The sequence below is a fragment of the Cerasicoccus frondis genome (genome assembly GCA_031296915.1).
Classification (GTDB): Bacteria; Verrucomicrobiota; Verrucomicrobiia; order Opitutales; family Cerasicoccaceae; genus Cerasicoccus; species Cerasicoccus frondis.
The window spans coordinates 56,919-106,404 of sequence record JAVDPC010000023.1 but is presented as its reverse complement, the minus strand read 5'-3'; the positions used below and the strand labels follow the sequence as shown (position 1 = coordinate 106,404).

At 51.7% G+C, this 49,486-nt stretch carries 29 protein-coding genes (1 of these 29 running past the window's edge); 17 read left to right on the top strand and 12 right to left on the bottom strand.

Features of this window, described 5'->3' with window-relative positions; genetic code table 11:
- Positions 1–42 precede the first annotated feature (42 nt).
- Positions 43–528: a hypothetical protein gene (locus RBB63_RS17115; protein WP_309386206.1), complete on the top strand. Its 486-nt coding sequence runs from the start codon at positions 43–45 to the stop codon at positions 526–528.
- Positions 529–616: 88 nt separating this feature from the next.
- On the opposite strand, the gene RBB63_RS17110 is transcribed toward RBB63_RS17115, so the two are convergent.
- Complete coding sequence (locus RBB63_RS17110; protein ID WP_309386205.1) at positions 617–1,489, bottom strand: ArdC family protein; 873 nt, start codon at positions 1,487–1,489, stop codon at positions 617–619.
- Positions 1,490–2,330: 841 nt separating this feature from the next.
- Between RBB63_RS17110 and RBB63_RS17105 the strand changes: the two genes are divergently transcribed.
- The 6 genes from RBB63_RS17105 (at position 2,331) to RBB63_RS17080 (ending at position 18,420) form a co-directional block, all read left to right on the top strand.
- Positions 2,331–2,891, top strand: a complete 561-nt coding sequence (locus RBB63_RS17105) for a hypothetical protein (RefSeq protein ID WP_309386204.1) — start codon at positions 2,331–2,333, stop codon at positions 2,889–2,891.
- Positions 2,892–2,913: 22 nt separating this feature from the next.
- Positions 2,914–3,588 (top strand): hypothetical protein, encoded by a 675-nt coding sequence (locus RBB63_RS17100; RefSeq protein WP_309386203.1) that lies wholly within the window; start codon positions 2,914–2,916, stop codon positions 3,586–3,588.
- 54 nt (positions 3,589–3,642) lie between these two features.
- Positions 3,643–5,310 (top strand): thrombospondin type 3 repeat-containing protein, encoded by a 1,668-nt coding sequence (locus RBB63_RS17095; protein WP_309386202.1) that lies wholly within the window; start codon positions 3,643–3,645, stop codon positions 5,308–5,310.
- Positions 5,311–5,399: 89 nt separating this feature from the next.
- A complete protein-coding gene (locus RBB63_RS17090; protein WP_309386201.1) occupies positions 5,400–17,714 on the top strand; it encodes a DUF6531 domain-containing protein in 12,315 nt (4,104 codons plus the stop codon).
- Between the two features lies 1 nt (position 17,715).
- Positions 17,716–18,051 carry a hypothetical protein gene (locus RBB63_RS17085; RefSeq protein WP_309386200.1) on the top strand — a complete coding sequence of 112 codons (336 nt, stop codon included), beginning with the start codon at positions 17,716–17,718 and terminating at the stop codon, positions 18,049–18,051.
- Positions 18,052–18,075: 24 nt separating this feature from the next.
- On the top strand, positions 18,076–18,420 hold the full coding sequence (locus RBB63_RS17080) for a hypothetical protein (protein WP_309386199.1): 345 nt from the start codon (positions 18,076–18,078) through the stop codon (positions 18,418–18,420).
- A 302-nt stretch (positions 18,421–18,722) separates the two neighbouring features.
- On the opposite strand, the gene RBB63_RS17075 is transcribed toward RBB63_RS17080, so the two are convergent.
- Positions 18,723–18,998 carry a transposase domain-containing protein gene (locus RBB63_RS17075; RefSeq protein WP_309386198.1) on the bottom strand — a complete coding sequence of 92 codons (276 nt, stop codon included), beginning with the start codon at positions 18,996–18,998 and terminating at the stop codon, positions 18,723–18,725.
- Between RBB63_RS17075 and RBB63_RS23605 the strand changes: the two genes are divergently transcribed.
- Positions 18,964–19,155 carry a transposase domain-containing protein gene (locus RBB63_RS23605; RefSeq protein ID WP_343219134.1) on the top strand — a complete coding sequence of 64 codons (192 nt, stop codon included), beginning with the start codon at positions 18,964–18,966 and terminating at the stop codon, positions 19,153–19,155. The two genes, RBB63_RS17075 and RBB63_RS23605, sit on opposite strands and share 35 nt — an antisense overlap.
- 1,180 nt (positions 19,156–20,335) lie before the next feature.
- Here RBB63_RS23605 and RBB63_RS17070 read toward each other — a convergent pair.
- From RBB63_RS17070 to RBB63_RS17055, 4 genes are all read right to left on the bottom strand, one after another.
- On the bottom strand, positions 20,336–21,748 hold the full coding sequence (locus RBB63_RS17070) for a PEP-CTERM sorting domain-containing protein (protein WP_309386197.1): 1,413 nt from the start codon (positions 21,746–21,748) through the stop codon (positions 20,336–20,338).
- Between the two features lie 233 nt (positions 21,749–21,981).
- Positions 21,982–23,991: a family 16 glycosylhydrolase gene (locus RBB63_RS17065; protein WP_309386196.1), complete on the bottom strand. Its 2,010-nt coding sequence runs from the start codon at positions 23,989–23,991 to the stop codon at positions 21,982–21,984.
- Between the two features lie 97 nt (positions 23,992–24,088).
- Positions 24,089–25,876 (bottom strand): GH1 family beta-glucosidase, encoded by a 1,788-nt coding sequence (locus tag RBB63_RS17060; protein ID WP_309386195.1) that lies wholly within the window; start codon positions 25,874–25,876, stop codon positions 24,089–24,091.
- A 178-nt stretch (positions 25,877–26,054) separates the two neighbouring features.
- Positions 26,055–28,715, bottom strand: coding sequence for a CBM96 family carbohydrate-binding protein (locus RBB63_RS17055; RefSeq protein ID WP_309386194.1), 2,661 nt, complete (start codon positions 28,713–28,715; stop codon positions 26,055–26,057).
- Positions 28,716–29,141: 426 nt separating this feature from the next.
- On the opposite strand from RBB63_RS17055, the gene RBB63_RS17050 reads away from it, so the two are divergent.
- The 5 genes from RBB63_RS17050 (at position 29,142) to RBB63_RS17030 (ending at position 38,892) form a co-directional block, all read left to right on the top strand.
- A complete protein-coding gene (locus RBB63_RS17050) occupies positions 29,142–30,551 on the top strand; it encodes a GH1 family beta-glucosidase (RefSeq protein WP_309386193.1) in 1,410 nt (469 codons plus the stop codon).
- Between the two features lie 39 nt (positions 30,552–30,590).
- Positions 30,591–34,346, top strand: coding sequence for a hypothetical protein (locus RBB63_RS17045; RefSeq protein ID WP_309386192.1), 3,756 nt, complete (start codon positions 30,591–30,593; stop codon positions 34,344–34,346).
- Between the two features lie 92 nt (positions 34,347–34,438).
- Positions 34,439–35,053 (top strand): hypothetical protein, encoded by a 615-nt coding sequence (locus tag RBB63_RS17040; RefSeq protein ID WP_309386191.1) that lies wholly within the window; start codon positions 34,439–34,441, stop codon positions 35,051–35,053.
- Positions 35,054–35,057: 4 nt separating this feature from the next.
- Entirely contained in the window at positions 35,058–36,575 is a 1,518-nt protein-coding gene (locus RBB63_RS17035; RefSeq protein ID WP_309386190.1) for a sulfatase family protein, read from the top strand.
- 22 nt (positions 36,576–36,597) lie between these two features.
- A complete protein-coding gene (locus RBB63_RS17030) occupies positions 36,598–38,892 on the top strand; it encodes a sodium:solute symporter family transporter (RefSeq protein WP_309386189.1) in 2,295 nt (764 codons plus the stop codon).
- 15 nt (positions 38,893–38,907) lie between these two features.
- Here RBB63_RS17030 and RBB63_RS17025 read toward each other — a convergent pair whose 3' ends face one another.
- From RBB63_RS17025 to RBB63_RS17000, 6 genes are all read right to left on the bottom strand, one after another.
- Positions 38,908–40,218 (bottom strand): sulfatase-like hydrolase/transferase, encoded by a 1,311-nt coding sequence (locus RBB63_RS17025; protein ID WP_309386188.1) that lies wholly within the window; start codon positions 40,216–40,218, stop codon positions 38,908–38,910.
- 808 nt (positions 40,219–41,026) lie between these two features.
- A complete protein-coding gene (lipB, locus tag RBB63_RS17020) occupies positions 41,027–41,665 on the bottom strand; it encodes a lipoyl(octanoyl) transferase LipB (protein WP_309386187.1) in 639 nt (212 codons plus the stop codon).
- The gene (locus RBB63_RS17015) at positions 41,662–42,084 is read right to left on the bottom strand and encodes a DUF5069 domain-containing protein (RefSeq protein ID WP_309386186.1); all 423 of its coding nucleotides are present in this window, start codon (positions 42,082–42,084) and stop codon (positions 41,662–41,664) included. The genes lipB and RBB63_RS17015 overlap by 4 nt, the downstream gene beginning before the upstream one ends.
- A gap of 63 nt (positions 42,085–42,147) precedes the next feature.
- Positions 42,148–43,488: a 3-phosphoshikimate 1-carboxyvinyltransferase gene (gene aroA / locus RBB63_RS17010; RefSeq protein ID WP_309386185.1), complete on the bottom strand. Its 1,341-nt coding sequence runs from the start codon at positions 43,486–43,488 to the stop codon at positions 42,148–42,150.
- A 62-nt stretch (positions 43,489–43,550) separates the two neighbouring features.
- The gene (locus RBB63_RS17005) at positions 43,551–43,982 is read right to left on the bottom strand and encodes a hypothetical protein (RefSeq protein WP_309386184.1); all 432 of its coding nucleotides are present in this window, start codon (positions 43,980–43,982) and stop codon (positions 43,551–43,553) included.
- Between the two features lie 80 nt (positions 43,983–44,062).
- The gene (locus RBB63_RS17000; RefSeq protein ID WP_309386183.1) at positions 44,063–44,995 is read right to left on the bottom strand and encodes a LysR family transcriptional regulator; all 933 of its coding nucleotides are present in this window, start codon (positions 44,993–44,995) and stop codon (positions 44,063–44,065) included.
- Between RBB63_RS17000 and RBB63_RS16995 the strand changes: the two genes are divergently transcribed.
- The 4 genes from RBB63_RS16995 to RBB63_RS16980 form a co-directional block, all read left to right on the top strand.
- The gene (locus tag RBB63_RS16995) at positions 44,994–46,037 is read left to right on the top strand and encodes a CmpA/NrtA family ABC transporter substrate-binding protein (RefSeq protein ID WP_309386182.1); all 1,044 of its coding nucleotides are present in this window, start codon (positions 44,994–44,996) and stop codon (positions 46,035–46,037) included. The genes RBB63_RS17000 and RBB63_RS16995 overlap by 2 nt on opposite strands.
- Before the next feature lie 300 nt (positions 46,038–46,337).
- A complete protein-coding gene (locus tag RBB63_RS16990; protein ID WP_309386181.1) occupies positions 46,338–47,699 on the top strand; it encodes a CmpA/NrtA family ABC transporter substrate-binding protein in 1,362 nt (453 codons plus the stop codon).
- Between the two features lie 111 nt (positions 47,700–47,810).
- A complete protein-coding gene (locus RBB63_RS16985) occupies positions 47,811–49,373 on the top strand; it encodes an ABC transporter permease subunit (protein ID WP_309386180.1) in 1,563 nt (520 codons plus the stop codon).
- Positions 49,374–49,411: 38 nt separating this feature from the next.
- Positions 49,412–49,486: the 5' portion of an ABC transporter ATP-binding protein gene (locus RBB63_RS16980; RefSeq protein WP_309386179.1), read on the top strand. The gene runs 783 nt beyond the window's last position; only the first 75 of its 858 coding nucleotides appear in the window; it begins with the start codon at positions 49,412–49,414; its stop codon lies beyond the right edge, outside the window.

The following is a 49,486-nucleotide window of genomic DNA, read 5'->3' as shown; positions in this document are numbered from 1 at the left end:
TACTCCTTGGGTTCACGATAGCAAAAATTGGTTAACAATTCGTTGAGAACATCGTTCATCGGAATGCTGTTTGGTGGGCATGAGCAATCTCCTTTGGCTGGTATTGTTGAGCCGATTCCCGGCTCGTGCGATTCCTCTCGCCATATCTCAGCGCCCGCAGTCAATCGAAGCGCGGAGGCTCCGCTAGTAGGTGGAAACCGCGCTGGCAGGTTGACCAGCAGCGGATATGGCCTCATCGCGCTTGAGTCGGGATTCGGATCAATTTATTTAGCCGAAAATTGCATTCAGACCGAAAAGCCACTGGCTCGATACGTATTTCCTAGTGAACCCAAAATTATTATGCAAAATTCCAAGAATCAATCGACCAAGAATATTCGCGTCGCCTCAATTGGCTCCAGGCTGGACCGATTCCGTGTGCAGAATCGCAGCAAGATTTTTAGCGGCCTGCCGGCCAATCGAATATATCGTGACTTGTCACAGGGCATGAGTCCAGCAGATGCCGTATTCAACGTCCTCCGGGATATCTAATGATTGGCGAAGTGCCCATTAGAATGATCGACAATGAAAGCCCCGGCTTCAGGCCGGGGCTCTCTTTCTCCTGTAAGGTTTAGATCAACTATGCCGCTTTACTCTCAGTCTCCACATTTCCCAGAATCAGATTGGCGGCTTTTTGTGCAGCGCTGGCGGCGATGACAACCAGCTTGCTGTCGCCCTTCAGCGTCTTAATCCACCCGCTCAGGTAAGTGGCCTGGTTATCGATCACGCTGTTGTCGATACCGCATTCGGCGCAAAGGAATGCTGAGGTCATCTCGGCAATTAATTCTTCACGAGAATAGTGATTATCGCCGAAACGTTTGCCGAACTTTCGGGCCAGTCGGTGCTTGGCTCCGGTTGAATGGCCCAGCTCATGGAAGAGCGTCGAATAGTATTCCTGCGGCGAGATGAAGCTGCTTCGGTTGGGCATTTCCACGACATCAATCAACGGGTTATAGCAAGCTCGACCACGGTCTTCCCGGATTTCAGGTCGATCCTCCCATTGGGTGACAATCTGATCCGCAGCCAAAATGGGCTGGAACTCCGTCTGGTTGGGAGGCTCCGGCGTCGGAAAGTCAATGCCTTCGATTTGCGCGGCGTTAAATACTGTGAAATGTTTTAGAAATGGAATTTCCTTGGTGCGGTTCTTTTCGCTTTTGGCGTGTTCGTCCTCGACGCGAATCGTTCCCCAATAAACGACAGGAAAACCCTTGCTGCCTTTAATGATTTGGCCGCCCTTGTCCCTGACCTGCTTGAAAGTCATGAAAAGGGGAGCCTGAAAGCCCATCGCGTTTAACAGGAATAGGTTAACGCCCGAATACTCATGTCCCGATGAGAAGTTCTGAGGGCGAATGTTCAATGTCTGCCACGGCCTACGCCATGGACAAACGCCCTGTTCAAGTAGATCGATGATGCGCTCAGTTACGCGGTCATAAGCGGATTTGGATTGTTTCATGGTTATGCTCCTTTGGTTACGGCTCCCGTTGTTGGTTCGCCTGTTTTTCCCTGCCAAGCGGCGAGCGCACGCGAAAGCGTTCCCGGAGCGATGGCCTTTGGGCCGCAGTCCAGGTGGAGGTTTTTGCGCTTTAAGCGCGGAAGCGAGGTGCGGAGCCGACTAAGCTGCACAAGCGGGCGCCCAAACACGACCTTGACGGCTAGAAGCGCAGGGATGGCACGATTCTTTCCCGCTTGGCCGGGAAAGCAGGCGACCGAAGGTAGTTTAGATCATGCAAGAGTATTAATCGGAGCCTGCAATACGGAGCATGTTTTGTGATTGGTTTTGAGAGTTTGCCTAAGGCAATCGCTGCATAGTTTCGGCTGGCGGGGGAGGACGCTTGAGCTTGAGCCACTATTTCTTTTTTACATCAAACCCGCGTTACTGCGGGGCAGGGTGGGTGCAACTGCGTCTGTTATGGCGATGAGTTGCTCGGGAAGGCGCCTACTTGGCAAAGTCGGTTCCCTGGAATGGTTTTGCTGAAGTTAGTTTGCTTAAAGACGGGAATTTATAAAATGTCACAAAAACGTCACAATTATTTTCTTGTCGTTGGTTATAAATAAACTGGTTATTATCCTTGACCGCTTCAGTTTGGTCTGTATTGGTCAATGTTAATCACGGAATAGTTATGAAAGGTATAGCTAGGTATTTTTGCGTATTGTTCGCTAGTAAGTTTCCGGTACGGTGTTTTGGCTCGATGCATTTAAGTCTGTCTAACCTCGTAACACGATGCTCAACTTTCCTATTGGGGGCTTTGCTGGGTATTTGTATAGAGGCTCAGGCAGTTTCTTCAGTAGAGCCCATGACGGATGAAGTTGAGTCTACTACCTCGGAGCAAGCCATGGTATTAGCGGATTCGCGTATCGTCAAAAAGAATTACAATGAACAGATGGTAGGCGAGTTAAATCGCATATTCGCCCTTGAGCTATCCCCTGAGGAGCATATCCGCCAAATAGACACTGCTGTAGAGGCGCAGAAAGAACTTTTCCTGAAAATCGTTTCTCATTCACAGACCGATAAGGTGGACCTGCTTGCTATTTCTGATCGACGGCTCGCCGGGCTAGCGGAGATGAGCCAAGATGAGCGGGAACTTGAAGGCCTTTTTCGCGCTTATGCCGACATTATTGATAGTTCACAGACGCCGCAGGAGCAGATTAAACGAGTGGACCTATTTATCGCACAAAACCGTAACAAATTTGGCGGGCCTGATCCCAATCGCAGTGATTCACCTAAAGCAATGATTATTCGATCAGAGTTTACTCTTTTTCAACTTCAACGCGCCGCCATCTACAATCAGCACCTTTCACCGCAAGAGCATATTCGTCAATTAGATGCTCTCCTCAATGAGCAAGCGAATCGGTAGTGAATTTTAACTAAAATCTATAATGAATACCTGTAAATTAAACACTTCACTTGCGCTAGCTACTTTTATTTTGGTGTCTACTACAGAGGGTGTAGTTGTCGACACATCGTTAAACATAGGAAGCAATAACACGGTGGATAGTGCTTACAATGGTGCCATTGGAAATAATAACACTATGGATGGCTCAAATCAAAACGTCTTCGTTGTTGGAAAAGCTAACGATATCGGAGAAGAGAATGAGACAGTGTTTGTTTTTGGTGAACTAAATAGTACCGGTAATGAAGACGATGTCCTGGCTGCGATTGGATACGCTAACACCGTATCCTATACGAACAACATTGCACTTGGTATGCACAATACAGTTTACGGCTATGCTAATCAGGCAATTGGATATAATAACTATGTAGTCAACTCGGCATGGCTGACGCAGACCATTGGTCGTGGTTTAATCAACGATCAGGACTATCAAATAGTTATAGGAGCTTACAACGATACAACCACTGTATCAGGTGAACCAGCTCGAGTGCTCGTTGTTGGAAACGGTAATGGGGTTGCGAGCGATCCCGAGGAACGCAGCAATGCCCTTATCGTTTATGAGACAGGGGATGTAAGCGTTAAAAAAGCGATCTACGCATCTACTTTCATCGCCGATGAGCATTCGGGAGATATCCAAATGGGGCCATTCACAGCAGAGTAAAGACGCAAAATCTCTGTATTCACTGACCTGGATTTAGCTTGTTTATATGATTATATGAATTTGAACCCAAAAGTAACAGGATGGTGGGAATTATGCCTACTTAGTATGGCATGCTCCTCTTTGCACGCTAATGTGCCCACTAATTGGCCAACCTATTACCCCGAATGGTGGTATGATGCTGATTCCGCAGATAGTTTGGTCGATGTCACGAAACTAGGCTCAGGCGGTCAACCAGGGGAGGAGGGCAACTACTCACCACTTTTATTGGGGCAATTGAAATTTTTTGCCAGCAAAGCGCGAGATGAATTGGATGCTCTCTATATCGATGTAGGCGGTGCTGGAGATGATATTAATAATCTTGTTGATAGTTTTGTCACGGTGACTCCTGAAAATTTATCTGCAGTAAATTTAGGGCAGTTAAAGAATGTAAGTCATTTGTATTACCGAAGACTTGCAGCACTGGGATTTAGCGAGACAACCGCTAATGGAGGTTGGCCTGCTGGTATGCATTTAGATGAAACGGATATGTCGCAAGGAATTGTTGACAATTCCCCGCATTATCCGTGGCTAGACGACTCCACGGTAACGAATGCAGACCTTGCCTTAGTGGGACAGACAAAATACTTGTTTAGTTGGGATTTGTCGTCTTTTAGTGCGGGGAGTGTCGACGCCGAAATCATTGACTGGGACTTACAAATATTCGGAGACGGTATCGCGGATGATTGGGAATACCAATACTTCGGATCAAACGCCGTAATCAGTGATTCGCACCTCTACCTCGACTATGATGGAGATGGTCTAAGTAACGAAGCAGAATCTGCATTAGGAACAAATCCGCTCGCTTGGGATTCTGATAGTGACGGGATTATTGATGGAGCGATTTTATTTGTATCGAGCTTATTTGGCCTCGTCGGTGATCCTGTTGACGCCTGGGAAGATCAATCTGGTTTTGAGAACGACTTACTCCCAGAGCAAGCAGATGAACGCCCTGCGATTTCAGCTAATGGTCCGGGTGGTGTAGATTTGGTGAATTTTGACGGTGTCAATGACATGCTGAAGACGACTGGTATCGACGGTGCGCAAGGCGACTTTACACTAATTGTGGCTTTTTGCCCTACTTCGTTGCCATCGGGGCAGTCTGGCATGGCATTGCTGGGAGCCGATTCAGCTCAGCTTCAATTTTCTTTAGAAGCATACGGCAGCGCAACTGTCGGAGGTCGTGCTGTATCCAGCGGCAATTTGTATTTTGAAGGAAGCAGTGCAAACTTTCTCTTCCCCTACGATGGTCAAAATGGGCAGTTGCCTTCAGACCTGTTTGAAAGTGACCTGTGGCACGTTTTCATCATCGCCTACGATGCTCAGGGTGAGGGTGGATACATTTACAAGAACGGCGTACTGGTCGGTCAAATGGCTGATGTTGGGGCCGCAAATTTCGGCAGTGGTTTGAAGTTTGGCGATTCAGCTTCCACTCCGCTTGGCGCCAAATTTCTGGAAATTCTCTATTTTGACCGGGAGCTAACGCATGACCAAATCATCGCTTTAACGCAAAGCTATGAAGCTCGGTATGGTATTCTGAGCGATCGTGATTCCGATGGGATTTTGGATGATTGGGAATTAGAAGAATCGGGGAGCTTATTAACGACAGATGACCCGAATGACTTATCGCTGAGTGATGACATAACCCTCGCGATCATATCACCAATCGCAAACGAGATGCTTTAGGAGAAGCGACGCGCACTTCATATGAGCCACTTCATATGAATCCGCTGATCATCAGCGCTCAACTCACTTTCTTAATGTTTTAAATTACAATGAGATTAAAAACTCTTATAATCCTATTCATTTGGGCTTCAGTATTGAGCGCAATTGCGGATATTTCGATCAATGACTTCCAAGTGCAATTGGCTAGTCCACCCAATCTGATAGATGAGCAGCGCTCCGATTTTGAAATCAACAATTTAGTTTGGGCGACGCAAAATAGCTGTACGCAAAATATTTCTTCAGTTGTAGCATATAGAGCAGATCACGCTCTAAAGGTTGAATATACGGGCGTAACATCAGGCGCTTGCTCGCTTTTGTCAGATGAGCTCATTCCAACGGATGGGAAGTCATATATATTAGAAGCTATGGTGTATATCCCATCAGGTCAGACTGGCGACTCTGCATACATTTCAAACTGGGGCGATTTTTACATTCAGCCGTTTGATAGCGGTTTGTATGATGCGCCAGGTGTTTCCAATAACGATTTGGTTGCATTCGATGAATGGTTTCTGATCAAGACTTCTGGCATTATCACAACTGACCTGTCTTCGGATGGGCGTGTCCAGATATTGCTGGATGATGCGCCAGTGGGAGGCTTTTTTTACGTAGACTCAGTTAAGCTGTACAGTCGTGAAATTGATGATTTAACCATGATTCAAGCAGGTTCACCCCTGCTCATATCTGCTGATGTCACTAGCTCAAGTTCGATGAGTAGGGTCGAGTTTTTTCAGCGAGACATTCCAATCGGTTATGGTGAGCTGGATGCAAACGGCGACTGGGTGTGTGAGGCGACAGCACTGGCTCCCGTCAGGTTTCAACCTGATTTGGGCGCGGGAGCTATTATAGGAGGATCCGTATTGAATGGAGACTTCGAAATCGCGACTGACGTGAATACTTATGGCTATGACATTAATTGGATTAAGTGGCTTGAAAGTTATGCGCCTAGTGGGTGGATCATTCGATCATTTCCTGGCAACGATTTACCGCCTGGCAGCACGGGGTCCCAGTGTATATCCATCGAAAACAACGCTCCGGCGAAATGGCCTAGCGCTTCTGATAAGGAAGGCAACGTGAGCAGCACTATTCGATTTTGGTTTTTGAATTGGATCGTCAAAAGAAACATTCTCATCCCCAAAACGCACTACGTAATCAAATTTAAGGCTAAAAAGTTATCAGGAAATGGCCATTTAGAAGTTGGCAGTGGCTATTACAGTTGGGTGTATGCGTACGATGAAGACAATGTTGGATTTCATCGCGATGTTGAAGTTTATCGCGACGGCGTTTTTCAAACTAGCGGGATGATCGAAAATGATAATGTGTGGAGTGAATACGAGGTGCGTGGGTATGCATCCACATATCGGAATAAAGGCGTTAGGGATTTAGTTTTTGGTGTCGATCAGAGAGACAGTGAGTGGTTGGTGGATGATGTAGAACTGAAGTTTGATATTGGGGGTGTGAGCACGGGCTTAAATGACTTCACCGCTCTGGTCATAAATACTGACGGCGATGCCACTGAGATCGCCCCATTCAGTATTCAATCTTCAGGTTTTTTCTGTTCAGTTAATTTTCAAACGCGCGATACCTACAGCTCAGCTGGCATGCCGGTAGATTACGAGGCTGACGTCGGGTTGGCGTTCGGTCTGAGAGGCTCCGGCATCCATTACGGCTGGAGGCGTCAGAATGATGAAGTGCTAGATTTTTCGGCCGGCGCCTCAAGTAACGTCACTCTGAATGAAACTGGACTATTACTGCGCGATGAGGCTGGCTATGAAAATATTTGGGAAATAGAAGTTCCCCCAGGTCGGTATTCTGTAACGATACCTTACAGTACTGATTTCCTGGATGACCACAACTTTGGCGAGCTGTCGATTGAAGGTCAGTCATACGGCTATGACCAATTCGATGACACAGATGGCTTGGTGGCGATTGTAGATGTCGTTGATGGTAAGTTGACACTTGCTCCTGGTGAAACAGGGATGCCTGCGGTGTGGTCATTGTCAGTCTGCCAGTTGTTCGAATCCCAAGATTCATTGCACTACATCAGAGGCAGCGGCTTTCTCCAAAGCAAAAATTCATTTATTGTCCCACTCGATGGTCAAACGGGCATTGCTCCAATCGTTGAAGAGGAGACTTCGAATTCAGGATACTTTCATTACAGTGCAGTTACTAGAGATCATGATATACCCAGTGATGGCCCCATTGCTTTTTTTGGTCAATTATTTGGCGCTTCACCGCTTTATACCGAAAACTATTATTCTTTCGGTCTGCATACTGGGGAGATACGTAATGTCGTCGAGACCACATCTACTAATACCTATGGAGAAAAGGCTATATGGCGTCCAGCAAACTCGCTAAACATTAATAACTGTTTGGCGTTTATCCCTCAAGGTGCGGAGCCGCTCAGCGTTACGGTGTTGAATCGGACGCGGTACAATTGGGAGTATTTTATAAAATATAGAGTTCCGACTGTTGAATACTACATTTCAGATTTCGGTTTCAAAATTACAGTAATCGACCGTGAAACCCAGGAGATTGCTGGTAATATTCTTGTCGATGAGTTCCTTTCTGGACCTGAATACGAATTTGATTCAGAAGGCAATAATCACAAGTTCTGGGTTGATTGGAGAGATGCGCTAATTTCAGGTAATTCTATTGAGGTCAATGTTCCTGATTGGGATCTTTATACTAGAATTAAGGTGATGCCACCTCACGAATGGGGTGGGTCAAACAAGAACATTTCTGGTGGTGGCACTGGCACCCAGAATGACACAGAATTTACCCAATTTCTTGTTTTAGACCACAAGGCAACCAGTGATCGTTATCTCTATATCGTTTCAGCGAGAGGATGGTTTCAAGAGTGGGATACTCATGAATGGTATTCGGCAATGGTCTACCGTGACGAGAACGGCGTGGAAGAAGCTGTTCACAATCCTTTGTATGCCTTTTCTTTTTCAGATAGACCGCACTGGTATGGAGTTGGAGTTAAGCCGGTATTTAGCCAGGTGCCAATGCCTCCGCACTACCAAGGATTGAGCCAAGATGAGCTTAACTCATTTGTCGGCTTTCAGTTCGATTCCGATGGTGAGTATATGCTTCAGTATCAAAATGCTAGTTCTGTGAGTTTGGATACGCAGAATGATATTGATAATCTGAAATCATATTTACATGACTTGGATGGAGCTTCCAACGCAAAGCTGGCGTCATCTCTATTTGAAAGTCCAGAATTACGCCGTCATCCAGTTCTAGATCAGTTTATTGAGGATAATGAATGTGATCCACTGGTCTTAGCTAATTTTGTTCAGAACAATATCGGCTTGAGCGATTATTTAAGTTGGGGAGATCAAGTTGAGGATGATTTTAACCGGGCTAGTGTGTCTATCGGTGGCTTAAGGCAGAATGCAGTCACAACCTATTTGTACGGAAGTGGCTCACCAGTCGATCAATGCGCTTTAATGGTCTACATATTGCGCTACTGTGGGATACCGTGTGGTTATGTTTTTCCAGAAAAAGATTCCCTCTTCTTATCAGTCGATCAATTTAGCAATTTGGTTGTCACCCAATTGGAGAACACTGCGAGGACGACTTCGATGATTCCGATTAATTACCCTTGGGTCGTCGCATACATCGAGTCTGAAGGGAGATTAGTTCACCTGTTCCCGTGGCTCAAGGATATAGAAGTAATTGAGGGCTACGACCTATACGATAAGATGCCTGATGAATATTCTAACGCCTCGGAATGGCTCTATGATTTTGTTCATTCAGCACCTGGTGAAAATGGGAACCTTGGCGTCATGCAATCAGAAGATGGTTCCTATAACAAATCTTTGGGCCTGGGTTACGACCAGCCACTTGTATTATGGCCAAAGTTTTTGGAGCAAAAGCTAGCTGAAGAGGATAGTAGCATATCCTTAGATGACATTGGGAATATTGTTAGAAATCGATCTCATTTCTACGAGGATTGGAGCGCATTTCCGCAACCACTATCCATTGAAAAAATCAGCACACTTTATGAAAGCCTTAAGGAGTTGGGATATGAGGCTTTTGATACCATTAACATTCAGTTTAGGGATCAAGAAGATGTTGAGGACACAAACGATGCCCAGCATGTCTATCTTGAGGTAGGAGAATTGCCGATTTGCGACTTACTGAATCGAACCATCTACTTTGAATATGTTGGAGATGAATTGACCTGTATATTGGGTGATTTTCTACCGTTCTACGAATCTGGAGACGCACCTGATCTATCCTACTATGCTGGGCACTATAGTAACTATACCGGCTTTAGCACCCCTGAATCATTACCAGTGGCGAAAACAAAACCATCTACGGATAGAGAATGGTCTTGGGACGACGGAAGCGAGTTTGATGCCGCTGACGTCTTTGATAGCTGGTCAAAGCGGCATCTCGCAACCGTTACTGTCGAAGACGATTCGACCATTTACCTCAGTGTTATTGAAAGACGAGATCAACGGAATGCTAGTGCGCTACGATTGAATAATTATACTGACGCGTTTTATGATCAAAACTTTTGGAACTCATTTCTCTTTAGCCAGAGCACTAGCGCGGAATTGCAAGATCGAGGTAGGCTGTTTCGTAACGGCTGGGGCTACACACCGGGCTATTATAGCTTGGTATTTAGGAACGGCTTGGTTGGTAGGGAGATGGTTGATTCAAGATTCAAGGAATTTGATCGCTTTCAAGCTAGCAGCAGTTTGGATTACGATACGGCCCCTAAGGACGTCTCATATGGTATGAAACTGCATTTGCAGGGACTTAGATATTTCCAGTACGAGTCAGAATTTGACATTTTAAACCGCATATATCACAAAGTAAATTTAATCTCATTTACAGGACAGGCGACTTTTGGACTGAAGCTAAATAGTGAATCGGATCCAGTTTGGCCTGAAGTTAATATATTTAGTTATGGATTAGGAGTTTCTTCCAATGGTACTTCACGTCCGGACCTGCTGACGACTAGGACGCATGCAATGCGTGACTTCTTCATTATGAATGCTGCACAGGGCTCTGCGGCAGAACACTATATCTTGAGGGAGTTTTGGAATACTGAGTATTCGTACTCAACAATGAGGTTGCTACAACTTGCTGAGCAATATAAACGAGCCGGGAACGGATCAGGTATCCAAATATTGGATGCTGATAACTGGGGGAGCATTGGAAGTCAGTATAATTTAGACACTTCACCACTGTGGCCGCATGTTTCTGCGATCTTTGCTAGTGACCCATGGTCAGATTATGCTGTGACCTATTCAACTCCAGGGAATATAAACGCGGGAAATGGTATTTATGCCTCTGGTTTAGCTCCGATTTCATATAGTGGGGCTTTTGGTGGTTATATTACGAGCCCTGTTAACGTCGATATAGCAAAAGGCGGTTTGACTCCTGAGCAATTGGAGTATCTCGAAGTGGTAGATGGGGTAACCGTTAATTCAGACGGTCAGCTTGTTCCAATCAATGCTCAAGGAGAGCAAACAATTGCATACTTTGCTGCTCAAGCGGATCAGGGTGGCGACTTCAATTCAGCTCAAATACCTCCTTCTGATGTTGAGGTTGCTGATAACGTGATGAATTCCACACAAGCTACTGCGGGAGCACAATCACCTGATGCTGACTCAGATGTTGAACAGCTTGCCTTGGAGAATCGAGATACTGGTCTTAGCACTCCAGTGACAAACCCCCAGGACAATAATAACTCCTCGGTTAGCGATCCGGTTGATGTGGTGTCCGGCGAGTTTTTTGAGGATGCCGTCGATCTAACTTTGAGTGGCCCGTTTCCTATCCAGCTTCGCCGCAATTATTCTAGCCAAAACCCTTTACCAGGAGTTTTCGGATATGGCTGGAACTCAAATTTCAATTTCGACCTTACATTTACCGATAAGGATACGGATGATGATCAAGAGTATGTGTACGCAGGTGAAATGAACGGAACGGTTGTCGTTTACGAAAAAGACGACACCGATGGGAAATGGTATGTTTCGACCGAGAAAAACCCAGGCTTTTCAAACGATAGTAGCAGGGGGATGGGAGCAAACGCGAATTACTATGCTCAGTATATTGAGAAGTCGCAGACTACGCTAAATCGGGACATTGATGGTGATGGAGTCGACGAATCTGTCTTTGTCTACACATTGTATGGGCGCGGAGGTTCAGTCCGGGAATTTTATGTGCGATCCTTTCCCATCGTAGGCAGCCAAACAACGATTAATCGCGAAAGGCCATACCTTGGATTGTGGAAAGACAATCGAGGAAATACCCTGTCTTTTTATTATGAAGAAGATGACACTCGATCTGGCTACGGTCGAATTAAGAAGATTCTGGGTTCGAACGGCAATTGGTTGGGGTTGCGTTATGACCGTTATCTTCGTATCTCGGAAGCCTTCACTAGTGATTCTAGACGCGTAACATATGAGTATGATGGTTACGGAGACCTGGTAAAAGTAACTCTGCCGGATCACTCTGAAATCGAATATGAATATGGGCGTGAAGACTGGGTATGGAAAACCATCACTCTTCCAGTAGGTGAGTATTATCAGGGTGATATGGATCGTGTTGTTTTTGTCTGTGATTACGATACGACTCCGAATCCGGACTATGCGGACGGTTCGTTTCGAAATGTCACCATTTACGAAAGCGACACAGGTATCGAGAATGGTGTGACGTTAAGCTTTGACGTAACTTTAGTTGAAAGTTACGGTGTGGACACTAGTGGAACTGATGTCTACACTCAAACTCTTGAGGCTAGGGATGCGGATGGCAATGTTGTTACTACGGACGGAGTTGAACTCTATATACAGGGAAATTCGTGGAAATCTGTAGCTCTGCCAAGTAGTTATACAGTAACTGAGAATACATTACTTCGATTCGAATTCACTAACTCAATCGAGGCAGAGTTTCACGCTATTGGTCTTGATGACGATGCGAATGCTCTTGATGATGGCTTACAGCGATTTATCTGGTTTCATGGGACACAAGGCACTGGAATTGGTACGATTGATGATTACTACGGAGTTTATAGACCGGGAGGCTACTACTCCGACCACTTGATTGATCGTATTCTCAAGCCCGAGGGACGCACCTTGGTCAATACCTACGATGATGAACGTCGCGTGGTGAGTCAGGAGTCAACAGTTGGCGAAAATGGGGAATTGCTGCGCATTGCCACTTACGCTTACGATCACACCACAGCTAGCCCCAACCCCATTACCGGATCAACAAAAGTTTATGACGTCTTTAATGATCCGGCTGCAAATCCTGGCGCAAACTACACTCTCTACGAGTACACAGATGGCCTGATCACGAAGATTGAAGATACCTTGGGGCAAGAAATCCTTACGGATTGGTTTATGCCAGGGGAGGAGGCAAAGACTGGCTATTTCCCGAGAAGCATTGAGCAAAGAACGAATAAACGAGGTGTGGTGACGAACTACCAGTATGATTCACGGGGCAACCCAGTTCAGGTTCAGCAGATAGGCGAATTTACTGGAGATGGCGTTCTTGACCAGAGGACTAGCCAGACCGTCTACAACGATCAAGATTTGCCGGTAGTCCAGACCGGTCCTCTTGAGACGCCAGAGGAAGATCGTTTGTCAACTGTCTACGGCTATCACAGCGGCGCTGATCAAGAATACTTACCTTGGTTCACCCTCTATTTTAAAGGTGGGAACATCGACGGTGAAGCAATCGCCAACGGCTTGTTGCTATCCCTGGATTCTTATCAATACGAGAGTGTCACGGATGGTGATCGCTTTGCCAACGGTTTGTTGGAGCGCGTTGTCAGCGGGGCGGACATCTACTTGGCCAATGGCAGCGTGATTGAATATGAAAATAACGCCTGGGGCTTTCCGGTGTCATCCATCGCCTATGCGAATCCGACGACCAGTGGAGGCGCAGTGTCGGCGGATCAAGACAACGACATCGTCACCACCTTTGAGGTGAATCGTCGTGGTGAAGTAGTTAAAGTTATCGATCAATCAGGCAACGAAACCCGTTTCACCTATGATGACATGGGGCGGCAATTGACTGAAGATCATTTCTTTGCTTCTGATCCTGTGAAGTCAGTTGCAAGTTCGCGGACTTATTACAATCAGAACGGTGAAGTCAGTTGGGTCGACGGTCCCCGAAAGGAAGTTCAGGACTACGTTCAGAACATCTATGATCATGCTGGTAGGCTCAGTTCACAAATTACCTGGCTAAGTGAAGCGTCGCCTGACGGTTCAGGTGTGGAAACGGCGCCTTATTCTGAATACTACCTCGGCCAGGCCATCACTCAGTATCGTTACGATGGGTTTGGCAATCTGCTCCAAACCAAGGACCCCAATGGGAACTATTCACTCATGGAGTACGACTCAATTGGTCAGGTGACGCGTATTGAGCATTACGATGGCGGCACCGAGCAGCTAATGCATTTTGACGAATTCGAATACGAGCCTGGCGGTGAAGTCACCCGAACCTTTAGTCAGGGTGGACTCGTGGCGGAAGCTTCCTACAATGATGATGGTGCGCTAATTTGGGCCAAATCTCCTGCTGGCTCAGTCATGAAGAAGGAATATTACTTGGATGGTCGTCTAAGAAAAGAAATCCTACCGAACAAGGCCTACTGGCTGACGTATTACAATCAGGGTGCAACTGGGCTTGAAACCCAGAAAGAATTCTTTGACCCCAGCGGAAAGAGTCTCGGCGTTGTCGTCGTTGAGGCCAATAGCCGAGGAAACGCAATCAGCCAAACCGACTTGGAGGGCTACGTCAGCACCAGCACTTACGATGCATTGGGGCGCGTGTTGTCTGCCTCGGGTCCCCCAGCGGAAGGATCGGATTACCCAGCGCAGAGCACAACCTACGACTATGGAAATTACGGCCTGACCGTGACTGCGACCAATGCGCTTGGGGAAAGCGTTCGCAGCTACTCAGACTCTTTGGGACGGACGCTCAAAACTGAGTCGCTCGATGTCAGCGAGAACGTGATTAACCAGGTCGAGTACCGCTACGATCCCAACCACCAGTGGGTTGAAACCATATCCGGGTTGAATGAATCCGACGCGGATGTCCAAACGCGTCAGCGCGTGTTTACTGACACGCGCGGACAGGTCGTGCTGAGCTGGATGATCGAGGATGACTTGGAAGACCCAGTTGCCTACGAATACGCGATCAACACCTATGACAAGAACGGCAACTTAATCACCGCCCAAGACCCATTGCGCCAGAATACCAATTTTGAGTATGATGGCTTGGGCCGTCTGGTTAAATCCATCCTCCCCGATGACGCGATGACTGAGTTGCGCTACAATGACTTGGGCCTTGTCTCGCAGCGGATCATGCCAGGCGGTTTGACCTGGAATGCCGCTTACGACCATTTTGGACGCTTAATTGAAGAGAAGCTGACTAACCAGGGTGAGACTTCCCGTCACTTCACCTACGACTTTTATGCATCCCAGGCGGCTTGGACGGCGGGTATGCCCAAGACGGTCAACGATGTCCTGCGACAGCAAACGACCCAAATGGCTTCCTACGACGCCTTTGGCCGTCCTTTGCAGATGGACATGAATGGCGCGACTGGCATCGAAGGGCTAAGTAAGCTATACCGCTATGACCTGCGTGGCAACCTGATCGAGTGTTCGACGGATTATGAAAATGCGAATCTTGAAGACACGGTCATCGAGCGCGCATACGATGGCTATAGCCGCCTGAAGCATGAAGAAACCTTCGTCATGAGTCAGTCCACGGGTAAAATTGAACTGGCCTACGACGCAGCGGGCCGACGGCTCGGCCTCGATCACAGTGGAAGCTCAATCGTCGATTACGGGTACCACGCCGATGGCCGTCTGGCGACCGTTACGGAAAAGATCGCCGCGAACAATGTCTTCAGCTTCGAGTATGGCGCCAATGGCTTGCTGCTGAGTCGCACGAATCCTTGGACCACCGTCGAAGTCCTCAAGCGCGATCTGCGGGGCAGGGTTTTAGATACGTCGGTGCAGGCGTTAGGCGTGCCCGGCATAACGGACGTCCTTAACGAGTCTTTAACCTGGCGGGAGGACAGCAAGCTGGAGCAGTATGCCGCCGAGCGGTATGGTAATTTTGCCGGGGGCGGCGCGATTTGGAGCGAAACCGGCGACGACGCCCGCCGCTACGTCTACAACGTCCGCGGCCAGTTAACCTCCGAGACGTATTCCACGACCGTGGGTCAGCTCGAAACGCTCCATTACGGCTTTGATGCGGATAAAATGGGCGTGCTGATCGCTGTCGAGGCTTCGGATGACAGCTCGGTGACGGATCGCTGGGCGATTCCTAATGGGCAGCTCGACCCCTTCTTCCGCATGGAGCAGGAGTCTCTGGATGGGCTCGCGGTGGACATCGCCGGCGTGGCGCAGGGGGCGGCCAATCTGTCCTTATCTCTGGAGACGCTCAGTGGCGCCGGCGGATCAGTCACGAGCACACAAACGATCAATCAGGTGAAGTTCGACTCCAGCGACCCAACCGGGGCCTGGAGCGCCTCGCTGGACTTGCCGTCGGGCGACTACCGTCTACAAGCGAGTGCGGGCCACCCGGCCAGCGACTATGCACAGACAGCTTCGCAGGACTTTAGTATCGGCGCCAGCTCGCCCTACGCCTCGGATAGCTTCATCGAGTCGACCTACGATGATGCGGGCTTCACTACGCAGCGAAGCTGGCTCAGCGGCGGTTCGGTCGTGCTGACGCAGACATTTACCTGGGACGTGCGCGGGAACTTGCTCAAGGTGGCGACGCGGGATGTCAATGGTGATGGCGAAGACTTTGTGGCAGTCTTCGATGGCGCGGGCCGCCGAGTGAAGACTCAGCAGATACCGGTGGTCGCCAATGTTGCGCAATCTAGCGGCGTCTTCCAACTGGAATCCCTGTATGACCCAACGGTCCAGTTCCTGGAAATCGGCGTATCAATCAATGACGCGCCGATGATTTGGAAGATCTACGGCCCTGATCTCAATGGCGGCTACGGCGGCTTGCAGGGCATCGGCGGGTTGGAAGCGATCATTGATTCGCAGACCGATGACATAACCGTGCCGGTGGGGGATTTCTTCGGCCATGTCGTGGCCTGGATCGAGGTCGAGTCCGGCGACGATACACTACAGTGGAACGATGCGCTGCTCGCGGGCTATGGTCCGCGTCCGGGCATGACCTGGAAGGTCCTAGGCGATACGAATGATGCCGCCACCACGACGAACCTTGTCGAGGCACACCTCTGGCGGGGCTATCGTCTGGACCCAACTGGGTATGTCCACATGGGGGCGCGCCCCTATGATCCGCAGAGCGGACGCTTCCTCTCGCCCGACCCACTGGGGCATGAAGCAAGCATGGATCTATATAATTATGCCAACGGTGATCCCATTAATCTTGTTGATCCGACTGGACGCGGGGCCAATCGCACAAAGCCTGATGCAAATTCTCCGGGTGATCCGACTCAGCAAAGCTTCTCACTTATTGACCAGCTTCTATACGGCTCGCCAGAGGCTAAAGCAGATTGGCAAGCTGCTGAAGAGCTAAATGCCAATAGCAACTTCACGATACAACAGGCTTACGCACTAACGTCAGGTTTTTCGGCGGGTGACAGCTCGGGCCTCACTGTAGGTGATGTGTTAGAACACTATGGATTTAGTTCTGATTCCAGTTATGCCGAAGTTACTGAAATTATTGGCGGTCTTCCAAGGCAATCAGTAAATGTAATTCTCAACTCTTTGGGGGTTCAGCCGACCAGAGCTGGCGATCCCATGCAGGGTGGCATCATTGAAGGAGGTTTTACTCAGGAATTGGCTGACTTCAGAAACAATTTCCAGGCATCCAATGCGGTATTCAAAGCACTTGCGCCAGATAATGAACAATGGCTTCAAGTCACCTACGCAGCCTACACTTGGCTTGGTGACTTCGCCTTCGATATAGGCACTGGATTTGGATTGACGTCATTTGCAAAAGCCGCAGCGACATCGATGCTTCGCGGTGCAACGTATGCCGATGATGCTGGTAGGGCAATCGTCCAAATCGATCCAGGCAAATACGATTATATGTTTGGAAATGTAACCTCAGGGGCGCATAATACAGCTCGATCAATTGAAAATATGCAGCAGCTCAATCGCATAGGAATTTTTGATAATGAAGCAGGGCGTTCTCTAATTAAGGGGCATTTTTTTGGTGCTGCTAACGATCCGTATAGGATTACAAGTGAGTTCTCTAAGGTTCTTCCGAATGGAGAAAGAGCATTTTTTCAAACGAGAAGTTCTTTCCTTCAAGGGCCAAATGGGGCTTTGCAACTGGATTCAACTTGGCAGATTATGAACGATGGTGTTCTTCGTTTTAATACGTTTATTCCAATAGGACGATAGTATGCAGAAAGAAAATTCTACGTATCCTTCTTTAGAGCGACTCGCTGATTTTTTTGGTAATCAAGTTAGGCAGGATGATTTTACATACACCTTTCTTGCGATCAGGCAACAGCGGAGGGTAGAGTTCTCATTCGATGTTGTCGCAGAGTCAGCTCAAATCATTCTCTTCGACCATGAAAAGGAATTGTTCTGTATTAGCCAGGAAGGTCTATGTTCGGTGTGGATTGATAATAATATACTTTACTGTGACTTTGATTTGGGAAAATATAAGGCTAAGGCAGAATTACGCCTCAATCCGTGTTTGCTGGTAACATATTCGGGTTTGAAAATCGGATAGTTTTTAACATTACTAATTTTTGGAATGGATTTTTTTGAGACCAGTTACATTCAGGGCAATGATGAATACTTTTCTGCGACATTGATTGTAATCATCGATGAGGAAAGTGATCTTTCCGATCAATTCGACCAAGCAGCAATGGCTCTTAAGCGCTGGAGCAACAGAAGGGGTATGTATGCTCGTAAATTGTGTTTTGAAATCAAAGGCGTGGACAACAATCTTGAAATAGCAAACGCTCATTTTGATAGAATGTTGGCGAAAAATCCCAATTTAGGGAAATGTTTTCACTTTCTGGAGCAAGCTCATGTTGATTTTTGGGGAGTGGATCAGCAGTGCATGGCGAGACGTGAACTCAACAAACTAGCATAGCTTTAGACCTCTTAATTGAGCTAATTTTTTATGGGATAATTTTCGCCCGAAATAATTCCCCAAAGTAGCAAACTCACTCGAACACCCACTCCTGCTGTCCGTCGTCATTGGTCCGAAAGTCCACGTCACGCTCAGCGGATGGGCTGGATGGCTTTTCTTCTCGCCCCCTAGATGGTAAACGTCCGACGCTCGGCCCTATTGACGCGGAGTGTCGTTGGGCAGGTCTGACGATATTTGGCAATGACGTGACTTCACATGGACCAATGACGTGACGTCATTTACCAAAGATTGATGCCGTGAGGTCACGTGGTTGGTAACGACCATTTGGATGGTGCCAGTGCGCTGATGTCGTCCTGGTTGGTCATCTTGGGCAAGCGGGTCAGGACATCCCGGAGGTAATCGAAGGGGTTGACGCGATGGCGCTGACAGGAGACCACGATGGAGTAAATGACTGCGGAGCGTTGTCCGGCGTCGGGATGTCCAATGAACAGGAAGTTCTTCGCGTTATGAAAAGCTTTCCATAACAAAAAAAACTGGCTCTTCATCGGCTCCGAAGCATCCGGCAAAACCAGCGCCATCCTCTACACTATCGTCGAGTCCGCCAAACGACAAGGACTCGAACCATACGCCTACCTTCGCTATCTCTTGGAGACCTTGCCCAAAGCTACGAATCACCAAATCCCAGCCATGACGCCCGCCTCATACGCAAAGCGTCATAGCGTGATCGCCGCGTGATGCAAACTATCGTAGTTATCGTAGCTACGATAGGTGCATGTGCTCCGAAACTCAGCACTGTCAAGAGCAACCCAATGGTGCTTGGCATGACGCTTATATTGAATCTGATGACCAAGTCCTCTGGTCGGGAAAGCTATGGGCTTGGGGCATACATACACATCATCATCACCACTAACATGCCATGTAGTGTTTGTGGATGAAGGCGCTTCGGTTAGATGATTGCCGCCGCTACAATTACTTTGGGGTCGAATAGAACCCAGCATGTACGATTTGGATCGAGGATATTTTCTTTAGTAGCGCTTGAGTTGCTGGCAGACTAGCTGGACGATGTAATCTCGATTCGAAATCTGCTTATGCGGCTTGTGGGTGACTCCCTTGAACTCTACACAGGTTAGGGATTATCATGCGAATCAATGATTGCTAAAATCGCCAGCTTCAAAGGCTTTGGGAGCGTTCGCCATAGTTCGACAACTCGCTGTAGAATGGGACATTTTGAGCCAGAATCTTGTGGGTGTATTTGTGTGTTTTGGGGTGAGCCTGATTTGTAAGATGTTTGTTGATCAATGCTTTGCGAATTTGAATGTGTAGGTTCGAGTCCCCGGGGGGGTACCATCTAAGATGGTGTGTCACCACTGGTCAGAACGTTGCAAGTCGCCTAGAAATCAACGGTTTATGTAGCTTGTCGGTGTGACTAATATGGGGTCACGTTTATTTAGATCGTTGTTAGGTCTTTGGGGAGAATCGGTGGGCTCAGTCCCATTCAATCGCGGTCAACAGGTACCCGATCAAACAGAGGCAGTGATTGATGCCGGTGTCATCTGAGTGCTCAGCCACTGCTGTAGCCTACCTATTTCAAGGTCTCTCGCTGTGTCGCGTTGTTTGTAGGAAGGCCGTCAGGCATGGAAGGTCTTCTTTTTGGGGCAGCCTATCGTTTGGAGATGAGTCTTGTTGGGCGCTTGAAATAATAGGCTAGGCGCGGGAATCCTATTGAAGATGTGCTACGCTGTAATTTTATGCGTGCACAAGCAGAGCCAGACTTCGAGATCTCCATTATGGAGATCTCGAAGTCTGGCACTCTACTGGCGTAATCCGAGGCTCTTGGTCAGGCAGTTACCGTTGATTGACCTTTGCAGACGCAGTTATGTGTGCTTAAGCAGGCTGTTAGAGCTTTCGTGATTTACTATCTGCGCTTTCTGCGGATCAATGCGCCGAATGCACCAAACGCTAAGATCAATGCGTAGGTGGACGGCTCTGGAATGATGCTGTTGGTAGCGGCATAATCACCGGCTTGACTAATGGTAAAGCTGAGGTATTCGCCATCATAAATGACGTTCTCGACTGCGGCGATCGACCAGGATTGTTGATCATCCTCTCGGAAGTAAATGCTGTATTCTTCTACCGATGCGCCCACCAAAAGAGACAGATAGATGTAGTCCGGTGACTCTGATAAAGTGGAGGATACGGTGTAAGCGCTGAGGACCGTTTCGCCATTGATTTCACTCACGCTCAAGCTGGTGGCAGAGAAATCTCCGCTACCGACATCGTCACGGAACGCGGCTACAAAATTACCGCCATCATAGCTCAGACGCTGGCCGCTCAAGTCTCCGCTGACTACACCGGTAGAGGCGCTGGCGGCGTTGACGACAAATTCGTTGCTAATATTCCAGTCTCCGCCCCAAGTGATGTATCCGCCATCGGTTCCAGTGAAGGAACTCGCGGTGATCGGCGTATAGGTTCCGCCGGAGAGGGTGGGTGACGCAAAGAGGCTGACCGTATCGTTGTTTTGGAACTGCCCGGCGGCATTCACCATGCTGTTGTTGGTAACGTGGATATTTACCCTGCCGGATTCGGCGGCTCCATTACGGTTTACGATGATGTTCTTGCTCGCAGTGGTTGAGTAGCTGCCGCCGTTTGCAACCGTAAGCGAGCCGGAGCCGGCAAAGCCAATGTTGGAAATGGTATCCGTTGATACGCTGGAACCGCTGCCGGTGACGAATAAGGAACCGACACCGCCTGAGCTGCGGCCCAGAGAGATTCCGCCTGCAGTGACGTTTGCGCCGTCGCTCACGACAACGGCGCCGTCACCGGAATTACCCAGAAAGATGGAGCCGGAATTCCAGTAGGAGCCTGTACCTGTAATGGTGGCCCGACCGATCGAGCCAGCGGTGTTGCCAATGTTACTGGTGCCTTCCGTGGTCAAACCGCCGCCGTTGGAAATGAGCAGCGTGCCATTGCCATCCTGCCCGACGTTGAGAAATTCCCCGGTAGCGAGGTTCCATGCGGAGCCGGAGCCAGTGATCGTGACACTGCCAGTAACCCCGCTGGTATTGGCGATGAAGCCGCGGGCGGAGGTCAGGGTGCTGCCACCGTCGATGAGTAACGAGCCGTCACCGGAGCTGTTGCCGACTTGAACTTGTGTGCCAGCATCGCCACCGGTGGACCAGAATGCGTCGCTGGATTCGGGAGTCGTGAATCCGCTAGGGGTGACCGATGCACTCACGGTTGCGATGGAAAAGGATGATAAAATGGCCGCGGCAAGGGATACGTTAATCGACGTAAATGAAGTAAACGGGGTGTGAGTCGAGTGATTCATGGGTAATCGTTTTTTATTTATAGGGTTAGTTGAATGCGTCATTCGCACTTTCAAATGGTATAGGTGATTGACTCTAGCATAAACAGCAGTGGTTGAACAGTATGCTTTCCGACTGAAGTTGTACGCATTTCCGATGTTTTGGTCAGCGTATAGGGTATATTTAGTCGGATATCGTTACATGGGATGAGTAATTAGAGGACTCTCTGTATGCCCTTACCCATTTCAGGAGCCAATCAGGCGTCTTTTGCTGCTTGGTCGATGTGTGCTTGCCGATCAGCGGGAAGCGGGGCCTGTGTTGGAGGATTGTCGATGTATTCCTTCTTTTGCCAAACGCGAACGGAATCAATGTCGTAGGTTTGGTGAATGTTTTCCATGTCGATGTCTTCCGTGGCCCACCCGCCAAGTTGCAGGCTGATTTTCATGTATGCCGGGACCGAACCAATGTTCTCGTTTGTCCATTCGGCTTTTTTAATGCCATCGATGAACCAGGTGAGCTTACCGGGTTCCCAAAGCATGCCGAAGTAATGCCAGCCATCCGGGGTCGGTCCAAAGAATACTTTGTTGTTGCCCCAGCTTTTGTGCTCATCCTGATAGCCGTCCCAGTGAACGGCCACGTTGTTGCGCCCGGGGCCCCATTCACAGAGGTGCTCTAGGATATCGAATTCCATGCCGCCCCATTTGGTGCTGTTGCGAATCCAGATGGATCTCTGATCCGATGGGCCATCGACGTAGCGATCCGGCATCAGCCAAAATGCCGGCCAGAAACCCCGGGTGGTGGGTAGCTTAACGCGTGCTTCGAAGTAGCCATATTGCTGGGCCCATTTGCCGAATGATTCAATCTGCCCGGACGTATATTCGCGGCCGTCGACAGGCTTTTTCTCGGCCCTGAGTTTGAGCACGCCGTCTTCCACGTAACTGTTCTCTTCCTGATAGATGAAAAATTTGCTGAAGTGGCTATCGCACTTGAGCCACTTGGTTTCATCCAGAGTATCGCCGTCGAAATCATCCTCAAAAGTAAGGACCCAATCGCCGTCGACCGGTGGACGCTGGCCCACCCAATCGGCCGGAGTCACGGGGGTGGAAATGTCCTTTATCGAGCTAAAGCTGTCGTTGGCATCGGTGCCTTGAATCTCTTGAGGGGAGCCAAATGCCTTCAAGTTTTTTGCGATAACGGTCACGGGTGTCTTCGGCTTCATCGTGAAGAGCTGAATCTTGCTTACTCGGCTTGAGTCGAGGGGGTAGCCCGGGTTGTTGCCGTCCTTGCCGAAGACGACCTGCAGGGTCTTGGTTTCTCCCGGCTTGATGCGCGTGTAGCTGGAGTTCCAGGGGCGATCCTTCCAAGAGCCTTCGTTATCCACGCGCATGCCGACGCCAATGCGCTCGGCGCCGGGGTTGGTGACTTGCACTTGGACCCCGGCGTAGTCCGATAGATTCCAGCCACCATCGGGAATCGGAAAATGCAGGGCGGGGTAGGAGTCGTCGGTGCTGAAGACAATTTCCAGTGCCGGCTCGCCATCATGCTCGATAAGCGAAAGATCGGAATGGAATTTCTCGTAGCCGCTGAAGTCGGTCGATTGGTCCAGGTGGATCAGCTCGCCCTGAATCCGTGGGCGATTCATGTTGGGCTGTTGGTTGTTTGCTGACTTCTCTGGTTGCGACTCGGATGCCGAGGAAGCGAAGCCCCTTAGGTCAGAAATTTGAATGGTGACCGGCGCTTTCGGTTTCATGGTGAACAGCTGTATTTGCGTGATCCTGGATGGATCGAGCGGGTAACCGGGTTTATCTTTTTCCAGACCAAAAGTGACCTTGAGGGTCTTGGTTTGGCCGGGCTTGATCCGGATGTAGTTGCTGCTCCAAGGGGAGTCCTTCCAGGCGCCTTCGTTGTCCACGCGCATGCCGATACCGACGGGCTTGGAGCCGGGGTTGGTGATGTCTACTTCCACACCGTTATACTGTGACAGATCCCAGCCGGTGGACGGAACGGGAAAGTAAAACGCGGGGTAAGCGATCTCAGTTCCAAATGTGAGTTCCAGCGTGTAGTCGCCGTTGTTGTCTTTAAGAGTTGCTGCGGTGTGCGTCGTCTTGAGTTTACTCACATCGGTTGAGGCATCGACGGCGAACAGGTCGTTTGGTTCGTCGGCATTGCCTGCGGCCTTCATTGGGAGCGCCATGGTGCAGGCGAGAATGCAGGAAGCCATTAGCGTGAGTGCGCTTTTGCGGTATCGGTCTTTTTTCGATTTCATTAGGTGTATTGGAATCCAGGGGGATTGTCGTCTGATATAAAAAGCGATGGTCTCAGGGGCTAATGGCTTGCGCGATATGCTGTGGCAGTCTTGTGGGCTAGCGGGGCGTGTCGTTGCCCAAGGGGGTGCTGGTGGAGGCCCCGCCGGATTCCCGATACTGCTTGCGGTATTGGCCAGGCGTCATGCCGGTGAGTTCGCGAAAAACTTTGCTGTAGCGAATGCGATCAGAGAAGCCGGAGCGTTCCGCGACGTCATCAATGATGATGTTGGTAGTCCGCAGAAGATTGCGCGAAAACTCCACCCGTGTGTGGCGTATGTAGTCCTTGAGGCTGACTTCATAGCACTGCTTGAAGCGGCGGCTCAGGAAGTCCGGATGGCACCGGAGCTTATTGGCCAGGGTTTTGATGTTAAACGGCTCCGAGATGTTGCGCTCGATGTAGTTTACCGCCTCCTTGACGATGTAGGGCACGTTGTCCTCGCTGTCCTTGGCATACATGCGGAGGCTTTCGCCGTTGGACTCGACGATGCCTTTGTAAAAGAAAGCGGAGTCCTTGAGCGTGCGCTTCTGCGTATCGTAGTCGATGTGGACCAAGCCAAAGCGTTGGCGAAAGCCTTCTTGCCACTCGAAATTATCGCAATACGACCAGTGAAAGTAGCCGCGAATATCAATGCCCTCACTGATGGCCCGTCGCAAAGAAAGCAGGTGCTTGATCAGGTAATTTATACGGTTATGATCGTGCACCGAACCATCGAAGTGAACCTGGTCGATGTCGGTAAAACCGTTCTCGGTGATCACGACGGGTAGTGAATATAAATCAGAGATGTATTTCGGCCCCCAGTAAAGGCACTCGGGGATTTGGGGCCAGCCGTAGAGATTGAGATTTGTGCTGTTGGTGGATTCGACTTTCTCCGGGCCACCCATTGCCGAGGCGCGGACCAGTGTGCCGTGCGAAATATTACAGCCGTAAAAATCGATTGGCTGGCTGATGATGTCGAAATCGCTCGCGGTGGCTTTAGGCGCGGCATCACCAAAAACTTTTAGCCCTTCCTCGGGGTAGTGGCCAAAGACAACGGGGTCGCCCCACCAGCGATTGTTCCAAACGCCGTCGGGGAAAATGCCGTTGAACGCCTGGCGTGCCGCAGTCAAATCTTCCACCGATTGACTGGCAGGGCAGTAGGTGGCGCAAGCGGGTGCCCAGCCAACGACCGGATGCTTGCTCTTGGTATGTTCACGAATCACGGAGACTGCGCGACCATGGGCCAACAGCAGATGGTGCGACGCCAGCAGGATCTCGGTGTTGCCGAGCTTAAGGCCCGGTGCGTGGGCCCCGGTTTTATGCCCGAGCTGGATGAAGCATTGCGGTTCGTTGATGGTTATCCAGTGCTTCACGCGGTCCGAGTAGCGATCAACCAGAACCTTCGTGTAGTTCGCGAACCAGTCGGACGATTTGCGGTTTAGCCAGCCGCCGCGTAAGAACAAATCGTATGGCAGATCCCAATGGAAAATGGTCGGCCATGGCTCGATGCCATTGGCGAGTAGCTCGTTGATTAACTGGTCATAAAACGCGATGCCTTTTTCGTTGGTCTTACCAGTGCCGTTGGGCAGGATGCGTGGCCAACTGAATGAGAAGCGGTACGCCTTGATGCCGATTTGGGCCATGAGGGCGACGTCTTCCTTGAAGCGGTGGTAGTGATCGCTGGCCACCTTGCCATCACTGTCTCGCCAAATGCGGCCCTTTTGCCTGGTAAACATATCCCAGACAGATAGGCCTTTGCCGTCTTCGTTCCAGGCGCCTTCGATCTGATAGGCAGCAGTGCTGGTCCCCCAGGTAAAGCCGTCCGGGAATCGATCCGATTTTTCGCTTCTGTGAATGTCATTGAACATGGCGCTATGCTGGTCGAATCGCCCTCCGGTAGCAACGAAACAACCATCTCGCGCTGATCACTGATCGGTCTAACATTCGCCATACGCAGCGACCGCCCGCCGCCGCCCGGTGATTCGCTAGACAGGGCATTGGCTGGGATATTGGGTCGCTGCTAGTATGCTGGCTCATTCGCGGTGATCAGGGGTTGGTGGGCGTTCCGCTCCAGGCGCGCACCCAATCGACTTCGATGTATTGGCCATCGACGTGTGAGCCCAAGGCCCCCAGGTTGCCGTCCCAACCGCCAAGTTGAAGCGTGAGGATCAGGTATGCGGGGATGTTCATGATGCGGTCCGCATCGTAGGTTTCTTCGTTCTCGCCGTTGCCCCAGGTGAAGGTCTTTACGCCATCAATGTAGAACTCGATCAGAGCTTCATCCCAGTAAACGCCATAGACATGGAAGTCGCTTTCGGTTGAAGGAAACTCCAGCTCGCCGCTGCCCATCGATTTATGGTCAGCATTGTAGCCGTCCCAATGCAGTGCGTGTGAAGCGGTGTCTGGCCCCCATACACCGAGGTGTTCCATGATGTCGATTTCCATGCCTTGGCCACCATCGATCGTTTTGGTCGAAGCCGTGTTGGCATAGCCTTCGCACACGGTCATGAGGGCAGCGCTGCCATAGTTGGTGTCCGGGTTCAATTCGTGCGCGTGCGTGTCGGCGATCGGGTAATGAGTTACGCCGTCAATGATGAGGCGTGGGCGCACCGTTGGGTCGGTCGCCTCTCGTGTGTGAAGGCTGACTTCCTTTGTCGTCATGAACTGATCCGAGAGAACGAAGCTCACGACCTGATCGCCTTGCGCTTGCTCCAGAATGTAGTCGGAAACATCGACGATCATGTCGGCGCCGACCACGGCCTCATTGGCGATACGCTCAATCCAGATGGGCTTTGGGGCGGGCTTATTGTTCCACGTAAGCGTCGATTCGCTCCAGCTATCATCATCCAACTCCATGATGCACACGCTGTGCTTTGCGGCATCTTCGAGACTGGCGACATGGAGTCGCAACTCGGCCGAAGCAATGGTGCTGGGATCGATTCCGCTCAGATCGAATTTTAAAAAGGATTCAAAGTATTTGGCGCGGCGACCGTAGTTGCCCCGGTCCGGCATCATCCAAAATGCTGGCCAGAAACCGCCGAGGACCGGGTAGCGCATGCGCGCCTCGAAGTAGCCATACTGTTGGCGATATTTTTTGAAGGTGCTGATCTGCGCGCTGGTGTAAGTTACGTTACCATTGCCATCGTCATGGACCGTGGCGCTCAGGCGCAGCTTGCCATCGGCGAGCTCAACATTGCCGGGGCTCAGTTCAGCAATGCCCACGATGTCGGGGTTCATCGTGCCCAGTCGCCACTTGTCGCCATCGAGTTCCGTTCCCTCGAAGTTGTCGAAGAACTCAAGTTGCCAATTGCCCGCAATGGGCGGCGCTACCGCAGTGGTGACTTCTGTCCAGCCGTTGCCGATATCGTTCAGGATAAAGCCAAGTCCGGTCAGGTCGATGATTCTGCCGTTGTCGATCAGCGCTTGCGTCTGTGTGGTGGTGGCCTCCAGCTCCAGCACGGCGTTGGCATTGTTGAAGAACGCGATGCCGGTCGAGTAGTCGGGGAATACTTTGTTATCTGCGATGGAGACGGTGGCTTCGTTGATATAGAGGCCCCAGGTATCGCCATTGGAGTTGATTCCGAGGATGCGCTGCGCGAACTCAAACCGTCCGCCGCCGTCGACTGTCAGGTCGTTGCCAACTTGGGTGAGTGTGTCGGCGATGGAAAGCGTGTTGCCTTCGGGCGCGACCCAGAACGAAGCGCCAGCCAGGCGGACCTCGAGGTCGAAGGTGCTTACGCCGCTGCCTGCACTGAATACATCCATCAACTGGAGGTATTGGCTGGCGCTGGACAGCGTCCAACCCGTGTCCTGAAAATCGACGGCAAACACCGTCTGCGACGATGGCAAATTGACGATGCCCGGCGCACCGGTGTTGGTGCTGCTGAAGACCGCAAAGTCATCGGCATCTGGCGCCTCGCCTCGGTCCCAGTTCAGTGCGTCGTTGAAGTCGCCGTTTCCGTTGGTGGCGATCCACTCCGTGGCAAATTGAGTCTGAGGCATGACGGAAGTCAGGCCGGTGGTGGGATCATTTGTCAGCGCCAGGCCATCGCCATAGGCGTCGACGATGTCGCCTTGGGAAATCCAGTTTTCTACCTCTGATAGGGTGGCTTGCAGGATGAGGCATGAAGTCAGCTCTTCCAGATAAACGGCGCCCGCCGCGTAATTCGGATAAGCACGCTCATCGTCGATGAAAACCGTCGCGTCTTTGATGTGCAATGATCTTGGGTTGCCGGATGTCGGTATGCCTTTGATGCGGGATGCGAGCACGAGTTCGCCACCACCGCGGATGGTGAGCGAATCGCTATATTGATAGAGAACACTGTCCAGGACTAGCGTGTTGCCAATTGCCCAACTGGCATTGCTTTGCAGCTTAACATCGATCGAGAACTTGTTCTCGCCGATGCCGTCGCTACTCAAGTCGGCTAAGGAAATGTTATTAGCGCCGCCTAATTGCCAACCGCCGCTTTCGAATTCGATGGCATACACTTGGCGGTGTGCGGGGATTGAGATGGGTTGGGTTGAAGGTGTTCCGTCAAAAACAGCCGTATCGCTAAGCAAGTCGTTGGCGGGGGCGATAGTGCCTGTCCAGTTCAGGCCGTTGTTAAAATCGTCATCACCGGCTCCGCCATGCCAATGGATATCGGCAGCAAAGGCAGCGAGGGGAAGCGCGAGAGTGAGTAGGATGGGGCGGGGGTGTCTATTCATCGGGGTAGTGCTTGTTGAGGTTGAGCAATGCTGCGGCGCAAGGGGGTTGATGGCTCGCTTGGCATTGCCGTTGACGTGTCTAAAGTAACATTTTTCGACCGCGATTGCCAGTCGTTTACCGACTCGACAAGTACGCATAGCCGACTTGAACGGAGCTTTATCTGTGTGTGAGCAGTGATGCCAAAGGACTATTCGATCCGGCTGGAAGCCCACTGCTGAAAGGGGGTTGAGCTGGTTTGGCTGGTCGGATTGCTGAAGGTTGGCGTTGCTTCGCGCAGTCGGATGTTGGGATTCGTCGATGCTCGCTGACCGGTTGACTTAGCAAAATGACACGCATGGAGTCGGTTTTGCGTTCATGTCGTTGCTCAAAATCGTGTAAAATGGGCTTTTCTGATTCCTAAACCCTGATCGATACACAGCGACTTGATGAGCACCCAATACGACAACGATACCTTTCCCGATAACTTTCTGTGGGGCGCAGCGGCGGCCTCTTACCAAATCGAAGGCGCTTGGAATGCCGATGGAAAAGGCCTTTCGGTATGGGATGTTTTTTCCCAGAACAAAAAGAATTGCTGGATGGGCCATAATGGCAACACGGCCTGCGATCACTACAACAACTATCGGCAGGATGTTGCGCTGATGCGTGACATCGGTCTGGGCGCGTATCGCATGTCGATTTCCTGGCCGCGGGTTATCCCCGATGGCGTGGGTGCCGTGAACAAAGCTGGCCTTGGCTTCTATGATCGCCTGGTCGACGAATTGCTGGCTGCGGGAATCGAGCCATGGGTGACGCTCTATCATTGGGACATGCCCTATGCTTTGGATCGCAAAGGTGGCTGGCTTTCCACGCAAAGTCCCGAGTGGTTTGCGGATTATACGGAAGTTGTGGTCGATGCCTTGTCCGATCGTGTAAGCCATTGGATTACGTTAAACGAGCCACAGTGTTTCCTCGGCTTGGGGTATGGTAACGGCACACATGCGCCAGGGATGAAGCTGGAAATGGGTAAAGTGCTGCAAGCGGGGCATAACGCTTTGCTTGCTCATGGCCGGGCCACACAGGTTATTCGCGCAAAGTCCAAGCTTCCCGCAAAAGTAGGCTGGGCGCCCGTAGGCGTTTGCTATTATCCAGCCTCCGACAGCGAGGCGGATCGGGAGGCGGCTTACCAAGTGATGAGCGGTGTGTATGCCGATTCCAACTTTAACAATCGATGGTGGGGCGATCCTGCTGTTCACGGCCACTATCCGGAGGAAGGCCTGCGCGCTTATGGCAAAGACAGCCCCAAGGTGGAGCCTGGCGACTTCGACATCATCAAGCAGCCCATCGATTTCTACGGTTGTAATATCTATCATGGCATGGCGATTCAAGCGGGTGAAGATGGCCGCCCGAAACCCGTTACCCGCCATGATGGCTTTGCCCACACGCACATGCTTTGGAGCGTGTCACCGGATGCCATGTATTGGGGAACGAAGTTCCTCTACGAGCAATATAAACTGCCGGTTTACATTACCGAGAACGGTATTTCCTGCCATGACTGGGTGTCGCTGGATGGCTGTGTGCATGATCCGCAACGCATCGACTACATGCAGCGCTACCTCTTGGCCCTGAAGCGGTCAATCGACGAGGGCGTGGACGTTCGCGGCTACTTCCATTGGTCGATCATGGATAACTTTGAATGGGCCGAAGGCTACAAGCAGCGCTTTGGCTTGATTCATGTCGATTATCAAACGCAGAAGCGCACACTTAAAGATTCCGCGCATTATTACCGTGAGATTATTTCGCGAAACAGCATTCCTTCACCGACTCAAATACCTAATGTCGATTTTGCAACGGCATGAGATAAATCTTAAATTCACCCAACGAAATTCTACCCCAGTATGTGTAACGCAAGCAGTTATGAGAGGCACGCTAAAGCGAAGGGCTTTGCGCTGATCGTGAGCTTATTGCTCATGACGTTCATGTTTATCCTGTTTACCTCACTGGTATCGATGACGCAGATAGAGGTGCAGGCGTCTTCTACAGCCAGGCTAAAATCGCAGGCTGAGACGAATGCGTTGATGGGGCTACAGGTTGCACTGGGAGAACTTCAGAAAAATGCGGGGCCAGATCAGCGCATTACCGCACTTGCAGAGCTGGAATATCCCAATCCAGACTTTGCTAGTCACTGGGTGGGCGTCTATGGCAGCTCCATTGCCCCCGATTATGAAGCTACACCCGAGGCAATTGTCGCGCAGTTGACTGATCCGAACCTGATCAACCAGCAGGGCTCTTCGGCGAAGCTGCTAAGCTGGCTAGTCAGTGGAAACGAAGGCGCGCCTTTCAATCCGGCAACTGATATCGGGGCCGATGGTGAGATCATAAATGCTCCGGAAAATACAGACTTCAAGTTCTTACCGGATGCGACGATAAGCGTGCCAAGTGACGCGACCGCAGTTTCTAGCGATCTACAAATCATAGATTCACAGGGCGAGGCGCATGATGCGCGTCTGTTGGTTGGCCCAGGGAGCGTGAGCCCGCTTCACCCGTCCGACTATGTTGTCGCGCCATTGGTCGACATAGGGAACGCCGGTTCCGGTTTAACCGGCCGCTATGCCTGGTGGGTTGGAGACGAGGGCATGAAAGCGCGCGCGAACCTAATGCTTGAGACTGACACAGCGCAAAAGAAATATGCTTTTCGCAATGCCACTCGCAGCGCAATAGAGTTAATGGATCAGGCGGTGGAGGTTGATTTTGAAGAACCGCTTTTATCGGTCGATCAGTTGGCTGCCGCGCGAATTGGCAGCCGCTACGAAGCAGAAGCCAATTGGGAGCGGGCGAGTGGCTTAGAAGATTTAGCGCTCTTATCGCCAGACCAGAATGGTTTTCTGGATGTCATTAAACATCGTTACCATGACCTGACCACGTATTCCACATCCGTGCTATCCGATACCTATGCCGGTGGCTTAAAGCGTGACCTGACGACTTTGCTCGACGCGAATTATACTGCTGCCAACACCGACCAGACCTATGATGGGAACCGGCTGTGGACGCCTCATGCGGACGATGCGACGGGCTACGCGATCCCGACTTGGCGGCATCTGAAGTCTTTTGCGCAAACCCGCGTGGACCCCAATACTGGTAGCGTTGATGTTCGCTTACCGTCGCATGACAAGTCCGGCTCAGTGGATGATGTCGGCATTGCGCCGGTTTTAACCTACGTCTCCTTAGGCTTTCGAGCGGCGCCAGGTGGCATACCGGCGCCAGGTGTGGACATTAATTTGAATCTCTACCCGCTGGTCGTGATTTGGAACCCATATAATTTTACGCTGAAGGCTCCGGAAGAAGTGGAGGATGGAGGCAACTTTGAAGTAGGAATTTACCCAACTTGGAATGTTGCCGTTAGCTTGGATGTTTACGACCCCAGCGAACTCACCAAGTATGCCGAAGATGGCAGTGAGCTTTCGACCGAATCCTATGAATGGCGAGAGAAGGCGTCATTTGATTTTCTGAGGGATTCCGATGGCAATCATTCGAATTTAGAGTTCATGCGTTTCCGATTGAAATGCCCGGACATTCCCCCGGGGCAGAGCTTGATATTTTCGCTGCCGGCATCGTCAAGTGGTGATCTTTACTCGGAATCTAATCTGCCCGTGCTGGAAAATATAGAGCCTGAACCGGCGTCTTATGTATCAATTCCGATAGCCACTTTTGAGGAAGGGGAAGAGAACAAAATTTTCCGTTTGGCGTCGTTTAATTATTGGGGGAATTTTGCTGGAAAATGGCAGATGAAGGGCAAGAGCTTAGCGGATGGTCAGAACGGTCAAATGTATGTGTATTTCGGCGAGCCGTCTGACGACCGAGTCGCGATGAGCGAGAACCTTAACCAAGATTCAATTTTGTATAATCCGGCATCGGAGGATCTCAATTGGTATCAAACTCATCAGGGAATTAGCTGGTCGGGGAATGTTGTTAACCGCATGGGCTTGTCTACTGTGCTCGTGCAAAGCACCGATAGCGACGGAGGTCGGCGAGTGTTGGATGAGAGCATCATCTATGATGAGTATAGCGCGGATGATGGCGGAGTCTCGGTGATGCAAGGCCCGGAGCAGTTATTCTACGACCCGCCGGGCGATGCGCTGCCTCCTTCATATACCTTTGTTACGCAGGCGCTGTTCTCGGGTGACGGTTCGAATGCACAATATAATACAGGGCAGTTCATGTTTCCAACGCGTTGGGTTGCGCAGGGAAATATGCGGGCAGTTCGTACGGGCCGAACTGGACGGGACAAAGACTTTAATGTCCTCTTCACCGCGACGACGGGCTCCGAAGGAGTCACGACTCCCTGGCAAAAATTTCAGATCAATGAAGGGGATGAGGCCAATCGGGCCTCGGCTGGCAGTGGTCACGATTGGACGAATGGGGCGCCGGTAGATGCGACTTTATTTGAGGCACCCTATGGTGACGAACCACTGTTTTCGATTGGCCAGCTTCAACACGCCAACCTGTCGTTGGTTGGGGCGTATCCCTCGTATCCTATCGGAAACAGCTTGGCGGACTTTCGCCTGAACGATCAGGACTCCAGCACACCGGCGGGTTACCAGCTAGCACGCGCTGACGGCGCTACTAATGGCGGATTGCAGGCGGATATGATCGGCTATTACGACATTTCATATTTGTTAAATCGTGGGCTGTGGGATCGATATTTTTTCTCCACTGTGCCTGCCAGCGGCGCGATCTCGAACGAGCTCCCCAATCAGCGACTGCTGCGCTACGGTGAGGTTGATTTGCGTGACCCGGATCAAGCTGCCGCAGGTCTGTTGTTGGAGGGCGGATTCAATATCAACTCAACATCCGAGCAAGCCTGGCGTGCCGTGCTAGGCGGCCTGAATGACTTGGAGTATGATCCGGAAAACCCCGATGCCGCTAGCTCTGCGTCGATGGGCGCAGCCTTTTCACGTTTTCATCGGCCAACCGGCGATGATGATCCGAATGACCCCTGGCAAGGCTACCGTACGCTTACGGATGAACAGATTGGCCAGTTGGCGCACAACATCGTCATCGAAATTAAAAACCGTGGTCCGTTCACCTCGCTTTCAGATTTCGTGAATCGACGGTTGGTGGACAATCCGGATACGAACGACTCCAATGCCAACAACGAATCGTTCGAGCATGAGGACTTCCGCGGGACTTTGCAGGCGGCGCTTGATCGCACCGATGTGAACTTCCCGGTAAATGATGCCTCCCTGCCTTTTTGGACGGACGATGAAATGACCGATGTTTTGAAGGCGAACCAAATTTCGACTCACTACGAGAAAGAAAAAATATGGGGGGGCGATGAGCCCGCGCGGCCTTACAGCAACCGCTCTGCCTTTGCCCCGAAATACGTGACTCAGGCCGACATACTGTCCACCATTGGGAGCAATCTCACTGCGCGCTCGGACACATTTACGATTCGCGCCTGTGGTGAGGCGCTGGATCCGATTACTTCGGAGGTTGTTTCAATTGCTTGGTGTGAGGCTGTGGTCCAGCGGATGCCTGAGTATGTTATTAATAGTGATCCACCTGAAGGGCCGGTGAGCCTTGAGCAAAACCGTTTGTTTGGGCGTAAATTTAAAATCATTTCATTTCGATGGTTAAACGCAGACGAAGTATAATGAAGCGTTGGGCGCTAGGATTATTTTTGCTGGCGAGCGTTGCCCAATGTTTCGGGCAGGTTGAAGCGCCGGTAAAGTTCCGCCTCGTTTCGATGCACGATACGCCCCAGTTTTATTACGATTACGAAGGCGAGACAAAGAAGCTTTTCGTGAGCGCCGGATCATTCTCGCAGCTATACGAAGCGCCCCTGGATGGGCGGATACAGTTTTACGTTGAGGAGATTTCCGATGATGGATTACCGCCGGTGAAAAAGCCGGTAGCGCAAATGAATCTTCCCTCTGGCGAAGGCCCCTTTTTGGTTGTGCTGCGAACCGAGTTTCGGGATGGGAAGCCGTATTATCGGAGCGCCGTCATCGATGCATCAATCGAGCAGCATCCGGTGGGCGCGTTTCGCGTATTTAATTTTTCGGCGCGGGACATGGCGATCCAGCTATCGGGGCAAAGCCTACTGCTGAAGGCCCTTGATTCCACAGTGGTGGATTACCCAGAGGAGCGCAAAGCATGGCTGAAGGTTGCGGTGGCGGATGACGATGAAGGCTGGATCAAGGTCGTCAGTTCACCGCGGTCCGTTAGCTCGCGCACGCGAACAACTTTTTTCCTCACCGATATACCGCCGTCCGAAGGTGACCCAAATCCTAAAGGGGTTAGCGTTCGCGAGTTTCGTGAGCGTGTTTTGGAAACGGAAAACGGAATTTTCATACAGTAGCTGAATGACGAAAAATTCGAAACCTAACATACTGCTTATCACGAGTGATCAGCAGCATTGGATGACTTTGGGCTACAATAATCCCGAGATCAATACGCCCAATTTGGACCGTCTTGCCCGAGCAGGAGTCATATTTGATCGTGCATACTGCCCAAATCCAACCTGTACTCCTACGCGGTCCAGTATTCTGACTGGGATGTATCCTAGCCAGCATGGGGCTTACTCATTAGGCACGAAGCTGCATGAATCTGTGCCCACGGTGAACGATGTATGGCGTGAGCACGGATATAAAACCGCGCTGGTGGGAAAAGCGCATTTCCAGCCTTTGAGGTCTACAGAAGCATACCCTTCACTGGAATCATATCCGATTTTACAGGACCTCGCTTTTTGGAAGGATTTTAACGGGCCATTCTACGGATTTGATGATTTCAAGCTGGCGAGGAACCACGCCGATGAGGCTCATGTTGGACAGCACTATGCGCTCTGGCTGGAGGAAAAGGGAATTACAAATTGGAGAGATTATTTTCAAAGAAAAACGGGCAATGCAGAACCTCAATACGGGGCATGGAATATTCCTGAAGAATACCATTACAACGCGTGGATCAGCGAGTGCACCAATGAGCTCATGGAAAATTATGTGGAGAATGGCGCTCCATTTTTTCTCTGGTCGAGCTACTTTGATCCACATCCACCGTACCTTGTGCCAGAGCCATGGGCGAGCATGTATGATCCGGATCGCTTAACGTTGCCCGAGGGACTGGAAGGAGAGCACGAAAATAATCCGCTATTTCATAAACTATCCCAGTTGAACAATCCTGAGTTGAAGGCTTTGGGGCTGGCCACGGATACCTATTTGCATGGCGTTCACAGCCATTTGCATTCGGAGCAAGCCAAGAGGCAGGACATGGCGATTTACTATGGTATGGTGTCATGTATGGACCATTACATTGGCAAGACCTTGGATAAAATTGAAGAGCTGGGCATTGCGGACAACACACTCATTACTTTTACCTCTGACCACGGACATTATTTTGGGCAGCATAATCTCACTGCAAAAGGACCATTTCATTATGAAGACGGCGTCAAAGTGCCGCTGATCATATCCTGGCCTGGACAGACGCCTCAGGGTGTTCGATCCGACGCCTTGCAAAGTTTGGTTGATCTGCCGGTTAGTTTCTTAGCGGCTGCCGGGCTGGATCGGCCGAACTGCATGACAGGAGTAGACCAACTGGATGTTTGGCTTGGAAATCACGATGAAGCGCGTGACCACTGTATCGTTGAAAATAACCATGAACCTGGCGTGTGTGAACTGAAAACCTATATTGAGGCTAATTACAAAATCACTGTATATCGAAACTTTAGTGAGGGTGAACTCTTCGATTTGAAAAACGACCCGGGTGAATTTCAGAACCGCTTCAATGATCCTGCCTATGCAGACATCAAGGCGCGATTGCTCCAACGTTTTCTGCAAGCTGAAATGGCTAAGGAAGTCTTACCCATGCCTCGTGTTTCGGGCGCATAGTTAACCAGCTTAGAAGATAATCATGCATTGGTTGGATTGGATTATTGCGGTCGGCCCCGTAATCGTGGTCTTGGTGTTGGCAGTGTATAGCCGTCGTTACGTACGTGGCGTGGTTGACTTCCTGGCGGCGGGCCGTGTGGCTGGTCGGTATGTGATATCGGCGGGTGACTTAACTTCAGGGCTGAGCGTTATCACGCTTGTGGCCTTGGTTGAGGCTAAATATCAGGTGGGCTATGCGCTTTCGTTCTGGGAGTATTTGACGGTTCCGGTTTGGGTCATCATGGGATTGACGGGATATTGCGTGTATCGATTCCGCGAAACGCGTTCTCTCTCGATCGGACAGTTTTTGGAGATGCGTTATAACCGCCCTCTGCGGATCGTTGCTGCAGGCTTGCGAACTTTCTCGGAAATGGTGACCAATGCGATCGGGCCAGCAGTCGCAGCGAATTTCTTCATCTACTTCCTGGGATTGCCGCACCGATTAACGATTCTAGGCATAAACATGCCTACTTTTGGTTTGATTGTGGCCGCTTCGCTCTGTTTGTGCATGGTGGTTATCTGGCCTGGTGGTCGCATTTCCTTACTTATATCCGATGCGATTCAGGGGCTGATGAGCTATCCGATATTTGTCATTGTAGCTGGGTATGTCTTTCTGAACTTCGGTTGGAATGACACTATTGGGCCAGTGATGATGGATCGGGCGCAAGGCGAGAGTTTTATCAACCCGTTCGACATCGAGAAACTGCGTGATTTCAATATCTTTGCACTGATGGTGACGATCATGGGCAATATCCTGAATCGTGCGAGCTGGATTGGCAATGATACGACCAATTGTGGACGCACGCCTCACGAGCAAAAGATGGCGGGAATACTTGGCACCTGGCGCTCCCTTTATGCGCAATTGATGCTTCTGCTGATTGCAGTCATGATGATCGCGCTGATGACCCATCAGAAGTTTGCCAATCAAACTCACGAGATACGTAATGACTTAACGGCAAAAGTCGCAGAGGAATCTGTTGCTGACCCGAAACTGAGGAGAGAACTCAATGAACGATTGGCGCAAATCCCGGTCTCGACTCACGCGATCGGAGTGGATGTCCCACTATCGCGTGAAAACAATATTGATACTCCTTACCTCGAGACAGCGCGTGCAACCTTGACGGGAACTCCTGAAGGGAATCTTGAGTTCCAGAAATTCAGGACGCTCTATCATCAGATGATGTTGCCGGTAGCGTTGAGAAACATTCTGCCGATCGGCCTGATGGGCTTGTTCTGTCTGCTCATGCTGATGCTTCTGATATCTACGGACGACTCGCGAGTGTTTAACGCATCGTCCACAATCGTTCAAGATATCATACTTCCATTTAGGAAGAAGCCCTTTACGCCGAAGCAACACTTGATCGTGCTGCGCCTGTCTTCTGTCGGGGTTTGCCTGTTTTTCTTTGTCGTTTCGATCTTCTTTGTCCAGCTCGACTACATCATGATGTTCACTGTAATCATGACTGGGCTATGGCTAGGTGGCGCTGGCCCGATTATGATATTCGGTCTATATAGCCGATTCGGCAATTCCGTGGGCGCGTTCTGTTCGCTTGTATTCGGTTCCGGTCTATCGCTGGTTGGTCTCTTATTGCAGCGCAATTGGGCCGACAGTGTTTATCCTTGGCTTGATGCCCGTGACTGGATTGCTCCAATCGGCAACCTATTAGAGAATGTCTCCAGACCTTTTAATCCTTATATTGTCTGGCAGATGGATGCAGTCAAATTTCCGATCAACTCCTATGAGCTATATTTTATGGCGATGTTAAGCGGCATCACAGCCTATGTGGTGGGGTCGGCGCTTACGCAGCGTAAGCCGTTTAATTTGGATCGTTTGTTGCATCGTGGTGAATACGATGTCGCCAATGAATACAAGGAGCCGTTCCGATGGAGTCTGCGCAATGGTTTCAAAAAGCTCATTGGCGTTACGCCTGAGTATTCGCTTGGAGATCGCATCATCGCTTACTCAGTCTTTGGATATGCGCTGATATACAAATTTGGCATATGCTTCTGTGCGGTGCTCATATGGAATTTGATTTCTCCATGGCCAGCACATTGGTGGAGTCGCTACTTTTTTATAACGAGTCTTTGTGTGACGGCTGTTCTCGGCATTATATCCACTATATGGTTCTTGATCGGCGGCATTATTGATATTCGTAAGCTGTTCCGCGATCTTGCTGCCCGTATTGATGATCCCTTGGATAATGGTATGGTGGAAGGGCACGTTTCACTTGCGGACAAGGCAGCCTTTGAAAAAGCCAAGGCGCCAGAGGAAGAGTAGACGATTGAAGCCCTGTCACATCGAATTGTCCGTAGTGATGATGGTAAAATCTTGTTCTCCACTTGCTTGCATTCGCTTAATTAATCTACTGCGCAATTGCTCGCGAATGCCTGACCTCGCAGCATTGGAAATGAGATTGCGAAGCTCATAGGGATCAGTCTGTAAATCATACAGGCATAGCTCCTGGTAGACCGCTGCATGACCTTGGTCTGTGTATTCGGCAGGCGCGCTGACGGCGTATTTCCAGCGCTCGGTGCGAATGGCTCTCCCGGGAGGCATGTTAACATCGCCAAATTGAATAAAGCTCTCCTCGGGCAAGTGTCCACGCTCTCCCCGGGTGACTGGCAGAAGCGAATTTCCTTCCATGAAATCTGGAATGGCGATCCCTGCTGTATCCAAGAGCGATGCCGCGACGTCAACTAAGCTAGCGGGGCAGCCATGTTCGCCGCCGCCGTTCCATTTTGGCCCCCAGAAGGCTAACGGAATGCGCACCGAGGACTCATGGGGGCTGCGTTTGTATTCCGCGTTCCTCGTTTTGAAATGGCACCCGTGATCGCTAAAGAACACGACGACAGTTTCTTCTGCCTGCCCTGTGGATTCCAGTGCGTCCATTACTCGACCAAGCGAGTCATCGAGGCGCTTCACCATGGCGCAGTAGCCAGCCCAATCTTTTGCGCTGCTGCCACTCAATGCCTGGAGGTCCGGTGGAAGCCAATTGCCATGGTAAATCGTTTCCATGCGGTGAGGGGCCGGATAATTGTCATCTGCGTTTTGATGATGCGGCTCCAGAAAAGAGAGAAAAAGAAAGTAAGGTTTCTCTGAGTCGTTCATTTTATTGATGAACCGAATCGCGGCATCCGCCTGCGCATCTGAGCGATAACCGGGCAGGTCGATGGGGTCATTTTCAGAGTCCCAAAAGCGGGCAGAGTAGGGGCCGCTGACTAGCTCCGGGCAATTGGCGCCAAGCCATTCAGCATAGCCTCGTCGGTTTTCTGCGGGCACTGCTGCTTTCCCGGTATTTTCTGATAGATGCCATTTGCCGATATAGGCCGTGTGGTAGCCGGCTTCGCTGAACAACTCGCCCAGATTCCGCGCATCGGGCTTGAGTCCGATGCCGTTTCGCCAGACGCCCGTTGTCGTCGCGTATTGCCCGGTTTGGATGCAACTTCTGGCTGGACCGCAGACTGGTTGTGGCGTCACGGCTTCGCGGAAAAAAGTGCCTTGTCGCGCCAAGCGGTCAAGGTGCGGCGTCAAGCCCATCGGATTGCCATGGAGCCCCATGGTGTCCCAGCGTTGCTGATCGGTGAAGAAGACAATGAAGTTCATAACTGGTTTCGTTTCCCGAGTCTACAGCACGAGAATCAATCGCCTAAGGGTGAGCCGTTGGGGGATGGCTGACTTATTGTATGCGTCTGCTTTTTGGGCGTAGATAGATGCCAAACTATCGAGTCCCCATTTGCAGGTGAGTGGGATTCTATCATGCATGCCTATGCTTGTGTAGAGCGGAAACCGACTGGTCGTGTAATGATTTCCAACTGCGGTATGCTTGGAACTGGCCTCCTTTAAGGCGCCGTACAGATGAAAACGAAATGCTGGGCAAGCTTGGCGTGGAGCCAATCAGGTCCGGCAGGTCGTTGCGGACATCTCGCATCGTCAGACAATCGACAGGATCGCCGCAGATTATACCGTTTTCTGAGGGTTGGCGGTTCTCCAGGGGATCTGGCGAAGGCTAGTTGGCTGTTTTCCAAAAGCCTACTAAGCCTTTTTCAAAAAGCCTTATGCTATGTTAGCAAAACAACCGCCCGGTTGTTGTCTCAACACAGCACCGGTTGTTTCCCTAACACAGCATCGGTTGTTGGTCGAACATAGCAACGGTTGTTTGGTCAAAGCCTGGTAAGGCTTTGGGGGAGTCTGCTAATCCTGCTTGAAGAAGTCCGAGTCGATGCGCTTGAGTTCGTAAACCTATTCTACGGCTACGCCGAGGTTGTGCTCAGTCTGTGGGCTGCGGGGCAGGGCGTGCTTTTGTCCGCGAAGGAAGCTAAGTGGGTTTTTAAAGCGCGGGGAATGTTTTTAGTTTTGAACAGTAGGTCGCAAAGGAGGGGAAGGCTGGCAGTCGATTCAAGGGAGCGATGACTTAGCCGAAGATGGCTTGGAACTCATTCGCCACGACGGCCTTTACTTCGTCCATGGGGGGGCAGAGGTCGGCGAGTTCTTGCTGGAGGCTGGTGACGCTGCCGTCGGTAGTCGCGATGCCGCAGGGGACGATGTCGGCGAAGTGGGAGAGGTCGGGGGTGACGTTGAGGGCGAAGCCGTGGTAGCTGATCCAGCGGGTGACGGCTATGCCGATTGCGGCGATTTTACGGTTCTGGAGCCAGATGCCGGTCTTGCCGTCGCGGCGGTCGGCGGCCAGGCCGAGGACGCCGAGGGAGTTGATTAGGACTTGCTCGATGTCGCGCAGGTAGCGGTGGAGGTCTTTGCGGTGTTCGAGGGAAAGAATCGCGTAGCCGACCAACTGGCCGGGGCCGTGGTAGGTAATGTCACCGCCGCGAGTGGTCTCGGCCAAGTCGAAACCGCGCTCGGCGAGAGAGGCCTCGTCGAGGAGCAGGTTTTGGCGGGCGTCTTTGCGACGGCCGATGGTGTAAACCGGCTCATGCTCAGTGAAGATCAGCACGTCGCCGATTTCGCCATCGCGGCGTTGTTGGACGCGGTCGAGTTGGCGCTGTGTCGAGTCGGCGTAGCGGGTGCGGCCCCAGTCTTCGAGTTCGATGCTCATTCGGTCGGGCGGATGCCTTCGTCGTATTCGATCATTTCGAAGACGGTTTCCGGGTCGTACTGCTTCATTTCGGGATAAAGGTTTTCCATCGCCCACACGAAACGCTCATCCATCGGGTAGCCCGGGCGTCCGAGGTTGACGGCGATTTCGTTCCACTCGGCAATCAGCTCATCGCTGTTGTTGGGCAAGGCCAGGAACCACGCCTTGAACTCGGCGTCGGGCAGGTCCACCACCGCGAGCAGGGCGTCTTTGTCCGTTTGAAAATGGGCGAGGAAGTGTCCATCTGCCGCGACGGGGTGGCAAAACGGGCGGACATAGTCTTTGGGCAGTTTGCCCGCCTTGAACAGTTGAGCCTTGGATCGAATGCGTGGCAGCCAGATGCAGCCACAGAATTGATCGCGTGGAGCTGGTAATGTCATCCCGTTAATTTGACCGAATCAGTGTGCGTGGCAACTCGTTTGCGCGCAATAGGTAGGCGTGTTTTAGCCGCGTAGTTTGGCGAGGACGTCGAAGAAATTGGGGAACGTCTTGGCGCAGCAGCCGGGGTCGTTGATCGTGATCCAGGGGCGCCCATCGCCATGGAGATCGTGACTGCCCAGGATGCCAAAGCTCATGGCGACGCGGTGGTCTTCGTAGGTGTCGATGGCCAGTGGGGCGTCGGCGGTCTTGGCGATGAGGGCGGCTTTGTCCGGGTAGACCGTCATGCTGTCGTCGGTCTCTTCAACGCGTTGGCCGAGCTTGCGGAGTTCCGTGGCCATGGCGTTGATGCGGTCCGTTTCCTGGTGGCGGGTGTGGGCAATGCCGGAGATGGTCGTCGGCCCATCGAGTAGGGGCGTGATGGCGGCCAGCGTGAGGAACGTGTCCGAGATCGGGTTGAAATTAATGTCTACGCCGGGCGTTTTGCGTTCGCGGAATTCCGCCACGAGGTCGCTTTCTTCGACATTGAAAAACGCCCCCAGCGGCTGAATGGCTTCAATGAATTTAATGTCTCCTTGCAGACCGATGCCGTAGCAGCGTTTGAGCAGCAGCTCGCCACCAACCACCCAAGGCAGGATGGCATAGTAGCTGGCGGCCGTGGCGTCGGGTTCCACCACGTAGGCTGGTCGCGGGTAGTAGTAGGCGCCCCCCCCCTCAAACTGAAAGGGGCCAGTGTCGGATTCGCCCTGGGGCTGCACGCCGAACTGCTCGATCATCGCAAGCGTCATCCCAATGAACGGATGGGAAACTGTTTCGCCGGAAAGGGTGATTTTCAGTGGACCATTGGCCAGCGGCGCGATCATGAGCAGCGCGGAGAGGATTTGGCTGCTGGCGGAGGCGTCGACGCTCAGCTCGCCGCCGGGCATGCCCTTGGTTTTGAGGGTGAAGGGGAAGAATCCTGGTTCGCCGTGGTATTCGACTTCGGCGGCGCCGTGGGCGACCAGGGCGTCGAGCAGGCCACGCATCGGACGCTTACGCATGGGCGCCGAGCCATCGAGCTTGAAGACGCCATCCTTGCGCAGGCAGAGCATGGCGGTGAGGAAACGCGCGGCGGTGCCAGCGTTGCCCACGTAGATCTCGGCTTCCGCATTGGGGATTTGGCCGCCACAGCCGTTGACAAAGATTTCCTTGCCCGCCTCGTCTTCGCTGACGGTGACGCCGAGCGCGCGCAGGGCGTTGGCCATGATGCGGGTGTCGTCGCTGAATAGCGCGCCTTCCAGCGTGAGGGACTCCTTGGAGAGCGCCGCGAGAATGAGTGCGCGGTTCGTGATGCTCTTGGAGCCGGGCAGGGTGACTTGTCCGCGCACCGGGCGCGTGAAAGGCTGGATGGTCAGGGGATCGGTCATGATGCGAAACTCAGCAGTCAAGCGATCCCGGGCCGGGCTTCAAGCACGAACGGCTCGGCTTGTTAGAGCTTGGAGTGGAACTGTTCGCGCACGGACTTGGTTTGCAGCGCCCAGATGGCGTAGCCGCCGCCAATGAGCATCAACGCACTGATCAGCCAGAACATGATCAGTTGTGAGAGTGGCGCGCCGGAAAGCGCGTCTGGAGTGCGGATGACCATGAATAACTTACCCAAGGTAAAAATGAAGAACACGTAGGAGCAGGAGAGGGCAAAGGTCCGCCAGAGGGCTTTGCGCTTCAAGAGGCCCCAGCCAACGACGAGGAAAACCATGAGGAAGTTGGGCGCCGCCAAAGGCTCGTTGACAAATGATTGCACCGTCTGGATTAAAGCCAGAGTCCCAATGAAAATGAACGCCCACGCGACGTAAGTCAGGTGGTTAATCGGTTTCTTTTCGACGACGACTTCTGGTTCCGCTTGGTTTGGCTCGTTTTCCATTTATGGTGGGAGCATGTCGGATTCACTCCGGGAGTGCTAGTTAAATTTTCCCTCGGATCGAGGCCGCATAGCCGTTCAATCTACGCGTATTCGAGCACATTGCGCCCCAAGAGACGTTCTTTGGCTTCAAGGCAGAGCCCAATGAAGGTTTCTTCGAAAAGCGTCAGTTCGTGTTGGCGCGCCCAGTAAAAACGCCAGTCACGCGTGGGCCCGCCGTCGTTGATCGGGCGGAAGGTGAGGCTGCCGACTGTCTCCGAAACGCCCGCCACCCATTTGGGGGCAAACGCGAGTCCCTGGCCGATCTTCACCATTTCCAAAATCGCCTCCATGCTGCCGACTTCAATTAACTCCGCCGGGCGCACCCCCTGGCTGTGGAGCTTTTCCTTGATGATGGCGTCAGCGGGATTGTTGCCTCCGTAAAGGTGGAGCGTTTCGCCGCTGAGGTCGTTCAGGTCGACTTTTTCCTTTTCAGCTAATGAGTGGAAGGGGGGCATCGCGACGAGTAATTCATCTTGAAACCAGTCGAGTGTTTCGAGATCGGACGCTTCGGAACCAATGCCAAACGCCAGGACGAGATCGACTTCGTTATGCCGCAAGCGTTCGATGTTCTGTGTGCTCGGCGCCGGGCTGATGCTGATCGTGCAACTCGGGAAGCTTTGCTTGAATTCGCGAATAATCTCGGGGAGCACCAGGTGGGAGCAGGCTGGAGTGGCCCCAACGCGCAGACGCCCGCGGCCCCAGCCATCGAAATTGCCAATGCGTTCGCGCATGGACTCCAAGCGGGCAAGGATCTCCGTGGCTTCGCGGATGATGTATTCGCCCGGCTCTGTGGGACGGATGCGGCGACCTTCGCGCTCAAAGAGCCGATGACCGACATCGGTTTCCAGCGCTTTTACCGCATGACTGACCGCTGATTGCGTTAAATGAAGCGTCTTCGCCGCCTCCGTGAAACTACGGGTGCGGGCGACCGCAACGATGGTCATCAGCTGTCTTGTATCGAGTGGCGCTATCATGGCATGGAACTGGCTAGCAATCGCCATACCATTCATGGCGCTTACTCCAGATAATGCTAACACGATCAAGATCGGGTTGGTGCGGCTTCTTGATGCTGCGCCATATATCTTGGCGGGCGAGCTAGGCTACTACCAGGAAGCTGGCTTAAAAGTACAACTCTCATGGGAGCTCGGTTGGGCGACGATCAAGCACAAGATTGCTTATGGCGAATTGGATGCCGCCCATGCGTTGGCGCCACTGCCGCTGTCAATTTCCATCGGCTATGAAGTCGCGGCGCGACCTTGCGAAGCGTTGATGGTAACCAGTCGTATAGGCAACGCCATCACGCTCTCGAACAGGATACGAAGCCGTGGTGTGAATACAGCCGACGATTTTCGTGCCGAGGTGCGCTCCATGCGCGGGCAGCGCCTGTATAAGCTGGGCGTTGTGTCCCTGGATTCCTGCCATTACTTCCTTCTGCGTCAGTGGTTGACGAGCATCCGCCTGGATCCTAGTCGCGATGTTAAGATCGTCGTTATTCCGCCGGGCCAGGCGGTGCGTAATTTACGTGCAGGCACGCTGGATGGTTATTGCGTGGGTGAGCCCTGGAACAGCTTAGCTGTGCGTGAAGGCTTGGGATGGACAGTCTCAATGAGCAATGACTTGGCGCCGAACCATCCTGAGAAGGTCCTGTTGGCGCTCAAGTCCAAGATCACTGAACGCCCGCAACAATTTGAAGCCTTGGTGAAGGCAGTCCAAAAAGGCTGCGCTTATTGCTCAGACTCCGAGAACATTGTCCGGGTTTCGCGCCAAATGCGTCGCGCCCAGATTTTGGGAAGCACGGCGCAAGGAGTTGAGAAAATTTTGCGTGGCGAGTATGATCGCGGCGCCGGATTGGGCGTCTTGCCAGAGCCGGTCATCGATTTTTGCTCCAATGGAAGCACGGAGATCTCTGCGGCTGATGTTGCTTGGATAACCCTCTGCGCCAAGCAGGCAGAGTGGAGTGGGGTGCCGACTCAGGCCATTATGGATGCTTCCTCAAGCGCTTATCGATCTGCGTAACTGCACTATTTTAAGCGGGTTTAGGTCGAATTGGCATCATTTTGGCGCCTAATATTTTGCATAAGCTGCAGTCAGCTGTGCTATTTTTAACATGAGGGGTGTTCATGTAATGGCTGAAAACGCGCATGGGTGTTTCATGCTTAGGTTTTATGCGGGTCCTGAGTTGCATGAGTATCATTCATAGATCGCATGAGATTAATGGGGGAGCGATTCAGGCCCACTTCCGCTAGTTGGCATGTGTGGTGCAATAATTTGGCACGAACGCAAATTTTTCACTGCTAACTCGCAATACACACACTCATGAAACGCACACTCATTCACACTGCCGCCATTCTCGCTCTGGGCGCCACTTCGGTATTTGCCGATCTGGACCTCGAAAAGGACGAGTTGAAGTTTGGCTTTATTAAACTCACGGACTGTGCTCCGTTGGTCATCGCTAAAGAAAAGGGCTTCTTTGAAGACGAAGGCATCCAGGCCGAAGTCATTGCGCAGCCAAACTGGAAGACGTTGCTGGACAACGTGATCAACGGCAACCTGGATGGCGCTCACATGCTCTCTGGCCAACCAATTGCCGCCACGATCGGCATTGGCACGCAGGCTGACGTCATCACTGCTTTCACGATGGACCTCAATGGCAACGGCATCACCGTTTCCAACGCCATCTGGGAAGAAATGCAGTTCAACGACCCGGAGCTCGACACGCCCACGCCGAAGCACCCGATTTCCGCCAAGGGCTTGAAGCCGATCGTCGAAGAAAAGCTCGACGCTGGTGAAAAGCTCCAGATGGGCATGGTTTTCCCGGTTTCCACTCACAACTATGAGCTGCGTTACTGGTTGGCCGCATCGGACATTCACCCGGGCATGTATACTGAGTCCGACACTGGTGGCCGCACCGACGCCGAAGTCGAGTTGTCTGTAACGCCCCCCCCCATGATGCCGACCGTGCTCGAAGCGGGCAACATTCAAGGCTACTGTGTGGGTGAGCCGTGGAACCAGCAAGCCGTCGCCAAGGGCATTGGCGTTCCCGTCACCACCAACTATGATGTCTGGAAGAATAATCCGGAGAAGGTATTTGGCGTCACCAAGGAATGGAACGCCGCTAACCCAAACACCCACATCGCCGTGGTTAAGGCCCTGATCCGCGCTGGCAAGTGGCTCGACGAAAAGGATGCTGACGGCAACTTCGTGAATCGCGAGGAAGCAGTCCGTATTCTCTCCCAGCCGAACTACGTGGGCGCTGATTACGACGTCATCAAGAACTCCATGACCGGCACATTCATCTTCCAAAAGAGCGATGTCCGCGAAATGCCGGAATTCAACGTGTTCTTCGACCACTACGCAACTTACCCATGGTATAGCGACGGCATCTGGTTCCTCACGCAAATGCGCCGCTGGGGTCAGATCACTGAGTCCAAGCCAGCCAGCTGGTATTTCGACACAGTTCAAAAGGTCTACCAACCGGACATCTATTTGCAGGCCGCTACGCTTCTCCTTGAAGAAGGCCTCATTGAAAACAGTGACGTGCCGTGGAATACCGATGGTTACAAGCCTTCCACCACGGAGTTTATTGATGGCGTCGAATACGATGGTCGCGACCCGATTGGCTACATCAACAGCCACAAAATCGGCAATAAGGACCCCGACGGCCTCGCCTCCAAGTAACACAGATACTTTCCCCAACACGTATATGTCCCTTGGTCCGGCGGTGTGAGTCATCCCGCCGCCGGGCTTGAGGAACCAACACATAATTTCAACTAAACGCTGACCGTTTCCATGAAATTCAAAATACTCAAAGCACTCGACGTCGCAGGCCTCCAGGTCTTCGATCCCGTCGTTCGCCTGATTTGTGGCGAAAATCCGCCGGAGCAAGTTCGCAAAATTTTGCTCTTCATTGGCGTGCCGATTGTAACCTTTGTAGTTTTCCTTGGTGTCTGGACTTACCTGGCGCCGCGCCACACGACCAAGGCTGGCGAAGTGCCGACCCCTGGTGTGGTGAAGAGCGCCGCTGACGGCATCTGGACCTTTCACGTCCGCGAAAACCAAAAGGCGACCGACTTTCTGCTGGAAGGTGAAGCCCGCGAGCAAGCTTTAGCTGTCGTCGAAGCACGTATCGCGGAGCTTGAGCCGCTCGCCGCCGTCGCCAAGGTAAAGCTCGATGAACTCGAAGCGACCGCCAAGGCGAAGATCGATGCCGAAGCTGCACCCTTACAGGAGCAATACAAGGAAATGCGTAAGGCCTCGCGTGACGAGTCCAAGGCTACCGAGGCGGCGTTGATCGCCGAAGCCGAAAAGCTGCCGGTTAATGACGCTGCGGCTCGCGACGCATTTTTGACGAAGGTTGCCGCTTTCGATACCAAGCAGGAAGCGGACAAGCAGGCGCAAAAGGACTTTAAGGCTAAGATCGACGCGGCCTACACCAAGAAATTTCCAGAAATGGAAGCTGTTCGCTCAGAATACAATGGTTACGAAGAAGAGCTTCAATATTTGAGCAAACGCCTTGATTACCTGACCGCTGGTAACCAGTCGCTCAAGATTGCTGGTGAAGAGTCTGAACTAAATGAGCTCGAAGCCACGTTCCTGACCGCTGCTGGGGGCAAGGCTACATTTGACGCCGCTGAAAAGGTGCTCAAGAAGCAGGATGCCATCGCCCGTATTTCTGAGAGTGAATACTCCCGTCCCTGGACCTTCCCGCGTCAGATCGCCCGCAGTGTATGGTGCGTGTTTGTCGGCTTCTTCATTGGCACCGCGATCGCTGTCCCGCTGGGGGTTGTTTGTGGTTTGAGTCGCGTTTGCATGGCCGCATTGACTCCGCTCATTGCGCTGTTTAAGCCGGTGTCGCCGATTGTCTGGCTTCCGATTGTATTCATCATCGTTGGCGGATTCATCTCCGACCCCGAGCTGGCGCCCGTTCACCCGGCGTTTCTCTCTTCGGCGATCACGGTAGCGCTCTGTTCGCTGTGGCCAACACTGGTCAACACTGCTCTCGGTGTTGCCTCAGTGGAAAAGGATCACGTGAACGTCGCCCGCGTGTTGCGCCTGGGCTTCGTCAGTCGTCTGTTCAAGATCGTCTTGCCATCCGCGCTGCCACTTATTTTTGCAGGCCTGCGCATCTCCCTCGGCGTTGGGTGGATGGTGCTCATTGCCGCCGAGCTGCTTTCCTCCAGTGAAGGCATTGGTAAGTTCGTCTGGGACATGTTTAACAATGGTTCTTCACAGACCTTTGCCCAGATGTTCGTGGTGGTCTTCGTGGTCGGCGCTGTCGGCCTCTTGCTCGACCGCATCATGATTGTTCTGCAGCGCTCGGTGTCCTTCGACGGCGCCCCGACTGCAATCTAACTCTGCACTGCAAAGTAACTTTTAACGACAACGTTATCATGGCTTTCCTGGAAATGGAAAATGTCAGCGTGGGCTTCGGTCCGGACGGTTTTCGGACCGAAGTCTTGCGCGAC

What these genes read in the sequence shown, in the direction of transcription:
- RBB63_RS17110 (WP_309386205.1), bottom strand. Translation starts at nt 1,489, where the DNA reads ATGAAACAATCCAAATCCGCTTATGACCGCGTAACTGAGCGCATCATC.
- RBB63_RS17105 (WP_309386204.1), top strand. Translation starts at nt 2,331, where the DNA reads ATGACGGATGAAGTTGAGTCTACTACCTCGGAGCAAGCCATGGTATTA.
- RBB63_RS17100 (WP_309386203.1), top strand. Translation starts at nt 2,914, where the DNA reads ATGAATACCTGTAAATTAAACACTTCACTTGCGCTAGCTACTTTTATT.
- RBB63_RS17095 (WP_309386202.1), top strand. Translation starts at nt 3,643, where the DNA reads ATGAATTTGAACCCAAAAGTAACAGGATGGTGGGAATTATGCCTACTT.
- RBB63_RS17090 (WP_309386201.1), top strand. Translation starts at nt 5,400, where the DNA reads ATGAGATTAAAAACTCTTATAATCCTATTCATTTGGGCTTCAGTATTG.
- RBB63_RS17085 (WP_309386200.1), top strand. Translation starts at nt 17,716, where the DNA reads ATGCAGAAAGAAAATTCTACGTATCCTTCTTTAGAGCGACTCGCTGAT.
- RBB63_RS17080 (WP_309386199.1), top strand. Translation starts at nt 18,076, where the DNA reads ATGGATTTTTTTGAGACCAGTTACATTCAGGGCAATGATGAATACTTT.
- RBB63_RS17075 (WP_309386198.1), bottom strand. Translation starts at nt 18,998, where the DNA reads ATGGCGCTGGTTTTGCCGGATGCTTCGGAGCCGATGAAGAGCCAGTTT.
- RBB63_RS17070 (WP_309386197.1), bottom strand. Translation starts at nt 21,748, where the DNA reads ATGAATCACTCGACTCACACCCCGTTTACTTCATTTACGTCGATTAAC.
- RBB63_RS17065 (WP_309386196.1), bottom strand. Translation starts at nt 23,991, where the DNA reads ATGAAATCGAAAAAAGACCGATACCGCAAAAGCGCACTCACGCTAATG.
- RBB63_RS17060 (WP_309386195.1), bottom strand. Translation starts at nt 25,876, where the DNA reads ATGTTCAATGACATTCACAGAAGCGAAAAATCGGATCGATTCCCGGAC.
- RBB63_RS17055 (WP_309386194.1), bottom strand. Translation starts at nt 28,715, where the DNA reads ATGAATAGACACCCCCGCCCCATCCTACTCACTCTCGCGCTTCCCCTC.
- RBB63_RS17050 (WP_309386193.1), top strand. Translation starts at nt 29,142, where the DNA reads ATGAGCACCCAATACGACAACGATACCTTTCCCGATAACTTTCTGTGG.
- RBB63_RS17045 (WP_309386192.1), top strand. Translation starts at nt 30,591, where the DNA reads ATGTGTAACGCAAGCAGTTATGAGAGGCACGCTAAAGCGAAGGGCTTT.
- RBB63_RS17040 (WP_309386191.1), top strand. Translation starts at nt 34,439, where the DNA reads ATGCACGATACGCCCCAGTTTTATTACGATTACGAAGGCGAGACAAAG.
- RBB63_RS17035 (WP_309386190.1), top strand. Translation starts at nt 35,058, where the DNA reads ATGACGAAAAATTCGAAACCTAACATACTGCTTATCACGAGTGATCAG.
- RBB63_RS17030 (WP_309386189.1), top strand. Translation starts at nt 36,598, where the DNA reads ATGCATTGGTTGGATTGGATTATTGCGGTCGGCCCCGTAATCGTGGTC.
- RBB63_RS17025 (WP_309386188.1), bottom strand. Translation starts at nt 40,218, where the DNA reads ATGAACTTCATTGTCTTCTTCACCGATCAGCAACGCTGGGACACCATG.
- lipB (WP_309386187.1), bottom strand. Translation starts at nt 41,665, where the DNA reads ATGAGCATCGAACTCGAAGACTGGGGCCGCACCCGCTACGCCGACTCG.
- RBB63_RS17015 (WP_309386186.1), bottom strand. Translation starts at nt 42,084, where the DNA reads ATGACATTACCAGCTCCACGCGATCAATTCTGTGGCTGCATCTGGCTG.
- aroA (WP_309386185.1), bottom strand. Translation starts at nt 43,488, where the DNA reads ATGACCGATCCCCTGACCATCCAGCCTTTCACGCGCCCGGTGCGCGGA.
- RBB63_RS17005 (WP_309386184.1), bottom strand. Translation starts at nt 43,982, where the DNA reads ATGGAAAACGAGCCAAACCAAGCGGAACCAGAAGTCGTCGTCGAAAAG.
- RBB63_RS16995 (WP_309386182.1), top strand. Translation starts at nt 44,994, where the DNA reads ATGGCATGGAACTGGCTAGCAATCGCCATACCATTCATGGCGCTTACT.
- RBB63_RS17000 (WP_309386183.1), bottom strand. Translation starts at nt 44,995, where the DNA reads ATGATAGCGCCACTCGATACAAGACAGCTGATGACCATCGTTGCGGTC.
- RBB63_RS16990 (WP_309386181.1), top strand. Translation starts at nt 46,338, where the DNA reads ATGAAACGCACACTCATTCACACTGCCGCCATTCTCGCTCTGGGCGCC.
- RBB63_RS16985 (WP_309386180.1), top strand. Translation starts at nt 47,811, where the DNA reads ATGAAATTCAAAATACTCAAAGCACTCGACGTCGCAGGCCTCCAGGTC.